This window comes from Rhodococcus sp. 24CO, from assembly GCF_050586165.1.
Lineage (GTDB): Bacteria > Actinomycetota > Actinomycetes > Mycobacteriales > Mycobacteriaceae > Rhodococcus_F.
In genome coordinates, this window is record NZ_JAZFNF010000006.1 from 57672 (window position 1) to 115342 (window position 57671).

A 57671-nucleotide genomic window follows, 5' to 3' on the forward strand; every position below is an offset into this window, starting at 1 on the left:
TCCCGGCGGATCCCACAACCTGCGGCTTGTCCGGTCCGAACTCGAAGACCTACTCCGTCCCGCGATCACACGATCGGTTGCCTTGGTACACGAGGCGATTCGATCAGCCGGCGTCGAGTCGAACGACGTCAGTCACGTTGTTCTCGCGGGCGGTAGCTCGTCCATTCCACTGGTCGCGGAACTGTTGTCTTCCGAACTTCGGGTACCGATGATCGCGGCACCTGATCCGAGATCCTGCGCGGCGGCCGGAGCTGCAACTCGCGCAACCGCAATCGGGACTACGGCTACTGCCGTCGAACAGACGCTTCCGAAACCTGTTCCGGTTCCGGCTTTCTCGACGCCACTCGTTGTTGCTTCGAACCCCGAGGCCACGTCGGCTGCCCGGCGCTCGTCCCGAGTAGGCATCGTCGCGGCTGTCGTCGGCGCGTGTGCGATCCTCGCGGCTGGTGGGCTCGGAATCGGTACCGCCGTGGACAAGATCAAACCCGCTTCGAGTTCCGCCGACCCGAGTAGCGAATCCCCCACTTCCGCAATAACGTCCAACCCGACAGCACCATCCGGCTCCGAGCCGGTGGCCGACGCCGCGCCGTCGACGGGCGCAGCCGTCGCCGTCACCGGGTTGCCCACCCCCGGCACCCGATCTGTCGGCGTCGCGACTACGGGGGCTGCCGGAACGGGTTCGCCCGCCGCACCAGTGGCCACAGATCCGCCTGCTGCCGCGCAGCCGGGCGCAGATCCCACAACCGCCCAGCAGAACGTCGACTCCGGTTCGCCATTTCAGATTCCACAGGTCCCGGCGTTCGAGGTTCCCGATCTTCCCGTTGTTGTCGCGCCGCAATTCCCGGACCAACTGACACTGCCCACGGCCATCCCACGCTTTCCCGTCGGATAGTCGAGGCGCTGCGTCGTGAACAGTGAATCTCCATATATCCGTGACCTTCTGAGCACTATCGACCTGGAGGCCGAACCGCTGAGGTTGTTTGTCACCGGTTCCGGCGAAAGTGCTCGGCCGCAACTTCTCGCTGCTGTACACCGACGTCTGATCAGCCGCGAAGCCGTCGTCGTGACAACGGATTTCACCAGAGACGACCGTAGGCCCACTACCGTTCTCTGGATCGACAATTTGCCGGACCTCGACGCCGCCGAGCTTGCGAAGGTCCTCGAAACGCTACGACGCACAAACATCTCAGCCGTCGTGGCGACGGATATTGTCGATCCGCGTCTTGCTGATACTGCGGCCGACTTCTCCGCGTCAGGTTCGGTACTGCACCTGGACCGCTTGCGCTGCTCGGATATTCAGGCACTCGCGAACCGGTACGGTCATTCACTCGCGCCGGATGTGGCCAGCGATCTCGAGACCTTGTCGGGAGGACATTTCGGAGCCATCGACGCAGCCCTGCGGTCGCCGGTTCTCGAACGTCAGACCGTCGACGATGCGCTTCGGGGGTACTTCGCCCGCACCGTGGGCACGCTCGATGCCCGGCAACGCGAGATTCTGTACATCTCGAGCATCGTGCACAATCTCGCGCCCGACGAACTGGAACTCGGCAGTCCGAGCGACGCATTCGATCGCGCGCTGGGAACGGGACTGTTTGCTGCGCAATCCCCTGCGATCCTCGAATCACTGGCGCATCCTCTCGGACTCGGCCCGGAGCGCGCGACATTGGATCGAATACTGGGCCGGCGCATCGAAGCGGGCGTTCTCGATATCGACACCGCCGTGCGACTTTTTGATGCAGGAGTACGTCACCCGGGGATCGCACAACACTTCTACGAGCACGCCCGGCGCGCCACCTCCGCTGCGGCCGCGGACCTGTATCAGCGGGCTGCGGTGATCGAATCCCCTTCTGCTGAAACCATGCTGCACCACGCGGAGTGCGCGGCCTCACTCGGCGACCTCGATACCGCTGTCAGCCTGACAGATTCGATACTGGGCAATCAGAACGCTCGAAACGCCGATCTAGCTGTTGCAGTGCGCATCTCAGCAGCGGTATCCACAGTGTGCGGTCAGATCGCCTCCGGTGCAGAACTCTACGCGTGGCTCGGCCCCGCGAGAGCAGACACGGAATCGGCATTCGGGGCGATCCTCCTCGTCGCGTCCGGCCGCATCGACGACGCCGCGGCATTGCTCGCCGGAACCAGCGGCGCACCATCGCCGGGCAGCACGGGTACCGGCCTGCTCGCCCGTGGACTCATGCAGTCGGTGACGGGACCACCTCCGGTCGCGCTCAACACGATGTCCCGGGCGCTGACACTGCCTCGATCTCCTGGGGCTTCACGCTTTCAGGCCGACTCCCCTGCTGCCATCGTCGCCACTGCACTCATGCACACCGGAGCACACGATCGGGCTCGAGACGTTCTTGCAAAAGCAACCTCGGCGCACGACACATCCAGCCATCTGTGGGCCCGTCATCATATTCTCGCCGCGTGGGCAGCACTGCTCGCCGGCAATGAAAACCCCGTCGCCGACATCCCCGAATCAGCGCTCACGGATTCCCTCGGCCAGCGCGACACACTGTTTCTCCTGGCGTTGGAAGTCGGCGTCGCCCGGAGATTCGGTGACCTCGAGGACCTGCGTCGCACGTGGTCTCGGGCGTCGGGAACCCTCTTCGAATGCAGCGTCAATCTGCTCGATCTGTTGCCGATCTGCGAATTGTGGCTGGCCGCAGTTCGTCTCGGCGATACCGAGCACGTCGACCATCTCATCGACGAGGCTCAGGATCTGCTGCGACTACTCGGCGATCCGCCGCTGTGGTCGTCGCTGTTTCACTGGTACGGCGTCCAGGCCGCGATTTTGGGACAATCCCCGGCGGATCTGCTGCCACATGCGCGTGCGCTCGCGGAATCAGCCAAGATCCATTCCTATTCCGCAGGTCTCGCCGAAGCCGGCCGCCAATGGCTGCTTGTCCTTCAAGGAACGGTGAGCAGCGACGAAATCGAGACCGCTGCAAGAACTCTGAATCGAATCGGTCACTCGTGGGACGCCGCGCGCCTTGCGGGCGAGGCCGCGCTTCGGGCACCCGACACCAAGTCCGCAACAACGTTGCTTCAACTCGCGCGCTCCTTTCGGATCAACACACCTGAGCCTGGTTCATCGAGAGAAGATGCCAACGCACTCCCCGACTCCCCCTTGACCGAGCGCGAACACCAGATCTCCGAACTTGTCGTACTCGGGCTCACCTACCGAGAAATCGGTGAGCGCCTCTATATCTCCGCGAAAACCGTCGAACATCATGTCGCGCGCATCAAGCGGAAGGTCGGAGCGCAGTCCCGTTCAGAACTCCTGGTAGTCCTGCGCAGCCTCACGACCCAGAACCGGAATTAACTGAACATTCACCCTTCTGGCACAAACGAGCTTTCGGGTGGTAGTTTCCACAGCCAGTGCATGTTTTTTGTGCGATGCGATTCGATAGCCATATAAGGGGGACGCCGTGACCTGGGGAGTCGGACTTGATGTCGGCAACACACGTTGCACTGCGGTGATCGCCGTGCCCGACGCCGAACCGGTGATCATCGACCACGAGTCCGTGCTGCACCACGCGCCGGACGGAACTATTGCACTGGGTACGGCCGACACACATTCACCGGGCGTACGACGGTTCCTCGACCGAGTCACTACCGACAACGAAGCGGCTGCCTCCCAGCGGACGCGCGGTGAAGAACTGGTTGCAACCGCGCTGTACTGCCTCGTTGCGGAAGTCCATAGCCTCACCGATCAACCTCTGCGCATCGTCGCCGCCATCCCACCCAACTTCTCGGCTCGATCTGTGGCCACGCTGCGAACCGCGCTCGACAACATGGATCTCGACTACATCGAACTTGCACCCCACTCCGAGACCATCGATGCCTGCGACCTCTATTTCGACATCACCGATTCCGACATCACCGATTCCGACATCACCACGGGTGAACGCTCGGCACGGGGAGCCGCGATTCTGGCTGTTCCCCGCGCGCCGGTAACTGCCGTCCCCGACATCGAGCAGGTGCCGGAGCCGGAAGACGCCCTAACCACACAGGACGCACCGAGTCGGCGGCCCGTCTACGTCGCTGCCGCCGTCGCCGGTCTACTTACTGCCGCGGCCTGCGCGCTCGCGGTGTTCATCGGTAGCGCCCCCACAACGCAGGTTCCGGAAATTCGTGACGCCGCTGTCCCGGCGTATGCCGAAGTGGCGACGCCCACCGATCCCGCGACCCTTCGCGAGGTTCCGATCCAATTCCCCACTGCGGCGCCCGTGGCCGCCGTCCAACAGAATCGCACTCCGACCCAGCGCTATCAGGCACCCACCCAGGACGTCTTTCTGGTCGACGAGTTCGACTACGTTCCGACCGAAGACGAGAGCGTCGAACCGCTCGCATCCGAGATCCCCGCCGTGGACGACTACGACGTTAGCGGCGAACAGACCGATCCCGTCGACCCTGGCACAACTGATCCGGAACCGGTCGATCCCGAACCTGTCGACCCGCAGCCTGTCGATCCCGAACCGGTCGACCCGCAGCCCACCGATCCCGAACTGGCACCAGAAATAACCCCCTAGCTGCACATATCGAGTTCCCTCAACCTAGGCGCCCGACCCCACATCGGAGCCTTCCCCTATGGTGGGGCGGTACCTTCCGGCGTTACGGCCGAAAGACTCGAAGGGATTTCATGCGTAACTCGTCGGCGATCCGGACCGTTCTGGTCGGCGCCTCGGCACTTCTGCTCGCAACATCGTTCTCAGCCACAGCTTTGGCGCAGCCGGCAGAACCCACATCCGAATCATCAGTCGAACAGCTCTCCGCGGATCAGCTACCCGCCGAACTGGTCGAGGCGATCAGCCGAGATCTGAGGATTTCCCCCCAGGAATACCTCGATCGCGCCGCCAAGGCCCAGGAGTTGGGCGCGTACGCGGAAAGCTTCCGGTCCTCGCGCCCCGGCGATTACGCGGGCTCGTGGATGAACCTCGACGGTCAACCGGTTGTGGCAGTTACCAGCGCCGATGCAGCACGCGTCGCCGCAGCCGACGGATTCGTCACGCATGTGGCACCGGTCTCCGCAGGCAGTCTGGAACAGAGCCTTGCCGACGTCAACGGATGGATCGCGAAACTGCCCGGCGATATCGCGACGGCAGTCAGCTCCACCTCCATCGACGTACTGAACAACCAGGTTGTCGTCGACGTTGCCAACAGCCCCGTCGGCAAGGCACTCAACCTGCCTACGATGCTCGAGAACACCAAAATTCGGCTCAGCCCGGATGGCGGCGGCGCGATCGACGCTCGCGCACTCGGCGGCGACATCTATGTCACGTCACCGGGTCCGATCCGCGAGACACCGACCGAGGACATCTCCGTCTGCTCGTTCGGATTCAATGCAGTCGACAGTCACGACAATGCGCTCAATATCAGTGCGGGACACTGCAATAAGGCCGAGGGAACCGCTGCACCCGTCTATCTGCCCAACCCGCAGAACATCGACGACAGCCTCCAGGTCGGCAACTTCGCCCAGTCCGCGGTAGGCAAGGCCGGCGAAGAACTCGACTACTCCGTCATCAAGCTCAACCAAGCGGGCGTCGACGCCGGACTCGACCGCGCATCGGTGCGCGGCGCCGGTGGCACGACACTCGAGATCACGGGCACCGCACGCCCCGTCATCGGAGCACCGATGTGCAAGTCCGGTCAGGCCAGCTCATTCACGTGTGGCGTGGTCGCAGCCGATCAGGTCGAGATCCAGCTTGTCCGGCCCGGCGGCGAATCGCGCACCGTTCGCGGCTTTGCCGGAACGGCATGCACCCTTGCAGGCGACAGCGGCGGAGCCATCGTCACCGGAACCCTGGCATTGGGAATCACGAGCGGTTCCAACAGCACCGGCGCCCCCAACTGCACCGAAGCGAATCTTGTCCTCGCAATGTCCGGTGGGACCACGAACATCGGAATCCCCGTCGACAACATCACGCAGGCCGCTGACGCAGCCTCCGGTGGTGGCGTCGGATCCGGAATCCAGGTCCGCACAATCGGCTGATCACCGGAACCCACTCGTTGTAACGGGTGGGATTCGTGGGGAAGAACCCATATAGTCGTGTGCGACTGCGATACGGCTCGCCGAAAGGCGGGCCGTATCCGCGTGCACCCAGGGGGGCCGCACGCGGTCAATGAAGCGGAAAGGCCCACATGCGAAGCTCCACCGCACGTCGCGCCGCAGTGTTCGGATCGACGATGCTGCTGCTCCTCGGACCGATTGCCGCTGTTGCGAGTGCTGAACCGTCGACGCCCGGTGTGTCCGACCAGGCCGCACATCTGCCCATCGAACTCGCCGAGGCACTTCAGCACGATCTGGCATTGACGCCTGATCAGTACCTGACGCGTTCGGAACTCGCGCAGAAACTTGCCGAGTTCGCAGACATCGCGCGGGTGCAGTTCCCCGACAGTTTTGCCGGAGTCTGGCTGGACGACCTCGGGCAGGCCGTTGTTGCACTGGCCTCCGGGCAGGGCAACGACGCAGCTCGCTCGGCCGCCGAAAAAGCCGGTTTCCAGGTCAAGGACGTCGCACAGAGTGAATCGGCTTTGCAGAACGAGGTGTCCGCACTCAACACCTGGCTCGAGTCGCAGCCACCTGCCGTCGCGGATCTGGTTCGGGGAATTGCCATCGACGTTGTCGGAAACGGCGTCGAGTTGACCGCAGACCCCGCAGCCGGACTGGCCCTGCCGGACTTCCTGAACACAACCGTCCGCCACGCCGCCGTCCCGATCTCCGTTCCGCCGATCGTTGTCGACCTCCTCCCCGCCACCGGTTCCCTGACCGGCGACGCCGCACTCGGCGGCGATGCGTACGGGGGAATCTCCGGCCTCAACGGGTTCAAATGTTCCTTCGGGTTCAACGGAACCGATGCCTCCGGTCGCACCGTCAACATCAGCGCCGGACACTGCGATCCCAACCGCATCGCCGCAGGTACGCAGTACGCCTCTGAAGCCTTCCCGCTCGTCAACAACCAGCCGGGACCGCGAGTGGGATACTTCGCCAAGAGCGTGTTCGGGCCGCGGGACTACTCGATCATCAACATCGACGATCAGGCGAAGTACCGGTTCGACAACAACAGTGTCCGGGTTCCCTTCAACCGATCCGTCAACATCGACGGGGTTGCCGATCCTGTTGTCGGCGCACCGGTCTGCAAGGCCGGATCGACCACCGGCTACAGCTGCGGCGTTGTCACCAGCGTCAATCGTGCCGCAGTGGTCTCGGAGCAGCCGATGTCCAACCTCTTCACCACCGACATCTGCGTCCTTCAGGGCGACAGCGGCGGTCCGATCATGACCGGCACCCGGGCACTGGGCATCACCAGCGCGTCGACGGTCGCAACATCTTCGTTCTGCGAGGTCGCTCGGGCCGCAACACTCATCGGTAGCCCTCAGCCGATTCAGTACGGAACGCCCATCAAGGACATCCTCGCCGAAAACCCCGGCTTGAAGGTCCGCGACTACTGATCGCACCGCACCTACTGTGGCCCACCTCCTGTCGAGGTGGGCCACAGTTTTTTGTGCGAATGCGCCGTTTTTCTCCCACCCCCACCCGTGCGAACGTACCTTTCATCGCCTTGGATGCGCCGAAAGGTACGTTCGCTCCGGACGGGTCGGTCGGTACCGCCAAAACAGCGCAGATGGCAGGTTAGGGCTGCCTGATTAACAGGGGCGAGATGCACACCACCTAACGTGACGGTAGATAAGTTTGCGCAGCGGCCCAGCCCGTCGTTGCGGAATAATTGATCTCGCCAGGCCAAGCATGGTTACTCGCCGGTATACATGGTCGACACATCAAGCTACTGGCGGGTAACATATGGCAGGTTAGTATCAGTGGGCTCTTACCAGGTGGCCGACGCGTCGCCCTGAAATGAAAGGCCGCGACATGAATGCCCTGACGATCACGTTGGGCACCATCGGTGTGCTGCTGAGCCTCGTGTGTTGGTATTCCTTCATCGGTGGCGCGCTCAAGATGGTGAAGGTCGTCCAAATCGGCCAATCAGCACCAGACCGCTGGCGTCCGTTCTTCCCCCGCTTCAAGCAGATGGTCATCGAGTTCATCGCGCACACGCGCATGGCGAAGTTCCGTACCGTCGGCTGGGCTCACTGGCTCGTCATGGTCGGCTTCCTGCTCGGCGCCATCGTCTGGTTCGAGGCTTACGGCCAGACGTTCAACCCCGAGTTCCACTGGCCGATCTTCGGCAACTGGGCCATCTACCACCTGGTCGACGAAATTCTGGGCCTTGGCACCGTCATCGGCATCACGACGCTGATCGTCATCCGCCAGCTCAACCACCCGCGCCTGCCGATCCGCATGTCCCGCTTCGGTGGCTCGGATTTCAAGGCCGCCTACTTCGTCGAAACCGTTGTCCTCATCGAGGGCCTCGGCATGATCTTCGTGAAGGCCGGCAAGATCGCGACCTACGGTCACGCCAATCCGTGGACCGACTTCTTCACCATGAACCTGGCCAAGCTGCTCCCGGCCAGCGCCATGATGGTGGCCATCTTTGCGTTCATCAAGCTGATGTCCGGCATGATCTGGCTCTACATCGTCGGCCGCAACATCACGTGGGGCGTTGCCTGGCACCGCTTCTCCGCGTTCTTCAACATCTACTTCAAGCGTGAAGACGACGGCGGCGTTGCTCTCGGCGCGGCAAAGCCCATGATGTCCAAGGGCAAAGCCCTCACCATGGACAACGTCGATCCCGACACCGACACCCTTGGCGCCGGCCAGATCGAAGACTTCTCCTGGAAGGGCTGGCTGGACTTCACCACCTGCACCGAATGTGGCCGCTGCCAGTCCCAGTGCCCCGCGTGGAACACCGGAAAGCCGCTCTCCCCCAAGCTCCTCATCATGTCGCTGCGTGACCACGGCTACGCCAAGGCCCCGTACCTGCTGGCCGGTGGCCGCAAGGACATGGGCGGCGACGAAATCGGGTTGGTCGACGCCGACGGCAACGTCAACGAAGCCGCCCTCGCCGCAATCCCCGAGGCCGCCCGCCAGGAAGCCGAGCGCAAACTCGTCGGCGAGACGGTCGAGGGTGAACTCGCACCGGTCATCGACCTCGAGACCCTGTGGAGCTGCACCAACTGCGGCGCCTGCGTCGAGCAGTGCCCGGTCGACATCGAACACGTCGACCACATCATCGACATGCGCCGCTACCAGGTCCTGATCGAATCGGAGTTCCCGTCCGAGCTCGCCGGCCTGTTCAAGAACCTCGAGAACAAGGGCAACCCCTGGGGCCAGAACTCCAAGGACCGCCTCAACTGGATCAACGAGATGGACTTCGAGATCCCCGTGTACGGCAAGGACGCCGACACGTTCGAGGACTACGAGTACCTGTTCTGGGTCGGCTGCGCCGGCGCCTACGAAGACCGCGCAAAGAAGACCACGAAGGCCGTCGCGGAACTGCTCGCCACTGCAGGCGTGAAGTTCATGGTGCTCGGCGCCGACGAAACCTGCACCGGCGACTCCGCTCGCCGCGCCGGCAACGAGTTCCTCTTCCAGCAGCTCGCGCTGCAGAACATCGAAATGCTCAACTCCGTCTTCGAGGGTGTCGAGCAGAAGAAGCGCAAGATCGTCGTCACGTGTGCGCACTGCTTCAACGCGCTCGGCAACGAGTACCCGGAGGTGGGCGGCGACTACGAGGTCGTGCACCACACCCAGCTGCTCAACCGCCTGGTGCGCCAGAAGAAGCTGATCCCCGTCGCATCCGTCAGCGAAGACATCACCTACCACGACCCGTGCTTCCTCGGCCGCCACAACAAGGTCTACGACGCACCCCGTGAACTCATGGAAGCATCCGGCGCCAAGCTCGTCGAAATGCCGCGTCACGGCGAACGTTCCATGTGCTGTGGTGCCGGTGGCGCCCGCATGTGGATGGAAGAGAACATCGGTAAGCGCATCAACGTCGACCGCGTCGACGAAGCGCTGTCCACCAACCCCAAGAAGATCGCAACGGGTTGCCCGTTCTGCCGCGTCATGCTCAACGACGGCGTCACCGCACGCCAGGAACAGGGCAAGGGCGAAGGCGTCGAGGTTGTCGACGTCGCGCAGCTCATGCTCAACTCCGTCACCCGCCTCGAACCCAGCCAGCTCACCGAGAACATCAAGGTGATCCCGCGTGAGAAGGCACCGGTTGCCGCGGCACCCGTCGTCGAAGAAGCCGCACCAGCAGCCGCAGCCGCACCCGCAGCCGAGGCAGCAGCCCCGGCCGCACCCGCCGCCGCCGGTAAGGGCCTGGCAATGAAGGGTCTGGCCAAGGCGCCCGGCGCAAAGGCACCCGGCGCAAAGGCACCCGGCAAGGGACTCGGAATGGCAGGCGGGGCAAAGGCTCCCGGCGCCAAGAAGGCTGCTCCGGCGGCTGCCGAAGCTCCCGAGGCCGCAGCAGCAGAAGCTGCACCCGCGGCAAAGCCCAAGGGCCTCGGCCTGGCCGGCGGAGCAAAGGCTCCCGGTGGCAAGGGTCTGCAGATGAAGGGCGCTGCCAAGGCACCAGGTGCAAAGGCTGCAGCAGCACCCGCTCCTGAAACCGCTGCACCCGAAGCTGCTGCTCCGGCTGCTCCCGCCAAGCCGAAGGGTCTGGGCCTGGCGTCCGGCGCCAAGGCTCCCGGCAAGGGTCTGCAGATGAAGGGTGGGGCAAAGGCTCCGGGCGCAAAGGCTGCCGAAGCACCCGCTGCACCCGAAGCTGCTGCTCCCGTTGCCGAGGCACCAGCCGCGGAAGCACCGGTTGCCGAAGCTCCCAAGGCTGCGCCGGTTGCCAAGGCCGGCGGGCTCGGATTCAAGTCGGGCGCAAAGGCTCCCGGTGCAAAGAAGGCAGCACCGGCTGCTGCAGCGCCGGCTCCCGCTGCGGAAACCCCGGCGGCTCCTGCTGCCGAGGCAACCGCTGCTGAAGCACCCGCTGCTGAGGCTCCAGCTCCTAAGGCTCCGCCGGTTGCCAAGGCCGGCGGGCTCGGATTCAAGACGGGCGCAAAGGCTCCCGGTGCAAAGAAGGCAGCGCCCGCTGCTGCACCTGCTCCGGCTGCCGAACCTGCACCTGAGGCAGCTGCACCTGAAGCACCGGCACCCGAAGCACCAGCTGCCGAGGCTCCCGCTGCGCAGGCCCCCAAGGCTCCCCCGGCTGCAAAGCCGGGCGGGCTCGGATTCAAGGCAGGCGCAAAGGCTCCCGGCCGCAAGTAGTAGTCGCGTCATCGAACGCCCCCGCCATGACGGCGGGGGCGTTCGTGTTTGCCGGGCCAGGTAAGTGAGCAGGGTTTCTGCGTAGCGAGCACCCCTTCCAGCTCGCCGGAACCCTTTCTCACTGCACACAAACATTGCTCACTGCGCACAAACTATGCCCACTCCGCGACTTATCCACAGTCTGGAAACCCGTCGGCCCAGACGCGCTCCGATGCACCAGGATTGTTCGGCATGGGGGAACAACCGCACATTGTCCGCAGACCTGAGCACCTCGCCACCGGCGGCACGGACTCAGAGATCCGTCGCAGCTGCGTCAGCGGCGACTGGACCCGCATTCATCGCGGTGCCTACGTCTCGACGCAGCCGTTCTCGGAACTCGACGCACATGCGCGTCATCGTCTGCAGGTTCACGCGATAGCGAAGGCAGCCACGTCCGACGCGGTTGTGAGTCATACCTCCGCAGCAGTGCTGCATGGCCTGGAATTGTGGAACACCCCGCTCCGTCTGGTTCACCTGACTCGAAGCCGTCGAGTTGGCGGCAGCACGTCCACTCACAGGCAGGTGCACTCTGCGTTGTTCACCGCGGACGAAGTCACGACCGTCCACGGTCTGCGGGTGACAACGCTCGCGCGCACGGTAGTCGACCTTGCCCGCTCGCTGCCGTTCGAACCGGCCCTGGTCGCGGGGAACTCAGCGCTGCACCGAACATCGCTCAGTCTGGTCGACATCACCTCAAACCTGGGCGGCGTGCCTCGTCATCCGTCGCACCGCCATGCATTGCATGCGATCGACGCGATGGACGGTCGGATCGAAAGCGTCGGCGAGTCACGGAGTTTGGCGCTCTTTGCCTCGCAGCGCCTGCCGATACCCGAACTGCAAGTTCAGATCGGTGATGCTCGCGTCGATTTCCTGTGGCGGGAGCACCGCACTGACGGGGAGTTCGACGGCCGAGTCAAGTACCGCCGCTTCGTTCCCGCCGGCCGCACCCCGGGAGACGTGCTCTGGGCGGAGAAGGTCCGCGAAGACCGTCTCCGGGATGCGGGTTGGCAGGTGGTTCGGTGGACGTGGGCGGACTTGTCGACGCCGTTGATGGTCGCGGATCGGATCCGTGCGGCGTTCGAGCGCGGCCGCTCCCAATAGCCAAGACAGCCCTAGCCGGCCCTCCCAGCGGACGGGACTCGGACTGGGCAGCAGCTACACCTCGTGAGTCCAGAGCTTCAACTGCGGAACACCCGGCGGCGTGAACCCGAGCACCTGGCCGTAGAAGGACAGTTCCGCGTTGCGGGAGCTGATGATCGTGGACTGCTTACGGAAGCCGTGGGATTCGCCTTCGTAGGCCAGGTAGGCATGCGGAATGCCCTTCGATACCAGTGCATCTCGAAAGCGTTCGGCTTGTGACGGCGGAACGATCGGATCGTCGAGGCCTTGCAGCAGCAGAACGGGGCAGTTCAAACCGTCGACGTTGTTGAGCGGTGCACGCTCGGCGTACAGCGCTGCGGATTCCGGCAGCGGCCCGATCAGTCCGTCGATGTACCGCGATTCGAAGTCGTGGGTTTCCTTGACGAAGCCGTCCAGTTCGGCAACGCCGTAATAGGAAGCGCCGCACGCAAACACGTCGGAGGTTGTCAACGCCGCCAGGACGGTCCAGCCGCCCGCAGATCCGCCTTCGATGGCCAGACGGGCAGAGTCGGCAAGCCCCTGTTCGGCGAGTCCCGTAACCGCGGTGATCACATCCTGAACATCGACGACACCCCACTGCCCACGCAGACGATTGCGGTACTCGCGGCCGTATCCGGTGGATCCGCCGTAGTTGACGTCCACGACGCCGATTCCACGACTGGTGAAGTACGCGTACACGAGGTTCAGAGCGGGCGCGATGTGCGCGGTTGGTCCGCCGTGCACAAAGGCGACGTACGGCGGGAGTTCACCGTCTTGGCCGCGGTAGCGGGGATTGCGGGGCGGGTAGGCAAATGCGTGGACTTCGCGCCCGTGCCCGTGTGCAACAACGGTCCGGGCTTCCGGGAGGTAGGCAGATTCGGGAAGCGCGTCGACGGACAGGCGAACATCACGCAATGCGCCGGTTCCGAGGTCCAGTTCACGCAGTCCGGTGGCCAGTTTTGCGCCGCCACTTTTGATGAGCAGCTGATCACCGCGCACCTGCATGAGGCCGATGCTGGTGACACCTGAGACGTCGATGTCGCGCAAGTCGCCGGTGTCCGGGTCCAGTATTGCGAGGGTATCCGTGCCGAAAGTGCGCACGGTCAACAGTTTTCCGTTGCCAAGCACCTCGTACCAGCGGGCGCCGAACTGCCACAGTGCGTCACCGAAGTCGGCGTCCACCGGGCAGAGCGCGGCCACGTCTGCGCCGACGCCGGAACCCACCCGATAGATATTCCACCACCCACTGCGATCGCTGACCGCGTACAGTTCGTCACCCGATACCCATTCCGGTTGCAGCACTGATTCTTCCGTGCCGCCGAGAAGAACTCGATGCGGACCCGCAACGCCGTCGATCAGATCCGCGACCCGCAGTTCTGTTCCGTCCCATGGCATCTGCGGGTGATTCCAGGCGATCCAGGCGATTGTGCTTCCGTCCGGGGAGGGCCGCGGGTATGCAAGGAAATCCGAACCGCCGACGATGGAGCGAATCTCGCCGGATCCGTCGAGCGGAATGGCGCAGATGTCGCGCGTGATCGTGCCGCCTGGCGCGTGGGACTCGCGCACGGCCCACACGTCGGCGCCGACGATCGACAAATCCGCGTATCGCACCGATGACGATGTCGGAGGTGTCAATGCTCGTGGCGTGAGACCTTCGAGGATGTACACCCGCTGATCGGAGAACTCGCTGAAAACCAACCGTCCGGCGTCTGTGACCGTCCAGGCGCCGCCGCCGTACTCGTGAACTCGGGTGCGTGCGTTCCACGGCGTGGGCAGTACGTCGACGGGCTGACCGTCGAGCCCCAACCGTCGGATCGCGACGCGCCCGCCTTCGGTTGGCCGCAGCTCCGCCCACCACACCTCGTCGCCGACGTAGCGGCCACCTTCTACCGGATGACCTCCGTTGGCCAGATCTGCTGCGTCGATGGGCGATGCCCACGATCCGTACGGGGCTGCGATCACGTCGGTCGGCGTCATGCGCCCCAGAATAAGCCAACCGACGTGTATGCCAACCGAACAGACGGCACCTTCTTTCGTGCCCGGAAGAATCCACTTGCGCACAGGTGGAATCATGTAACTCGTGAGCACACCAGAACCCGTCCGCCATCGTCAGCCGCAGCGCGAGCTGGAGCAGTCGTCGAAGCTCCAGAACGTCCTGTACGAAATCCGTGGACCGGTGCACGCGCATGCCGCCCGGTTGGAGGCGGAAGGGCACCGGATCCTCAAGCTCAACATCGGAAACCCCGCACCGTTCGGTTTCGACGCACCGGACGTGATCATGCGCGACATGATCGCCGCCCTTCCCTACGCTCAGGGGTACTCGGAGTCCAAGGGCATTCTCTCGGCCAGGCGCGCGATCGTGACTCGGTACGAGCTGGTTCCCGGCTTCCCCGAGGTGGACGTCGATGACATCTACCTCGGCAACGGGGTGTCCGAGCTGATCACCATGACTATGCAGGCCCTGCTCAACAACGGCGACGAGGTGCTGATCCCAGCGCCGGACTACCCGTTGTGGACGGCAATGACCAGCTTGTCCGGCGGAACTCCGGTGCACTATCTGTGCGACGAAGGCAACGACTGGAATCCCGATATCGCGGATATCGAATCCAAGATCACCGACAAGACCAAGGCCTTGCTGGTCATCAACCCGAACAACCCCACGGGTGCGGTGTACTCGATGGAGATTCTCCAGCAGTTGGTCGATCTGGCGCGCAAGCATCAGCTTCTCCTGCTCGCTGACGAGATCTACGACAAGATCCTCTACGACGACGCCAAGCACATCTCGCTTGCGTCGTTGGCTCCCGATCTTCTGTGCCTGACGTTCAACGGTCTCTCGAAGGCGTACCGCGTTGCGGGCTACCGTTCGGGTTGGGTGGCGATCACCGGCCCGAAGGAGCATGCCGGCGGCTTCCTCGAGGGTCTCGACCTTTTGGCGTCGACGCGCTTGTGCCCGAATGTTCCGGGTCAGCATGCTATCCAGGTGGCGCTCGGTGGCCATCAGAGCATCGAGGATCTCATCCTCCCCGGCGGACGTCTGCTCGAGCAGCGCGATGTCGCGTGGGAGCGTCTGAACATGATTCCGGGTGTCTCGTGCGTCAAGCCGCGTGGTGCGCTGTACGCGTTCCCGCGCCTGGATCCGAATGTTCACGAGATCCACAACGACGAGAAGTTGGTTCAGGACCTACTTCTGCAGGAGAAAATCCTGATGGTTCAGGGAACGGGCTTCAATTGGCCCGATCATGACCATCTGCGAATCGTTACCCTTCCATGGGCCCGTGACCTTGCTGTGGCAATCGAGCGGTTCGGCAACTTCCTTACGAGTTACAAACAGTAGGAAGCTGGAAACCCACTGGCCACGGCCATGGACGTTTGACCAGTTTGTTCTTCTATGGATGCCCCGCACGGGAAAATGTGCGGGGCATTCGTGCGACCTTGGTCACAAATTTCCGAAACCAATCGGTTTGGTTGAGTGTTTGACTAGTCGCGACCTGCCGCTACGGCAGAAACAGCGCAAATGGTCCGATAACTGTTGTAAATTAGTAGCAAGACAATGCACCAGATCGGTTTGAAATTGGGTACATTGGTTTCAGCACTTCGGTGCCGCGAGCACCTGGTATCCCTCCCCCCCCTGTGGATACCAGGTTGGTGGCGGGGACAACCCCCCCTGTTCCCCGCCACCCAGCTCGAAACCTCCTCACCTCGCACCTGTTCACAGCAACTGCCGCTAACATGGCACCGGTGCAAATCCCCAGTCCGACACTCAGTTTCCGATGAGCCACGGTCACGGCCATGGCCATGACGGCCCACTCCACATCGGAGCCACTGCTGCCCGCGTTGTCGTCGGCATCCTCACCGTCGTCGGTCTAGCCGTACTCGTCGGCGTCATCGCTCTGTGGCCGGACAAGGCCAACCTCGACATCCCGTTGCCGTTTCAGAACTCGGACGGCGGGTCAGTGGTCACGGAGGCCGGCACGGTCACCCTCCAGGAGATCGGCGCTTGCGGAAGTGTCTCGGCGGGAAGACCATTCGTCGGCGAACCGGCGCCCCCGGCGAATACGAGTTATCAGTGTCAGCGGAGCATCGTCGACATCGAATCAGGACCGAACGCCGGAACCCAGACATTGCTGGAGATCATTCCGGGTCCCGGCCAACCTGATTTGCGAGTCGGCGAGCATATCCGTCTGCTGCGCCAGACCGATCCGACCGGGGCGACGCAGTATTCGTTCGAGGACTATTCACGCGGATTGTCGCTGACACTGATCGTCGTGGCGTTTGCCGTGGTGATCATCGCCGTTGCCCGGTGGCGCGGATTGCGGGCACTTCTCGGGCTTGTGGTGGCGTTCGGCGTGGTGGTCGGCTTTCTGCTCCCCGCCTTGTTGGACGGAAAACCCGCGATACCCGTTGCACTCGTGTCGGGCGCCGTCATCTTGTATGCCGTCTTGTACCTCGCACACGGGGTCTCACTCCGAACCAGTTCTGCGTTACTCGGAACTCTCGCCGCCATGGTTCTTGCTGCGGTGCTGTCGTACCTGTCGATCGAACTGACACAACTCACCGGACTCTCCGAAGAGCAGAACACCAACGTGCAGACCTACATTCAGCACGTCGACATCACCGGGCTCTTGCTCGCAGGTTTCATCATCGGCTCCCTCGGTGTGCTCAACGACGTCACGATCACCCAGGCGTCGTCGGCATTCGAGTTGGCGCAGTTGGACAAGGGCGCGACCCGACGCCAAGTGTTTGCCGGCTCGATGCGTGTGGGTCGCGATCACATCGCCAGTACTGTCTACACCTTGGTCTTGGCCTATGCGGGCGGCGCTTTGCCGTTGCTGCTGTTGTTCAGTGTCAGTGGCCGTCCGCTGGGCGACGTTCTGGTCGGCGACGCCGTAGCCATCGAAATTGTGCGATCTGCTGTCGGCGGCATCGCGCTTGCGCTGTCGGTGCCGCTCACGACGGCAATCGCCGTACTCCTTGCCCGTCCGCCGGGAAGTTCGACGGCCACCGCGTCGAACGGTGGTCGTCACTCCAAGCGTTAGCTCACAAACCGGGGATAGGTGGCAGAACGGGAAGCAGGATCGGAGGCAGCCCGGGAATGTACAGCGCCGGCGGGGGCGCGGGCGCAGGTGCCGGCGGAACGTACGGCGCTTCGTAGGGTGCCTCGTACACGGGAGCTTCCTCCGTCACCGGAGGCGGCTCTGTTGTGGTGGTCGGGGGCGGTGTTGTGGTGGTGGTGGCCGGAACCGTCGTCGACGGCGTTTGTGTTGTGGTGACCTCTGTTGCTACCGGGCCGGCTTCACCCGAATCGCCGAACACCTTCCCGCCGTAGCCCATTCCCAGACCGACGATGACGATCGCGGCAACAACACCGGCTCCCAGTCCGGCGAATCGGAACTGCCTGCCTGACTCCGGCTTGGTTGCCTCGTCGTGTGAAGTAGCGGCGAGCCAGGTGGGTTGTCCCCCACTGACGTCCTCGTGAACAGCCGAGTAGGCCTGAGCATCGACCATGACGGGTTCTTTGACGTCTGGTTCGTCGCCGTCGTAGTCGTGGTCGGCAGCTGGTTGAGCCTGGGTAGGTACTGACTCGGGTGCAGGCGCCACCTGCGCATGCGCGGGCGCATGGAGATCGGTGCTGACCGGCGCAGCCCCGGTCATGGTGGCACCGACCGGCGCAGCCCCGGTCATGGTGGCACCGACCGGCGCAGGCCCTGGCCCGGTCATCGTTGCGAGGCCACCGTGGGCGAATGCCTGGACGGGCGCCGGCGCCACAGCGGGAGTGTTGATCGGGTACGGCGCAAAGATCGGCGCCACTGCCGGGGCCGCAACAGTCACGGGGGGCGCAGCGACGGGTTCTCTGCGGGGTGCGCCGTCTGCAAGTAGTGCGGCTCCCTGCGTGGCGAGGAGGTCTGGTTGTTCGGGCGCTATGACGGGGATTTCGATCCACCGTTCCAGCACGGCGCGAATGATGGGGACTCGGGCGCCGCCGCCGATCAGTACAACGGAATCCGGGCGCCGACCGGAGGTCGCAATCACCTCACGGACCTCTCGGGCCAGAGCCTCGACACTGGGCGCGACCAAGGAGTCGAAGACTTCTCGGGAGAGGAGTAATAATCCACCTGGTCCGGGGAGGCAGACGGCGCTGCGGGTCGAGAGTTGTTCCTTGGCCAGTCGGCTCCGGGCTTGGAGTTCTGCAATGCCTTCGGGATCGGTGGGTGTCGCGATGCGACGTCGTTCGGTTTGGTCGAGGTAGACGAGTGCGTCGAACTGATCGCCGCTGACTTGACTGGATCTGGCGGTGACGATGGTTGTGCCGGTGGTGCGATCGAGAACGTCGACGGTTGCGCCGGTGGCACCGAGGTCGATGACTACCAGGGTGTTCTGTGCGCCCAGCGTTCCCGGTTCCTCGAGCATCCGCAGAATTGCCGCCGATTCGGGTATCAGTCGGTAGTTGTCGATCCGGCCACGATCGAGTGCCTGGGTGAGGGCGCCGGCCTGACTCTGATCGCGGTAGACGACAGCGACGGAGTTGTCTTGGCCGGCGAATTCCGCGAGCGCGACGCGAATGGAATCGGCTGCCACGTCTTCGGGGGTTTCGTGTCCGCGCACGATCGCTCTGGATCGAAATACCGGCCCACCGTGCTCCGGCGCTCCTGGGCGTGCCAAGCGCACAGCGCTCGCCCCCACTGTTACACCGAGCACCAAGTTCATGAGCCACCTTCGTCGACTGCAAACAGATCCAGGAGCAGACCCGTCACCTTCCGGCGGGAAGTCTACCCATTCGATTGCATCGTGGAGATGTGCAGAGTCGAACCGACCGTACGGCTGGCAACTTATCAGTTATTCACCCTTAGCTCTCACCGCCCTACCCCGCGATAAATCCAGCCGGCCGATCGCCAGAGTGACGGGTCGAGGCAGTTGCGTCCGTCGACGATCACCCGCCCGTGCACAACCGAATCCAGCTGTGACGGTTGGAGTTCGGCAAACTCAGACCATTCGGTGGCAACCAGCACGACATCTGCGCGCTTGCACGCCTCTGACGTCGACGTTGCATAGTTGAGCGTGGGAAATATGGTGCGCGAATTCTCAATCGCCTTGGGGTCGTACACCGTCACGCTCGCGCCGTGCAGTTGCATCATGCCCGCAACATTCAGTGCGGGCGAATCGCGCACATCGTCCGATTCAGGCTTGAAGGCCGCCCCTAGGACAGCCACGTTCATTCCCAGCAAACTGCCCCCGCAGGCTTGCGTCACCATCTCGAGGACCTTGGTTCGGCGTCGCATGTTGATGCTGTCCACCTCGCGGAGGAACGACAAGGCTTGATCAACGCCCAGCTCTCCGGCCCGCGCCGCGAACGACCGAATGTCCTTCGGCAGGCAACCGCCGCCGAATCCCAAACCGGCGTTCAGGAAGCTCCGCCCGATCCGCGCGTCGTGACCGAGGGCGTCAGCTAACACGGTGACGTCGGCTCCGGTTGCCTCGCAGATTTCCGCGATCGCGTTGATGAAGGAAATCTTTGTGGCCAGAAAGGCGTTTGCCGAACCTTTCACGAGTTCCGACGTCGCAAGGTCGGTAACCAGAAACGGGATGCGCGCGTCGAGCATCGAGGCATAGACGTCCCGGAGAGCAGATTCGGCGGTGCCGGGGCGATCCCGATCGACGCCGACAACTAACCGGTCCGGACGCAACGTATCGGCGACGGCTTTTCCTTCGCGCAGGAATTCTGGATTCCACGCCACTTCGACGCCGTCCCCGGCCGGTGCGGCGGCCCGGGCCCGCGCGCCTAGCCGGGCTGCCGTCCCGACGGGAACTGTCGACTTGCCGACAATGACGGCCGGACCCTCCAATAGCGGTGCCAGCGTGTCGATAACGGAATCGACGTGAGAAATGTCCGCAGCCTTCTCACCGCGCTTCTGCGGAGTGCCCACACAGAGAAAATGCAGATCGGCGAACTCCGAGGCCTCCGCGTACGACGTCGTGAAGTGCAGCCGCCCGGATTCGAGATTCCGCGTCAACAGCTGTGCCAGTTCGGGTTCGAAGAACGGAACGGCCCCGGCGCACAGCATCTCGACCTTCGCGGCGTCGATGTCGACACCCAGAACCTCATGCCCCAGTTCCGCCATACACACGGCATGGGTCAGCCCCAGGTACCCGGTCCCGAACACGGTCAGTCTCATGAGTAGTTCATATACCCCAACGGCGGACGCGGCGGGAACACCGTGTGGTCGATGCGCAAACACTTCGAGACATCATGGTGCCGCATTGTGGCGCTGCCCCTTTATGATTGACCTCATGCACATCCTCTTTGTCTGCACCGGAAATATCTGCCGATCGCCAACAGGGGAACGCCTTGCTCGAGCATTTGCGGAGGAAGCGGGAATCTCGGATCTCACGGCGTCGAGCGCTGGTACGCGCGCCCTTGTCGGTCATGCGGTGGAACCGACGGCGGCGCTGGTATTGGAAGGGTTGGGAGGCGATCCCTCCAATTTTCGCGCTCGCCGGCTTACTACGGCAATTGCGTCTGAAGCCGATTTGATTCTGGCTATGACGGAGCGTCATCGCGACAAGATTCTGGCGTTAGCGCCATCGCAGTTCAAGCGAACTTTCACGTTGCGTGAGGCAGCGCGGTTAGCGGAAGAATCGGCGGCAACAACAGTTGCCGAACTGGCCGACGCTCGCCCGCGCTATCAGGTTCAGGAAAGTGAAGACGTTGCCGATCCTATTGGCGCGGATGAGGAAACTTTCCACGCTGTGGGTTTGGAAATCGCCACTCTTCTGGGGCCTTTGCTACGGCGCATTGCGATTCCCACTCAATAGGACTTCGCTTGCCGATTCCCTTCGGTAATCATTGCCCTCAACGCAGAAAACAGCCCCTGTCCAGCTCAGTTGGACAGGGGCTGTTTGTTAGCTACTACGCACTCACGTTCAAGATCGACCCGATGCCCTTGCCGATGAATGCCAGAATGGCATCAACAGACGGGACACCGATTTCTGCGCTGAAAGAATACAGGGAACCGAGCATGAGATCCTCCGGATCATTAAGGTGAATGGCGGATTGCCACCGCGGTGATACTAACCGTTTTTAGCACATTCCGGGCATTTGGTCGGAGAAAATGTGATTATTTCCGGACCAAAGTCCCGTTGATGTACTCAGGCTGATTCCGCGGTAACAGAATCAATCGAGATAGCGATGTCCGTTTTCACTCGTCCGGAGCTGAAATTCCTGGGTTGGCGCATCATCGAACGGTATCGAGGAGTGTGGGGCTTCCTCGGGAGCCTTCACGGGCGCCTTGACGGGAGCGGCGTTGGTATCTGCGGCGTCCGTCGCGGGTGCCGGCGCCTTCGGCGGTGCGGTGGCCTTGGCAGGAGCCGCAGAACCTGCGGAGGCTCCCGGTAACGGCGCAGCTTCAGCGAGCGCAGGCACCGTCTTGTCGGTTTCGTAGTAGTACTTGTACTCGTATCCACCGCCCCGCTTGTTGGCGGGCGTCATCGTGATGACGGTGCCCAAGATGCGTGCGCCGACGCTCTGAAGATTGCCGACGGCCCGGGCAAGCTGATCCCGCTTGGTCGTGGCGTGGCGCGCAATTACCAAGGCGCCGTCTGACATTGCGGTCAGGACTGCGGCATCCGTCACCGGAAGCAGCGGCGGCGCGTCGATGATGACGTACTCGAATCGATCACGAAGTTCGGCAAGAACCTGCCGAGAGTGATCGGTGCCGAGCAATTCGCTCGGGTTCGGCGGAATAGGTCCTGAGGCAAGGACAACCAGATCGCCGTGCGTTGTCGGCTGCAACACATCGTCGAGTTGCGCTTGACCGGCCAGGACCGAGCTGAGGCCGACGGTGCCGATCATGCCGAGGTACTTCGAGACTCGCGGCTTGCGCAGGTCGCCTTCCACGAGGCAGACCGACTTTCCGGCCTCGGCGAGAACCAGAGCGATGTTGACGGCCGTTGTCGTCTTACCTTCTGCGGACAGCGAACTCGTGACAACGATGACGCGTGGCGGGTTGTCCACTTCGAGGAACTGAAGGTTGGTACGCAGCTCGCGGTAGGCCTCGGCGCTGGCAGAGTTGCCTTCGTTGAATTCGATGGTGTGCTTGGTCTGCATTTCCTTGTCGAAGGGAATGGTTCCGACCAACGCGGAGCCTGCTACCTCTTCGACAACCCGACGATCCTTGACGGTGTTGTCGAGACGGTCACGCAAGACGGCAAGCGCGATACCCAGAAGCAGACCAACTGCTGCGCCAAGTGCGATGTTGCGCTTGGTGTTCGGCGATACGGGAGTGGTGGGTGTTCCCGCTTCCTGCTCGACGACTACACGGGCCGCCGGGGTTCCACCCGTCTCCGGGGTCTCCAATTCCTTTGCCATCAAGACAAACTCGTCCGACAGCGCGTTGGCGATATCGCGTGCACGTTCGGGCGACGGATCCTTCACGCCTACGTCGATCAGAACCGTGTCCGGTGCGGACGTCGCCACAACACTTGCCGCGAGTTGGGCGGGCGTCATTCCGTTGACTGCATCGCTACCGAGCCGATCGATAGTGCGCTGTGCGAGGGTTTGTCCGGTCAGGAGCTTGGTGTACGACGTAACCCGCTGCTGTGACAGCAGGTTTCCCTGGTACGCCTCGTTGACGGAGCTTCCCAGTGTGGTGGACACGAACAGCCTGGTAGAGGCCTGGTAGATCGGGGTCGAGATCAGTGAGGCGCCCAACGCGCCGAGAATCGCGACAACGGTGACAACAGCAATGATCTTCCAGCGCGCCTGCAATACCTTCAGGTAGTCCTGTACTTCCATCTTCAATCCCTTTCGGCTCACGCACTGAGCTGCGCGTTGGAGCGATGATCACAAGCGTCACGTCAGAACCCGCGACATTTGCCGCATACCTGACATTCAATTGAACAGCAAATCCTTAGACACTGCTTGCTACGTCACATCAGAATCCTCTCCGTACCGCACCAGGTCAAAGATCTGTGAGAGAACTGATGGCGCCATCATCTCGGCGTGCGTGGCATCGACCGAGTGTTCGCGAATGATCGCGACCCGTTTCGACCATCGCTCGACCAGGTCGCGATGACGATGGACATCTCTCTGCGCAACAACAAAATCCACAACTCCGCGGTAGCTCCTCGGTTCGTGGTCACTCGCCATTCTGGCAAGTTTCTCCACCCTTTCGGAAGCAGCTTCCAGGAGGTCAGCGGTCACAAAATCCAGGTGAGCTCTGGTGCGGATCTCGTCGGCCGCCTGCGCAAAGGTCAGATCGACGCGCGGCGCTTCCAGCTCGGTCAGACCCAGTTCGGCAAATAGCTCGCCAGCGGTGGGAGCTGCTTGAATGGCCGGTATCCGCTCCGGTGGCAACGTATCGAGCATGACAACCGATCCGACGCTGGCGCCGGACTCCTCGAGCGCCACCGCCATCTCCTGCGCGACAGTTCCACCGAGCGACCAGCCGAGCAGGTGGTACGCGCCCTCGGATTGAACGATCCGCACCGCGTCCACGTACCGTTCGGCGAGCGCGTTGAGGGTTCCGGGCAGCTCACCCGCACCCGTTGCCTGCACTCCGTAGACCCGACGGCCACCCAGGTGCTGCGCCACACCCGCGTAGCACCACGCCAATCCGCTCACGGGGTGTACGCAGAAGAGCGGCGGACGCTGATCGAGTGGATCTCCCCCGAGCAGGACAATGGTGTCCATCGGATCGGTTTTGCCGCCGGCCTCGATACGTTCGGCAAGTTCGGCAACGGTCGGATCGGTGAAGATCCATTGAACCTGCACATCACGATCGAGCCGCGTGCGTAGCGTCGACGCTACGTCTACCGCGCCCATGGAGGTTCCGCCGAGTTCGAAGAAATTATCGAACCTGCCAACCGTGTGCGCGGATGTGTTGTGCGCAAACGCTTGTGCGATGCACTCTTCCAGTTCCGTTTCGGGTGGCTCGATCACACCGACGCTGCCACGATCCGGCGCCGGCAATGCCACTTTGTCGACCTTGCCGGACGGTAGCACCGGAACCGCGTCGATCACCGTGACAGTCGCGGGAACCAGGTGACTCGGCAGGCTTGCCGACGCAAACTTTCGCAGACTGCTCGAATCCACCGACGCATCATGGAGCGTGACGTACGACGCGAGTTCCCCGTCCGCCACAACGGTTACCGCCGAAGTCACAGCGGGATGCCGACGCAATCCGGCATCGACCTCGGCGGGTTCGACGCGGATGCCGCGGATCTTCACCTGGTCGTCGTTGCGGCTGACGAATTCGAGAGCACCGTCTTTCCGCCGTCGTCGAACGAGGTCTCCGGTGCGGTACATCCTGGCACCGGGATTGTTCGGGTCGGCAACAAACCGCAGGGCTGTCCGCTCGGGTGCGTGGATGTATCCGCGGGCAAGGTTGTCGCCGGCGATGTAGAGCTCGCCGGTGACGCCGTCGGGAACGGGATGCAGCCGGGGGTCGAGCACCAGCGTCGACGCTCCGTGTACCGGGGTTCCGATCGCTGTGTCGCCGCCGGATATCTGCGCCGACGTTGCCGCCGCGATGGTGGTCTCACTCGGGCCGTATCCATTGAAGATCCGATGCCGACGGGACCACTGCGCCGCCAGGTCCACGCTCAACATCTCTCCCGCCGATTCCACTGTCAACGAAGGGATCTCGTTCGGGTCGAGTGTCGAGAGAACGGTGGGCGTTGCGATGAGGTGGGTGATCGCGTGCGAGACGATGAACTCCGTCAGTTCGGCTCCCGCGAAGACATATTCCGGTGCCAGAACCAGTGTTCCGAGCGCGGCCGGCGCAATCATGAATTCGAGAACCGAGGCGTCGAAGGTAGGCGACGCCAGTTGCAGGACGCGCATGGCGGTGCCCGTCTCGAACATCTCGAGGTGGGTGGCACACACATTTGCCACGCCGCGATGAGATACCGCAACGCCTTTGGGCGTGCCGGTCGATCCCGAGGTGTAGATGACGTAGGCGAGGTTGTCCGGGTGAGCTGTGCGCGCACCGGTCAGCGACGTTGTTGCAGTGCGATCGGACATCGGAATCCATGTCGGCGACGAGGGCAGAGAGCGGGCACCCGCCACGCACAGTCCGAGGCTCGCTCCGCTGTCGGCAACCATCGCTTCGAGTCGCTCACGTGGCTGATCCGGGTCCACGGAAACCCAAGCGGCGCCGGCTCGCGTCACGGCCCAGAGTGCAACTACCCACAGATATCCGCGCCCGGTTGCAACGGCAACCACGTCGTCGGGCCCGATCCCCCGATCGACCAGTTCCTGAGCCCAGCATGTTGATTGGTCGAACAGCTCTTGGTAAGTCCACGCCCTACCGTCCGCCTCGAGCGCAGTGGCTTCGGGGGTTTCAGCGAGCACATTGCCGATCAGTGCGGCCAGGGTGAGCGGCGCGACGTCACCGCGACTGCGCAGTGGCTGGTTCGCTCGGTCACCGAGTACATCGATGTCGCCCACAACACTCTGCGGCTGCGCCACCACTTCGCTCAGAATCCGCACGAACCTCGCGGCAAACAGTTCTGCTGTGGACTGCTCGAACAAGTCGGTGGCGTACAGCAATCGCAGACGCACACCGACGCCGGTGTCGGTCAGATCCCAGGTCAGATCGTAATCGGCGGCAACGGGAGCTTCCCCGGTCAGCCGGAGCGGTTCGATCCCGGGCACGCTCGGCAGTTCGTGTGCACGTTGATACGCAAGCATCACGGTGAAGAGCGGATGTTCGTTTGCCGTGCGCGGCGGCGCGATTCGGGCAACCACGTCGTCGAAGGACACGTCGGCGTTGTCCATGGCTCCGAGGTCGACGCGTCGTACCTGGTCGAGGATGTCCGAGAATTGATCGCCTGGACGGATGGTGGTCCGCAGCGCGACGGTACCCACCATCATTCCGACCATCGACTGCAGGTCCGGATCGTTTCGCAGGCTGACCGCTGTGCCGACAACCACGTCGTCGGTTGCGCTTTCACGCGCGAGCAGCACCGCGATCGCAGCGTGCAGGAGCATGAAGACAGTCACACCCTGCCTGTGGGCCAGAGCTGTCAGCCCCGCGTACAGGTCACCGTCAACCGCGGCGAATACGACGGAACCTTGTTGCGTCGGAGCAGCGGGGCGCGGGTGGTCTGTCGGCAGCGGCATGACGCCGTCGACGCCGCGGAGAACTGTTGTCCAGTAGTCCAGTTGGCGGTGCGCCAGGGTGGTCGGATCGTTCTTGTCACCGAGCACCTCCCGCATCCAGATGCTGTAGTCCTGGTAGTCGACGGGTAACTGGCGCCAATCCGGTTGATGCCCCGCACCTCTCGCAGACAGCGCGGCAGCAAAATCCGTGAGCACGGTGCCCGTCGAACCGCCGTCGAGCGCGATGTGGTGCACCACGACAACCAATGCCCGGGCGCCGGTGGCGTCAACCGTCAACTGCACGCGCATCGGCGGTTGGTGTTCCAACCGGAAGGGCGCGGCCGCAAAGAGCGCCGCACCCTCGTACAGATCACCGACAAGAACGGGATCGAGATCGACTGCCGCGACATCTGCGACTACTTGGTGTGGCCCGGCGGAATCAGTGGGAAAGACCGTGCGCAAAATACTGTGCCGGGCAACCACATCCGATATGGCTGCCGCCAGAGCGTCTACCGCAATGTCGGGTCCGATGGTGACCGCAAAGACCAAGTTGTATGCCGACGACGCCGGACCGAGCTGCGAACTCAACCACATACGCTGCTGCGCGGGAGCCAACGGTACCCGGCTTTCGGCGGCGCGGCGGGTGAGCGGTGGCCGGGCAACAACGTCTTCGGCCGCATCGATCCAGCGAGCCAACGCACGCGGCGACGGATTCCCGAAGACCGCACCAACGGATACGTCGCGGCCGAACACCGAGGCCAGCCGACCCGCGACCACCGTGGCGGACAGTGAATCTCCACCGGATTCGAAGAAGTTGTGGACCACGCCGACAGTGCTGCCCGCGTGATGCGACATCACTGCCGTAACCAATTCTTCTGTGGCAGTGAGCGGCCACGCGTGGGGCGTGATTTCTCCGAGGTGCGCGTGCAGTGCGCTCACATCCACCTTGCCGTTGCGGGTGAGCGGCAACGCATCGAGCATGACGATGCGTCCCGGCACGAGGTACCCGGGTAGCTGCTTCACCAGTTCGTTTCGGAGCGCGTCCTCGCCGGTTTCCTCGCCCACGACAAATGCGGTGATCACGTCGCCAATCAGGAGCACGGACACAGCACTCACTCCGGGGAGCAACCGTGCCGCAGTCTCGATCTCGGCCAGCTCGATACGCACACCGCGCACCTTGACCTGACGGTCCGATCGACCGACGAATCCCAATGCGCCGCCGGCTGTTCGGTGTACCAAGTCTCCGGTACGGTAGCGTCGTCCACCGTCCGCTGCCGCCACAAAGGCTGTAGCTGTTGCGGCGGGATCGCCGAGATATCCCATCGCGAGACCGGGACCATTCACGTACAGCTCCCCCACCCCGCCGAACGGGACGGGGCGCAGAGCGGCGTCGAGCACCTCGGCTCCGGTGCCCGTGATGGGTTCACCAATTCCGTTTCCGTTGTCCAAGTCGACATCCGCAAGAGTTGCCACGACGGTGGTTTCCGTGGGGCCGTACGCGTTGAGCATCCGCGCGCCGGCACTCCAGGCATGTGCGGTCGCGGGTGAGAGAACGTCGCCGCCCACGGCAACCACGTCGAGTAGTGGCAGGGCGGCCGGGTCCATCGTGTCGAGCACACCCGGGGTGGACAGTAGGTGCGTGACGCGGTGCTCTGCCACGAACTTTTCGAGGTCTCGACCACCGTAAACGGCTGGAGGCGCCACAACCAATGCTGCTCCGCTGCCGAAGGCAAGCAACATCTCGAGCACAGCGGCATCGAAGCTCGGGTTGTAGCCCTGCAGCACAACAGAATCCGGTGTGACGCGGTATCGCGCCACGGCTTCGTCCATGAGCGGGCCCAGGCCGCGGTGGGTCACCGCAACAGCTTTGGGGTTGCCGGTGGACCCGGAGGTATGGATGACATACGCCACGGCGTCCGGATTCTGCGTGCCAGGAACAGGGCTGCCCGAGTGCAGCGCCGATCGCAACTGACGCAGACGGGCGTCGGGGAAATCAGGGTCGATGGGCGCAAAAGCAGCACCGGTCTTGGTTATCGCCCACAGACGGATGACGTAGTCGATCGATCGCACCGCGCTGATCTCGAGCACCGCGCCCGGTCCGGCACCGGCAGCCACAAGCTCCTGTGCCAGTTCGTTCGACGCGTCGTCGAGTTCTCGATACGTGAGCATCTCTGTGCCGTCGCGCAGTGCAACGTTGTCGGGGAACGTCGCTGCGGTACTGGTGAAGATCTCGCTCAGAGTCCGAGACGCATCGACGGGTGTTGCCACCCAACTGGGTGCTGAAATCGTTGACGCTTCCGACACCATCACCGAGGGGTTGGCCAGCGCGCGCTGCACAACGTCGACAAACAGGTCGGCCACCGATTGCGCAGTCGCTGCGTCGAAGAGCTCCCGCGCGTACACAACCAGCCCGTCCGTGTGGCCGTCCGGCCGCTCGGTCAGCGATACCTGCATCTCGAACTTGGCTGCACCGGTATCGATTTCAGTAGCACTGACGGCCAGGCCGGCGATGTCGACGTCAGGAATGGTGAAGTTCTGCAGTGCCAACGCAACCTGCGGCATCCGGCCACCGAGCATCGAGGTCAGAGCTTCCACGGGAACATCGCTGTGCTCGAAGGCCGCAAGATCGCGCTCACGAACCTGCTCCACGAGCTGCAGCATCGTCGTGTCGCGGAGGATCTGTGCCCGCAGCGGGACAGTATCGACAAACATTCCGATCAGGCCGTCCAAGGCAGGTGATCGGCGGCCGTCCACCGCAGTCGCGATCACCACGTCCGAGCTGCCACTCAGCCTCGAGAGAACTGCTGCCAGTGCGGCGTGAAAGACCATGAAGGGTGTTGCCTGGGCCCGGCCGGCCAATTCCGCGATCGCCGACGTGGTGTGGGCGTCCAGTGAGAACTCCACACGATCTGCTGTCCACGACGTAGACACGAGACGGCGATCCGGCGTCAGCGGCGCCACCGAGGTGACGTCCGCGAGTTCCGTCTGCCAGTGAGATACCGAATCAGTTTCTGAAGCCTGTTCCCACACTGCATAATCCGCGTACTGAACCGGCAGCGGCTGCCACTGCGGAGCCGAACCTGCGCGCCGGGACGAATAGGCAGCAAGCACGTCGTGAACGATCGGCACCAGAGAGCCACCGTCTGCGGCGATGTGGTGCACGTTCACCGCGAGCACATGATGCTCGGGCGCGAGCCTGAACAATGCGGCGCGAATCGGGAGCGCAGTGCTCACGTCAAACCCATGGGAGGCAAAGGCATACAGCTCGGCATCCAGGGAGTCTTCGGTGGCAGAACGGGATTCGAGGGTCAGCTCGGCATCGGCCAGAATCTGCTGCACCGGTGGCCGCTGCGGATAGACGGTTCGCAGGATCTCGTGCCGGTTCAGCACGTCACCGAAGGCAAGGTGCAAAGCCGCACCGTCGAGTTCACCGCGCAGGTCCACGGCAACCGGCAGGTTGTAAGCACTGGTGGTTGAGTCGAGGGTGTTGAGCACCCACATACGTTGCTGATTGCGTGAGAGCGGAATCTCTGCCGGACGTGGACCGGCAACAATGTCAACCACACCGCGATCGGAATCCGGCTCTTGTTCCAGCGCTGCAGCAAGTTCCGCGACGGTCGGGTGTGCAAACAGCAGGCGCAGCGAGATATTTCGTGCCAGGGTGTTTCCTACCTGCGACGTCACCCGGGTAGCGAGTAGCGAGTTTCCGCCATGATCGAAAAAGTGTGTGCCACGGCCGATGTGATCGGTTCCGAGCACGCTGGCGAATACGTCGGCCACAGCGCGTTCGGTGGCGGTGCGCGGGGGCTCGAAGGGCAAGGCGGATACGCGGGGTGTCGGCAATGCGCGCACGTCGAGTTTGCCGTTCACCACAGGCGGATCGCCGTCGAACACCACAACGGCGCCGGGGACCATGTACGACGGGAGCGCATCGGCAAGCCTGCGGCGCAGGTCGTCACCGTCAAGCTCCACACCACGTTTCGGGCGTACGTACGTCACCAGCATCGGAGTATCGGCGGTGCTGGTGCGGAGAACCGTTGCGCAGAAGTCGACTTCCGCGATCGCTGCGATAGCCGCTTCGATCTCGGCGGGCTCGATCCGCACACCGTTGACTTTCAACTGCGCGTCGTTACGGCCGAGGTAATGCAGCCGGTGGCCACTACCGGTGTTCTTCCACATCACCAGATCGCCGGTGCGGTACATCCTGGCGCCGCCAGCGGTGGCAACAAAGCGTTCAGCCGTCCATTCGGGGTGGCCGGCATATCCACGCGCAAGCGCAGCACCCGCAAGGTAGAGCTCACCGGCGACGCCAGGTGGAACCGGCTCGAGGAAGTTGTCGAGCACAAAGGCGTCGACGCCGGCTACGGGATACCCGATGGGGATGTCGCGCCCGTTTGCGATAAGCGGTTCTGTCGCAACGGTGTACATGGTGGCCTCGGCCGGACCGTAGCCGTTCACTACGCGGCGTCCCGGTGACCACCGTTCGACAATATCGGCGGTCAGGCGCTCACCACCGAGCATCACCATCTCGAGGTGCGGCAGATTGTTGTCCTCGACGGTTGCCATCACCGTCGGTGTGATGCACAGGTGCGTGATCTGTTCGCGTCGAAGCAGGTCGGTGAGCGCGGGACCGGCAAACTCGGCATCCGACGCGAGCACCAGTGTTGCGCCGCTCGAGCCGGCGATCAACACCTCGAGGAGTGTCATGTCGAACCCCGGTGCGCCGCGGTGAAGTACGCGCGAACCAGTGCTCGCGCGGTAACGCGCTGCCAGATCTGCGTCGAGCGCTCCCAGGCCCTCGTGAGTGACCACCACGGCTTTGGGCACGCCCGAGGTACCTGAGGTGAACACGACGTAGGCGGCGCCGGCGCTGGGGATCGTCTCTGTGGCTGCGGCACCATCATTTGGGGAAAGCACCGCGCTGAGGGCGTCGAGGGTGCGCGACGCCGGTTGAGCGGGGTCGATCAAGGCGGGCGCCGCACCGGTCTTGGCGATGGCCCACAACCGGACGATGGATTCGACAGTGCGATCCGCCGTCCACGGGATCACCCGTTCGGGCCCGGCTCCGTCGGCACGCAAGTCTGCCGCGGCAACGTCGGAGCGGCGGTCGAGTTCGCGATAGGTCAGGGTATCGCCGTTGCCGGTTACTGCCAGCGCGTCCGGTGCGGTGCTCACGCTACGGGTCAGCATCGACGCCAATGTGGTTGCCGCGCTATTTCCAATGCCTCTGGCCGGAACCAACGCGTCGCGCTCGGCGGAGTCCAGGAGATCGATCCGTCCGAGGATCACCGACGGATCAGCGGCTACCTGCTCGAGCAAGCGCACGTACCGTTCCGCGAACCGGGTGACCGTGACTGCGTCGAATAAATCTGCGTTGTAAGCAAATTCCAGACGCATCGGGTGATCGTCGGCAGCGTCCGTCACATTGAGCTGCAGGTCGAAGTTGGCGTGCTCGAACTCGGCGACCATCGGGGTGAGAGTCAGGCCCGGAAGTTCCCAACTGGTCGGCCGCGGCGCCTGGAAGGACAGCGCGATCTGGAACAGCGGATGGTGCGACGGCGACCTGGCGGGATTCAGTTGTTCGACGAGCGTCTCGAAAGGCATGTCCGCGTGGGTGTATGCGGCCAGGTCCTGCTGGTGAACGTGGCCCAACAGTTCCGCGAAGGACGCGGTTTGATCGATCGTGGTTCGCAGAACCAAAGTGCCCGCGAACATTCCCACCAGATCATCCAGCTTGGGATCGGAGCGGCCGGCCACCACTGTTCCGATTGGCACGTCGGCGCTGGCGCTGTACCGCGAGACGAGCGTGGCCAGCGCGGCATGCATCACCATGAACGTGGTGGCGTTGTGTGATCGCGCCAAAGTGTCGAGCAGCCCGCGCAAGGAATCACCGAGCTCGACCTGATGGGATCGACCCAGACCCGACGGCGTCAGCGGCCGAGGATGATCCAGCGGCAACGTCACCTGGTCTGGCAAACCGGCCAGGTTCTCCAGCCAGTACTCAGCGACATGATCGGGAACTCCCGAATCGCGCTGCCACACGCTGTAATCGGTGTACCGAATCGGCAATGGCTGCCAGGACGGCGCGACGCCCTTCGTTCGGGCGGTGTACGCGGTGACGGTGTCTCGAATCAAGGCGTCCATCGACCACGCGTCGGCAGCAATGTGGTGGACCACCAGTGCCAGAACATGAGAGCCCTCGTCGAGGCGGAACAGTTCGCCGCGAACCGGCGAATCGACCGTCACATCGAAGCTTGTTCCCACCAACTCGGCAACCCGGTCCATGACTGATTCAGCGTCGATTGTCACGGGGTGCAAAGAAGGCGTCACCAGTTCGGCCTCGAGCACCACCTGACGCACACCGTCGACTCCCACCGGGTAGATCGTCCGGAGCGTCTCGTGCCGCTCTACGACGTCAACCGCGGCTTTGCGTAGCGTCTCGGCATCGACGTTTCCGTCGAGCCGCAGAATCACGGGAATGTTGTATCCGGCTGCGGTGGTGTCGAACTGGTTGAGAATCCACATGCGGTGCTGGGCCGGCGAGAGGATCAGTTCTGCATCACTGCCGGCAGGTTCGAGAGCGATGCGTCGACGGCCACTGCCGATCCGGGCGCTGATACCTGCCGCCAATTCGCTGACGGTGGGGCGCTCGAATACCTCACGCACATCGATATCGGTGTCGAAGACCGCACTCAGCCTGGTAGACAGACGAGTCGCAATAAGAGAGTTTCCACCCTGGTCGAAGAAACTCCGTGTGACGTCAACGGTTTCGAGGTGCAGGAGTTCAGCGAATACTGCTGCGACGGTTTCTTCCATCGGGTCGCGCGGTGGCCGCCCGTGGGTGGGGCGCGACGCAGGCTCAGGCAATCCTGCTCGGTCGAGTTTGCCGTGCGCGGTGATCGGCAATGCGGGTAGCGGCACAATCAGCGTGGGCACCAGATGAGCGGGCAGCTGGTTCCGCAGATCCGCTACAACGGCGTCCGCATCGTCGATGTCCGGCGCGATGTAGGCCACCAGTGCCGGACCGGTCGGCAGCTCACGCAGAACTACTGCGGCCGAGCTGATCTCGGGTCGACGCAACAGTGCTACTTCGATCTCACCCGGCTCGATGCGGTAGCCGCGCAGCTCTACCTGGCTGTCGGCACGACCGATGTACCGCAGCGCGCCCCGGTACATCCGAACCCTGTCGCCGCTGCGATACATCACCGATCCGGCAACTGCGGGTTCGGGAACGAACCTGGTTGCACTCAGTGCGGGCTTACCGAAGTACCCGGCCGAGACCTGCGGGCCGGCAACATACAGTTCGCCGACGGTACCTTCCGGCACCGGCCGCATCGAGCTGTCCAATACATACGTACGGAGTCCGGGAAGCGCGGTGCCGATGACGGAATCATCGTCGCTGGCGTCCGCAAGATCGAATGCCGTGACGTGCACCGTGGTTTCGGTGATGCCGAACATGTTCACGGCGCGAATCTCGCGATGGCTGTCGAGCCAGCCGCGAACCGAGGCCACATCCAGGGCTTCTCCCCCGAAGATCAACAGCCGCACCGGCAGTTCGGTGGACTGCGTAATCGTGGCAAGCGCTTGGAACGCCGACGGAGTCTGATTGAGAACAGTGACACCTTCGTCTACCAGCAACTGCGCAAACTGCGGAGTGGACCGGGCGATATAGGCGTCGACGGGTACCAACCGTCCCCCGGTTGTCAACGCACCCCACATCTCCCAGACCGAGAAGTCGAACGCACCGGAGTGGAACATCGTCCACACGTCGCCTGCGCCGACATCGAGAATCTTCTCGGTTGCCGCCAGCAACGCAATAACGTTGGCATGTGACACCACAACACCTTTGGGGGTGCCGGTCGAGCCGGAGGTGTAGATCAGATACGCGTCCTGCGCAGGTACCACCGCGCGGCGTCGGGCCAGGTCGGGATCACCCACTGCCGCAACGTCGATCAGTTCGCGGCCGAAGTTCGTCAGGCGGGTCACCGCAGATTCGGCGCAGAGCACGTGTGTCGGTGCGGCGTCGCCGAGCAGATACTCGAGGCGTGCGTCGGGATAGTCGAGGTCCAGGGGAACGTACACGGCGCCGGACCGAACTACAGCCAGCACCGCAATCACAAACTCCGACGAGCGCGGCAGCGCAACGGCCACCCGGTCTCCCACTCGAACGCCGCGCTCGATCAAAGCGCCGGCGAGCACTGCAGACCGATCTTCGAGCTCGGAGTAGGTGAGACGATCTTCGCCGACGCCTACAGCAACGTCACCACCGTGTGTAACCACCTGTGCCAGAAACAGTTCGGCCAATGAGTGTGCCGAGTACGCAGGGGCCACCGCAACTGGCGTCAGCGCATCATGTTCGTCGGCGCTCAGGACGTCGACGCCGCGAAGCGTGATATCCGGCGTGGCCGTGACGGCTTCGCAGATTCGCAGCAGCCGGTCCATCCAGCCGGACACGGTCTCCGCGTCGAACACATCGGCAGCGTAGGTGAGTGACCCGGCGATTCCTCCGGGCGAGCCATCGGGAAGGCGTTCTTCACGGACGGCCATTTCGATGTCGAATCGAGCGTGATCGGGGGTGCGTCCCACACCGTGTGCCGTTGCCGAGCCGAGTGCCATATCGGCCTCCGTACCGAACGCATCGAGCGCTAGCACCACACGGAACAACGGATTCCGGTTCAGGCCGCGGTTGGGCGCAACCCGATCGACCACCCAATCGAACGGCACATCCGCGTGTGACATTGCGGCGAGATCGACATCGCGAACCTGTTCGAGGAATGCCGCAAAGGTGTCCCCCGGCTTGGTTGCCGTGCGCAGTGCCACCGTGCCGGCAAACATGCCCACTGTGGAATCGAACGCCGGGTGTGCACGTCCGGACGTAGGAGTCCCGATCGCAAAATCCTCTGCGCCGGTGATCTTGTGGAGCAAGACGGCGAGCACTGCGTGCAGCGCCATGAACGTGGTTGCGTTGTGCTCGCGGGCAATCGCCGTCAGCTGTCCGTGCAGATGTGCCGGAATGCCGAATGCGATAGTGGCAGCGGGCGGCTCCGTGCCGATCGCCCTACGCCTGTCGGTGGGTAGTTCAAAGTGCGTCGGCAGCGACCCAAGCGCGTTTTCCCAGAACGCAAGTTGGTCATGAGCAAGACTTCCCGGTTGGTCGGGATCACCGAGCGCTGCTCGTTGCCACACTGAATAGTCGCGGTAATCCAGCGCCTGCGCCGGCCAGTTCGGCTGTGCGCCGCGAACGCGATCGTCATACGCCCGGACTAGGTCACCTACCACCGCACCGAATGAGAGTCCGTCCACCGCTATGTGATGAGCAACGACGGTCAGGCGGTGGTCGTGTTCACCGAAAGACGCCAAGACCAAGCGCAGTGGCAGTTCGGCGGCAACGTCGAATCCGCGCCGGGCCGCATCTGCGGCCGCGCCGGCGTACTCGTCTGCGCCAACCTGCAGCAAGCTTGTCGTGGATTCCGACAGGACCTGCACTGCAGTGCCTGCAGTTCCGATGGGATACATCGTCCGCAAGACGCGATGCCGGTGTTGGATGTCGGTGAACGCCTGCTCGAGCGCGTCGATGTCGAGCACTCCGCCGAGTGTCACCTCGAAAGAGACGTTGTAAGCGGAAGATTCCGGGGCGAGACGTGAGAGCAGCCAGATACGTTGTTGCGCCAGTGACGGTTCCACCACGACATCGGCAGGGACCACAACAGGGTCCGGCAACGCCGATCCTGCGGCCGATCGGCGAAGGTGCTGCGCGAGCCCCGTAGGTGTCGAGGCCTCGAACACGTCGCGGACGCCGACGCGAGTGCGAAGGGCCTCGGACAGCCTGTTCGCGACGTACACCGCGGCAAGCGAGTTCCCGCCGGAGGCAAAGAAATCGGCATCAGCACTCAGCGATGCAACCCCGAGTACATCTGCCATCACGGCGGCGACAAGAGCTTCGTGGTGATCGACAGGTTGCAGCGCGACGTCCATTTCGCGATGCGGCGTGGGAAGCGCGTCGCGGTCGATCTTGCCGTTTGTGGTGGTCGGCCACGAAGAGACCACGGTGATCGAGGACGGCATCATCGCAGCGGGTAGAACAGTCGCCAGATGCTCGGTGACAAACGACGTCTCGGTAACAATCGACATCTCGATGGACTCAGGCCCCTCATCGGCCGTGAGTACAACGTACGCAGCGATTTCGCCGTCGCGGGCGACAGCCAGCGCTGATGCCACGCCAGAGACGGACGTCAGTGCCGCTTCCACCTCACCGAGTTCAACCCGGACACCACGAATCTTGACCTGATGGTCTGCGCGCCCGACAAACTCGAGCTGACGCTCTGCCGACCATCGCACGAGGTCGCCGGTTCGGTACATGCGACTCGACGGATCTCCGTACGGCGCCGCAACAAACTTTTCAGCAGTGAGGCCCGCGCGGCGCACGTATCCGCGTGCCAGTCCGGGGCCCATCACATACAGTTCGCCGGTTGCTCCAATTGCGCTCGGCTGCAGACGTGCATCCAGCACGACGGCGGATACGCCGTCGATGGGCCGGCCGATCGGTGGTCGCTGCGCCGGGTCCAGCGGTTCGCTCATGAACGCGGTCACACTCGCCTCGGTGGGACCGTACGAGTTGACGACGCCGACGTACGGCGACCATCGCTCGATCAGATCCGGCGATGGCGACTCGCCGCCGACGTTGAGCATGCGCAGGTCCGGCAAGCCGCTCGGATCCATCGACGACGCCACCGCCGGAGTGGACAGGAAGTGCGTCACGCGTTCTGCGCGTAGGTAGTCGGCCAGATCAGCACCGCCGATCAAGCCGGGCGGCACCACTACCGCGGTTGCGCCAGTTCCGTGTGCAAGAAGGAGTTCCAGTATTGCAACGTCGAAAGCTGGTGAAACAAAGTGAGCGACCCGGGCCGACGCGTCGACAACAAGATTCCTGGAGTGGGCGCGCAGCAGCGAAGTCGCGGCGCGGTGTTTCACCGCAACACCTTTCGGCTGCCCGGTGGAGCCTGATGTGTACACGACGTAGGCGACGTCATCGATCGCTGCAGCGCGCAGTACAGGTATTTCGTGTTGATCGGCGTAGTCGTAGTGGTCGGTGTTGATGTCCACATGGGTGATACCGGTGGGCGCAGACCACGATCGCGGCGCAACTACGACGCTCACGCCCGCGTCCTCCAACATGAATTCGATACGTTCGGCCGGGTAGTCCGGATCGACGAACATGAACGCGGCGCCTGATCTGATGACCGAGTGGAAGGCGACTACCGACTCCGCCGAACGCGCTGCGATGATCGCCACCACGTCACCGGCGCAAACTCTGTGGTCAATCAGCTTGTTGCACAGAAAGGCTGATCGGGAGCGGAGCTCACCATAGGTAATCGTTGCTCCACCCGCGCGGACTGCCGGCGTTCCCGCGCCGCCGGATCCTTCGGACAGCACTGCGTCGAGGGTCTGCGGCGCGATTGCTGGTAATCCCCTGTTGGGCACCAGCATCGCGTAATCCTCGGCGGTCAGCACACCTAGCCTGCCCACCGGAAGATCCTCGGGCGCATCGACAAGCGCGGTCAGAACCTGCACAAACTGCTGGTGGTGAAGCTCGAGGTCTTGCTCGCTGTAAACACCGGGGTTAGCCTCGAATCCCAACCGAATATCGGCGCCGGCAACAGCTGGGTAGATGCTGAAGAACAGATCATCGATCGGGCCGGACGTGAGTACGTGAAATTCTCCGACAACGTCGCCAAGGCGAATAGTGTTGTGGAACATCATGATGTTCACAGCGGGCCCAGCCGAATCACGGGTTCCACCGCGACTGTCGGGGCCGGCCATGTCCTCGTAACGGAATCGCTGATGGCGCAGGGCGCCGGTCAACTGTGTGGAGAGCTGATTCACGAGTTGAGCCGCTGTCAATTCCGGATCTACTGACACTCGCATCGGCACGATGTTGGCGAGCATTCCGCCGGAGCGTCGCATCGCCGCCGTCGTTCGGCCTGAAATGGGAAGGCTCAGAGTAACTTCGGTAACTCCGGCCATGCGGGCGAGGTACACGGCATAGGCGCCGGCAATAACCGGAACCTCGCTGGTTTCCCACAGTTTCGCAACTTTGGTGATCTGCGCGGCGAGATCTGCGTCCATCGTGCGGGTGAGCATGCGCTGCGGCATCGACGGCGCGGCGCGGCGTTCGGTCAACCGCACGGGTTGTGGCATACCGTCAACAAGCCCTGCCCAGTATTGCCGGTCTGTCTCGAACCGGGAAGACGAACGATACGACGCATCCAACTGGTACAACTCATGCAATCCGAGCGCACGTAAGGGCGGCACCTCAGTGTTTTCCACCAAATGTGTGTAACGCTCGGCAACTCGATTCATAAGCGTCATTGCGCCATGTCCGTCGAGTACCAAGTGGTGGGCATGCGAATACCAGAAGTAATGATTTTCTGATACGTGCAACAAAGTGGCGGCAATTAGACGATCGACCGACATATCTATCGGGCGTGAATAGCTCTGCATCATCCACTGATGTGCTGCTTCGATCGGATTCTTACTGCCGCGTAGGTCAACATAGCCAAGCGCATCGGGAATTGAAAGATCAACAACCTGGTGTGGTGCCGCGTCCGTCTCGACAAGCCTTACCAGCGCAGATTCGATCTCGCGGCACCCACGATCTGTTGCTTCGATCAGCGCGGACACGTCGATAAATCCGCGAAGTTCCACGTACTGGGCAACAACAAAAGGTGTTGAAGGATTGACCTGCTGCGCCAGCCACAGAGCCTGTTGGGCACGAGACAGCGGGAAAGAGTTCAACCCGATACCTCCACCTTCATCAGCCCCGAATTATGTATTGGAAACGCCGGCTGATCAGGTCCATCTAATTACGCGCACAACAAGAACGGCCAGGCTGAAGTTTACGGTGCGACGCCCCTTCCCACCACTTCAGGGTCAATTCTGGCACACCGCGGTAACCTCTGACGACCCCGAAAGTCAGGAGTAATTCGCAATGTCCAGCACCACATCGGGACCAAGGTCCGATGATGAATCCGAAGCAATAGATTCAACCTCCACATCTACCACTCGGATTCGACGCCGCAGCCGCGTCAAGACGTCCAATCGTCGACGCAACATCATTGCCGGTTCCAGTGCATTTGTGCTGGTTGTCGTCGCTTTTGGCGCATGGATGGGCTACTCCGCCATCACAACAAAGGGCAATCTCGAAGCGGCCCGCGATCACGCGCAGTCCACCAAGACGGCACTCCTGGCAGGGGACACGGAGGCCGCCGAGCAGTCCGCGTCCGATGCAGACAAATATGCGAGTTTGGCATATTCAGAGACGCAATCCTTCCCTTGGAGCATCGCGTCAGCAATACCGGTCCTCGGCAGCCCCTTCGAAACAACGAAACAGATGACAGACGTGGTCCATGGATTGACCAACGACGTACTCTTGCCGGCAGTCGATGCCGGAACCGCGCTCGCTCCTGGTGAATTGATTCAGTCGGGGGGTCGGATTGCACTCGAACCCCTACGGGAGGCCGCACCCGTCCTCGATCAGACAGCAACCGCCGCGGCGGAATTGTCGACCCGGGCGGCGGCCGTTCCGGAAGCCAGCTTTATGGGCACAGTTAACGATGCGCGCACCTCGTTAGTGGATCAAACTACTGAGCTGACCAATCTCTTGGAGAACACAGCGCTTGCGGCACGGCTCGCACCAACGATGCTCGGAGCCGACGGACCGCGCAATTACTTCATCGGATTCCAGACAAACGCCGAGGCCCGCGGCACCGGAGGGCTGCTGGGCGGCTACGGCGTTGTCCGCGTCGACGATGGCGCTGCTCGCGTCGATACATTGGGTAGCAACTCCGAACTAAGCATGGACAACAGTCCAATAGACCTAGGTCCTGACTTTGCCAACCTGTACGGAATGAGCCGTCCCACCACAGATTTCCGCAACAGCAACCTCAGTTCGCACTTCCCTTACGCTGCGCAAATCTGGCAGTCGCTGTGGAAGCAGGAGTCAAACGGCGAGATGGTTGACGGAGCCATCGCAATCGATCCAATTGCGTTGAGCTACATACTCAAAGTTGTGGGTTCGGTCACAATGCCTGACGGCGAGAAGGTTACAGCTGACAACGTTGTGGAACTCACCGAGTCGACGGCATATATACGTTTCGCGGATGACAATAACGCGCGCAAGCAATACCTGCAGACCATCGCCGCCGTTGTCGTGGACAAGATGACCGGCAATATCAGCTCTGCCAGTGCACTTCTCGACGCGTTGGGCCGCGGCGTTTCCGAGGGCCGCATCGCAGTGTGGAGTTCAAATCCTATTGAGCAGGAACTTCTCGCCACAACACCTTTGGGGCACACCGTGCCCACAGATGAAGCACCTTTTGCGGGTGTGGTGATCAACAACCAGGCCGGCAACAAGCTCGACTACTATCTGACGCGCTCGATCAACTACACAGCAGATAGCTGCGAGGGCGATACCCGAACGTCGAAGGTGACCGTCAGCCTGACCAATAACACTCCGGCAGGCGACCTTCCGAACTATGTCGACGGCATCGTAGCGAACCCCCGAAACCTCCCTCAGGGCACCAACATGGCTGCTATTTCACTGCTTGCAACCCAAGGAGCGAAATTGGAAAACGTTGCAGTGGGCGGAAAGATCGCCTTCTCCGCGACAGGACAGGAACTTGGTCACCCAGTTTTCATGACCTTGGCCGAGATTCCGAAGGGCCAAACGGTAGATGTTGTCTTCAATATCAACGAGCCGACTGCAGCGGGCGAAGCCCGAGTTCCCGTGCAGCCGTTGGTGGATCACCCTACCGTCACAATCGACGTACCTACTTGCTAAATCAATAGATTGACGGGCCACGCAACCTACATGAGGCGGTGGCCCGTCAATCGCATCATGTGGAATTCATGCTGAAATCAGCTCTCGCAGAACCGAATCGAACGAGAGAATTGAAGGATCCGAGCTTCGGTCGTACGAAATTCAGACCATCCGGTAGAGTCAACACCTATGAAACTGCTTGTGACCGGGGGGGCCGGATTCATCGGCTCAAACTTTGTCCTGTCGACCGTCGCTCAACGCCCCGAAGTAGAGGTAACCGTACTTGACGCCCTCACCTACGCAGGCAACCGCGCGTCGCTGAATTCAATTGCCGACAGGATAGACTTCGTCCACGGTGACATCGCTGATAGACCACTCGTTGACCGACTCGTCGGTGAGTCCGATCTCGTGGTCCACTTTGCCGCCGAATCGCACAACGACAACAGTCTGAATGATCCGTGGCCGTTCGTTCACACCAACGTCATTGGCACAACGACGCTGCTGCAAGCGGTTCGCGACCATGATGTGCGATACCACCATATCTCCACCGACGAAGTGTATGGCGATCTCGAACTCGATGACCCAGCCCGCTTTACAGAATCAACTCCGTATAACCCATCGAGCCCTTACTCGTCGACCAAAGCATCCAGTGATCTTCTGGTTCGAGCGTGGGCCCGGTCATTCGGTGTGCGGGCCACAATCTCGAACTGCTCCAACAACTACGGCCCGTTTCAGCACGTAGAGAAGTTCATTCCAAGACAGATCACCAATCTCCTCAGTGGTAAGCGCCCAAAACTCTATGGAGCAGGCCAGAATGTTCGCGACTGGATTCACGTTGACGACCACAACCATGCCGTGTGGACAATTATCGAAAAAGGTGTCTTGGGTGAGACCTACCTGATTGGCGCGGATGGCGAAAAGAACAACCGCGAGGTACTTGAGGAAATCCTCAAGGAGACCGGGAATCCTTCGGATGCTTTCGATTTCGTCACAGACCGCCCCGGCCACGATCTACGGTATGCGATCGACTCGACCAAGCTCCGGACCGAATTAGGTTGGACACCGCAGTACGTGGACTTCCGCAGCGGTTTGAAGGCGACGATCGACTGGTATCGAGAGAACGAGCAATGGTGGCGTCCACAAAAGGATGCAACGGAAAGTAGCTACGCTCTTACCGAGTCAGTAGTCTCCTAGGTGCTCATCTATTTATTCCTTCAATAGAGCTACTCGCCATGGGGTCCCGCGTCACGATATGCCTAACAAGGTTACCAGCCAATCGTTTACATAAAGGCCCAAAATGGAGGAACGGCTACTACGCAGTCAGCACATTCACCACAATCTATTTTGGTGAAACGGATTGCCAACGTTGGCAGAATGCAATTACTCTGCCAGCAGCCATGAGGACGCGGCGTCGATTCATAGGCTGTCCCAGTGAATCGACGCCGCAAGTACGACATTTCCTGACGTGCGCGCCTGGTTCCGCGATAAAGTTCGGACCCTACTGCAATTCCGTGAGAACATTCAGGAATTTGTCGATAAAGAGCTTCCTCCCCGAACAGGAACTATCACGGCGAACAGAAAATTAACGTCGCTAACTTCCTCCGGACCGCACAATTCTGCGACCTCGGCCTTCAATCCAGCACAGTGGACGCCCTATCTATCCGTGTTTTCCCACATTGCTTGCTGGCATTGTCAATTGCAAATAAATACCGGCCTTCGTGGGCAACCGCGGGAATCATCCATCCTCCAGATGATCAAGTTTCGGCAACAAAAACCAAACCGACAACGAACTTCCACCGTCAATGTCAGCTTTACACGCGAACACTCCCAGCTTTACACACGAATCAGCCTGAAATGCCAGACCTGCTCAAACGCCGTCTCCGAATGCGTGCGACTAACGAGTTCTCTGAAAGCCGGCGTCGACTTATCCGACAGGGGAACCTGTGTACCGATTGTCGAATCTCGGCAAAAATCCAGCCTCGAGCGCATTAGCGAGCGTAGGCGCGGATTTGTCCTTATCTGAGAGCTGGTAGCTCAGGGTACTCCCATCTCGGGCATGGGTGGGCCAGTCGATTGCCAGCTCAGCATCTAGCGGATTCAGATCCCGATCGAGTGAGGGGGTGTATTCGATCGAGCACAGGTACATCACGGTCGAATTGTCTTCGAGCGACAAGATTGCATGTCCAAGCCCTTCACTCAAATACACCGCACGACGGTCTACGTCATCGATCAGCACGCTGTCCCACTGGCCGAATGTCGGGGATCCAACACGCAAGTCGACGATGACGTCGAGAAACGCACCCTTCGTGCAGGTGACATATTTTGCCTGCCCGGGTGGTGTGTCAGTGAAGTGAATCCCTCGTAGAACCCCAGCAGCGGAGACCGAGCAGTTCGCCTGCTGCAAGTCCAACGGACGTCCGGTCACCTCCTGAAAGGCAGAGGACTTGAACCATTCGAAGAAGACGCCGCGGTCATCGCCGAACTGACGAGGGGTGTACTCCCACGCGCCGGCAATCTTCAGCTCGCGAAAACTCATACTATTCACTATTCCCATCGAGGAGGTCGAGGAGGTACTGGCCGTACCCGGACTTGATCAGCTTCTCGGCTCGTTCGCGGAGCTCGTCGTCACTGATGAAACCGCGACGCCAGGAAACTTCCTCGGGTGCACCAATTTTCAGGCCCTGTCGCTGTTCGATGGTGCGCACGTAGTTAGAGGCATCAAGCAAGGAATCAAAGGTGCCAGTATCGAGCCAGGCGGTACCACGAGGCAGAACCTCGACCTGAAGCCGACCCGCCTCGAGGTAATGACGATTGACGTCGGTGATCTCGTACTCGCCACGCTCCGACGGTTGCAGGTCTCGGGCAATGGAAATGACATCGTTGTCGTAGAAGTACATCCCAGGGACCGCAAAGTTCGACTTTGGCACCTTCGGCTTCTCCTCGAGCGAGATAGCCTTACCTACAGCGTCGAATTCGATGACGCCGTACGCGGAGGGGTCCGATACCTGGTACGCAAAGACAGCTCCCCCAGCGATGTCGCCAAAACGGTTCAACTGCGCGCCCAGGCCCGGGCCGTAGAAGATGTTGTCGCCCAAGACAAGTGCTGCTCCCTCGTTGCCGATGTGGTCGGCACCCAGAACAAAGGCCTGCGCGAGTCCGTTTGGCTCCTGCTGAACGCGGTAGGTGAGGTTGATGCCGAACTGCGAGCCGTCGCCGAGCAGTCGCTCGAACTGATCCGCATCTTGTGGCGTCGTTATAATCAGGATATCGCGGATGTTCGCGAGGATCAGTGTCGACAGCGGGTAGTAGATCATAGGCTTGTCGTAGACAGGCACGAGCTGCTTACTGATACCCATCGTGATCGGATGAAGACGCGAACCCGTGCCCCCAGCTAGAATAATTCCCCGCATCGTCAACCTCTCAATCGTTTGTAGGAACCTAATCTAAAACTAAGATCGCCTAAGAGATAGCCTCTATTAGCAAATCTTGATACCCGAGACAAACAGACTCCCAACTATAATATTTGGCAGCTCGCACCTTCGCCGCTGAACCCAATCTGGCCTGCAGTGTTTTGTCCGAGATAAGGGATCTGATTGAGTCCGTGATTTGTTCACTGTTGGGGGCGGCGAAAAGTGCACAGTCACCAAGCACTTCCCTATTGAATATTGTGTCGCGCGCGACGATTGGCGCACCACAAGCCATCGCTTGAACCAAGGCGGGGTTCGTGCCGCCCACGCTGTGCCCATGAAAATATGCACCGGCATGCTGCCACAACGAGAACAGCAACCGATCATCGCTGACATGTCCATACCAATGAACACGATCGTTCGATCTCTGCAGTGATTCCGCTCGTTCATCAAATTCACCACCGTAGCCACTGCTGCCCACAATAACCACATCTACTTCATTCGCTAAGTTCTCCGCAGCATCAAAGAATTCTTCTACAGTATTTTCCGGAACGAACCTAGCGACCATCAGTACGTAGCGACCGGAATTAAGTCCATCAGGTGTCGGTAGTGGACCGGGGTCTTCGCCGCCGTATGGAATCACTGTTCCGCTTCGCCCGAAGGAGGATTCCCACCGACCGGCAATACCTTCTGCATCGTAGAGGAGATGGTCTGCGAATCTGGCGGTCAAAGACGCACCCATCCTAAACGCTGCCTTCGCTGACTTACCCCATTTCGCACGCTCCCATTCAATTCCATCAACGTTGACCACTGACGGGATTCCACGCGCTTTCAGCATCGGCAACCAATAGCCATTGGCCACATTCATAACAAGCGCCACGTCAGGCTTATTCTTGGCCGCAGAGATAGTCGAGGACAGACCGAACGACAACGTACTCAGCGACTTCGATTCAAGACCCCATGTGAGCACTGACTTGACGTCCAAGTCTCGCGCAGGGTCATCGGGCTTTACCGCACCCCCCCTACCGTAGACGGTGACATCCCAGCCTTCTGAAACAAGGTACGGAGCCAATCGACGTACCAAAGTCTCAAAACCGCCATAATAACTCGGGTATCCCCTCGTCCCGATAATTGCTACCGACCTGCTCATCAGTTCCACTTTTCTCGAATTTTCGTTCTAACTGGTTGGTTTTCATCTAATGGCGTCCAAGGAGCCAAGCAACTGAATCGCCTTGTCCTCCCAGGTATGCTCACTCGGTATGACTCCCGTTTTTCGAATAACCCGGTCTCCGTAGTCCGCGCACTGCCTCAACCAATCTGTATGTTCGCTCGAAGGTAGGACACAGACATGATCGAGACCTCGATCGCCCGCACCAATAAGTGGGGTCGACAGTACGGGCAGGTGAGCAGCCCTATACTCGTAAGTTTTAATGATGTCACCCCCAATCTCAAATTTCCCGACCCGATGCGGAACCCAACCAATATCAAAACTAGTCAGCAGATTCGGAACATCACGGTAGTGAACGTCACCGAGCAATTCAATGTTGTTCATCGACTTCAGCGGCGCAAGATATTCTCGGTCCAAAATCGGACCGGCGAAAATGAATCTAAAGCCCGGCAGAGACGATGCTGCTTCGATCACAAGATCGAGATCCACTCGCCTTCCGATCTTGCCAACATAACCGACCGTCGTCTTCCCCTCAGCCTTCGAATTTGTGATAAATCGATCTGGATCGCAGCCATTGGTCATTAGTACAGCATCAGAACGGCCGAAGCGCTTAGCAAGCGCCAGAGTGCCCTCCGAGTTGGCAGTGACAATTGTCGCTTCTCCCAGAGATCTTCTATATGCTTCCTCCACAGAAGCCGCTATAGACTCAAATGCGTAGTGAATTGACCAGTCGTCGAGCAAGTCAACCACAACTCGACGACGCGAATTGAAAATCTCTGAACCAACATTTGACAGGCTTACCATCGGATTCCAGACAATCGCCGGCGTCGTGGGCGTGCCAGGCAAATTGGGATACGAATTAAGTGACTGCAACCACCAAGATCGACGGTCTCGAAGGTTAGGGAAACGCCAAGAATAGCTATCGAACGCTTCGGTGTTGGCTGCTGATTGTGATGTTCCGGTACGCACAAGCGGTCGAAGAACCTGGGGTTCGGGGCGAGAAACGACAGCCACCGGCCCCTCGGACTGTTTAAGCCGGCCGAACCACTCGATGAAATGGCCATCGCGAGTTCTATAACCCTCGCTAAGTAGCTTTTGTTGACCATGCATGGGGAAAGCGAGCACTGAAACAGATCGGTCGGTCACAACTAACCTTTCACCGACGAGAGGACGCTATCGCGCGACTCGTCGAATAGACGTTGCAGATTCTTTCCGGCAGAGACGGGCGTCAATTCAGACTCGTAGATCAGCCTGGCCTCACGCCCCAGACCACTCTTGTAAGCAGCCTTTACTAAGTTCACTAGGTCATCTACAGACGCATCGGATGGCAATTCTAGAAAAGACGACATCGCGTACTCGCGAACCGCACTCGTTCCCGTTGCCACTATAGCTACACCTGCCCTCATCGCATCGACAAGCTTTGCGGGGAACTGCATCTGCGCCGATTGATGAAGACTTGTTATTGCGATGACCGCCACGTCGATTTCTGCGTACGCTTTATCTAATGGTGTTGAAGGCGAGATCTCAGTCCAATTCACGTCAGTCACCAAGCGGTCTTCTAGACCACAGTTTTCAAATGTGAAAAGATGTAACTCAGGATGGGAACGAATGGCTTCGAGGACGAGACTTCCACCCTTGTGAGCTCTTAGCGTTCCGTATACCCCGAATTTAATGGAACCCGAAACGCCAGGTTTAACGATAGAGTTCACCAAGTTAGTCGGTGCAATACCCGTTGAATCCAATCTGACATGTGGAATCCGTGCGGAGGGGCCGCGGTTACTAGGGAACGCTGCCGCGACTGAATTACTGGCAAACGTAAAGCCATCTGCTAGATCAATTATCTTGCGTTGCGATCTTCGAATTACCCAAGGAAGCATGGATCTATTACGTAAAAGTCTAATCCGATTAAGTACCGTAGACTTAAAGAACTCATGAGCAAGGCCGGCATCATCATCATCGAAATCCGCAATCACTATATTTCCCGGATATCGGTCCTTAAGGTAGGTCACAACGCGTGCTAGCGGCGAAATCCCTTTGCATACCCACACTAAAGTCGTGTCCGCGGAGGCTGACATAACCGCATCTATCTCACGTTTCCAATGCCGACCGATTCTATTAACGTCAAGGTCAAATTGACTTGCGCCCGGCCACAGCCTGCCGCTACCAAAAGCACAGACTTGGACTTCACCCAGTTCTTGCGCCACCAGAGCCATCGACAATGCCCGACCCAGCGCATTCGACGAAATATCGTGGGACAAGACTATTGTCCTGATTGTATCCGGCCGACCGTTTACAGCCATTACGCGTTCCTCTTTTGATTGGAAGTCACTTCGGATTCACCCATGCAAACTTTTACCGACGCACCGGTGAAAAGAAAAATTGATTTCCAATTCCAACGGCGACAATTCTCCTACCCGGCTGACTCAAATAGACGCACCCGAGAACTTCTGGGAAGGAAGAAACGACCGCTGCCGTCCCCAACATCCAAAAATTGTGAGGGTCATTGCTTGTCTGCCCCTTTACTGCACTGTCGGATTCCCTGACCATGATGCTCAAATTGCACCTCCGGAATCCGAATCGCTAGCCGCTCCATTATTTAGACTGCGACGTTTCCGGAGTTTGAGGGCTGTTTCAAACTCACTTCCAATTGAACTTCGATGACAGGCCCAAAGAACAAGAACTGCACTCAATAAACACAGAATTAGTCCAGTTAGCAACGTTATGTACGGTCCAAAATTCGTGACCCAACCCAGCACTAGGTACGCGACGACCACCCAGAATGCGCAATGTAAGCCTGGTAACACGGCAGCCATTTGTCGTCGGTACGATAAACCAATTGTCCGCTTTTGTATTCGCATAATCAAAGGAGTTAGAATGAACCCAGCAGTCGTGTAGCAAACGGCAACGCCGTTAATTCCCCACTGCAGCCCGAATACAATGGCGGAAACCTGGACAGATGCGGCAAGCATACTGAATTTCAGTAAAATGTCAGTCCTGTCGATACCCATCAGGACTGGGGAATTCAATGTTGTTATTGTTTGCCTTGCACCTGCTATTGCGAATATAGCGAGAGTCAGTGCGGCTGAAGACCAGTCTGCTCCGAGCACGGCCTGAACCAAATCTTGCGCTGAAACTGCAATAAATGCCATGCTGGGTAACATTACGGACGATGTAATCAAGATAACTCGCCCAACAAGTCCATCGACCGGTTTGTTTTGATTGTGATATCTAGCGGTGACCGGAAACAATACTCGTGACACGATTTGCCCTACAAGCTGAACTGGAGTAGTCACCAGTCGGTAAGCGACCGAGTAGTATGATAATTCAACTGGGCCTAGATAGCGGCCGACAAGTATATTGTCTACATTCTGCACACCATAAGAGAGAAGATTGCTAATTAGTACACGGCCGCCGTACATAAAGGAGTCACTGAGAAGGTTAAGTCGAAAATTCGGAAGTGGCGGCTTCACCGAGAGTATTAACCCTAAAGCCACACATGCGTCAACAGCAATGACCTGATAGACAAACGACCAGTAGTTTCCCGTGGCCATTATGCTGATAATCAGTACGATTCCGCCAATGATCGACGATACCACATCGATTATTGCCTGAATTTTGAAGTTGACGGATCTCGCCAGAATAGCCCTCGGTGCAATTGACAGAGCTTTAAGTGGAAGGGCAACTGCGAACAAACATAGAACTGGTTCGAGCGCAGGAACCCCGAGTGCCCGTCCGGCGATCGGCGCCAGGGCAACAGTCAATAGTGCAATCGCGATTGCACTAAGAATATTCAAGGTCGTTGCGGCGCCGACAAAATTCCTGGTTATTTCTTTTTTGCTGATCAGTGGCGAGGTAAGGCCCTGATCCAACAGCAACGTGGCGAAAGCCGTATAAACGCCGGCAAGCGCAACAATCGCATAACTCTCGGGCCCCAGAATGCGAGCTAACAATATCGATGAAACTACAAGAAAGAACTGGCGCGTCAGAATTCCAATTGCATTCCAGAATACGCCTTTCTTTGCTACGTTAGATCCGTTAGATCCAGCTAAGTCAGCAACGCTATCCCGATTCATGAGAAAGGGCTCGATACTTGCACAGTATATAGTAAATTCTGTGCACAAAGATTTGATTGCTTATCATTAAGTTTGTCGCGATGATCGTCTCGAAATTCTCCAAATTGAACGATGCGCAAAATGCCAATCATCTTTTGATCTCAATTCGGCGTACCCTCGCTCCAACGCGCCCCGGTATCTGCTCCATAATATTCGACGCTGCTACTACCCGTGAGGGATACGGGATGTACCGAATGGCATCGCTCGTCACAGCACTTGGGCCGCTCAATACCGATGTGATTGATTGCCAATGCTCGCGGATATTAGTTCTACATCCTTCAATATTGACCGAATTCTTGAATATGTTGCTTTCCTGTTCCGCCGCCTTCGAACTGGAAATAACCTCCTCCAAAACCAAATCCCAGGAAGGAATTATTCTTCGTCGGGCAAATAGTTGACCAAGAAGACCGTCAAATTTGTGTTGCTGAGAATCGTCAGCGACGATGATAGCGGGGACCCCATACGAACACGCGGTGATAAATCCGTGCAGTGACGAACCCACGTATAAACTTGCACTGGCGATGATTTGTGCAACTTCTGTGACTGTTTCCGGATCTGCAGTGACACTGTGGTCCGTAGTCATATGAGAGGAGATAGACTCTGCGAGGTGATTGTCGCCATGACAAGCACCGATTCCGATCAAGTGCACCCTTAACTCAAGTGCATCAGATAATTTGTCTAACGTACTTGCGATCTGGGCAAGGTCACTCGAAGCGTATCGATCATTAACGTGAACTGCAATTTCTCTGGTATTACCCTTTTGAACCTTGGAGCCTAGCGCGTCGCGCAAGAGCAAAGCTGTGTCAGGGACTACTCGTGCCATTGATCTATTATCAGATAGATTTTGCAAACTCTGATTATCTCGTACTGACGCATACTGCGCCTGTCGAAATACCATTTGCATGATCGATCCAGTCAGAAGTCCCGTCTGCTTAGGGATACCGGGACTGTTGATAATTAGTGGGGCGTTGTTTTGTGCAGCGACCTTTGCTGCGCCAGCCCATAGGCTTGCGTAGGCCGTCCGATGAACTGATTTGTAATCCGGCAGTGGCGTTCGACGTGCATGAAGAATGTTACCGCCAGCGACGATTACGGCATCGACTTTTCGCTGCTCATCTCGGAACTGCTTCACGCTAACGCTCGGCGGTACATCCTTGTAAGCTTGCCCTCCCACTGGTGAGACGTGGATTACTTCTGTAAATATCGGTCCGAGTTCATGGTCAACAATAATCGGAAAGAGGGAGTCTCCATAGTTCTTTACGTCGAAGGTGCCGAAGCTAGCCAGTATCATTTTAGTCCCTCTCCTGAATTCCGATATCAGATGCCCGTGCCCCGGACTGACTCGCGCAGATCCAGTGCTCAAACCTCAAGCGCTAGCTTCTGTGTTGCGTCAGGCCGCAGATTACGGCCTACCAAGCCCGCGATAGGTCCAACCAGAGGCTCGCCAGAGCTTGGGGTCAAGACAGTTCCGCCCGTCTATCAGTGCTTTCGTCCGAACGACACTGGCAAGGTCTGATGGCTTGAGTGCCCTGAATTCTTTCCATTCTGTAAGTACCAACACCACATCGGCACCCTCACATGCTTCGAGCGCCGAGCTCGCGTAGCCAAGTGTGGGGAACAGTGCTCGTGAGTTGTCCATCGCTTTGGGGTCGTACACATTCACTGTCGCCCCCTGAAGCTGGATCTGGCCTGCAACGTTCAAAGCGGGTGAATCGCGGACGTCATCAGAATCAGGCTTGAAAGCAGCACCCAGGACTGCGACCCTGGCACCTAGGAGAGACCCACACGCTTCCCTAGCTAGTTCCACCATGCGCGTGCGACGCCGCATATTGATGTTGTCAACCTCGCGCAAGAATGTGAGAGCTTGATCAGCGCCGAGTTCACCGGCCCGAGCCATGAACGCCCGAATATCCTTCGGAAGACACCCGCCACCGAATCCAATGCCAGCATTGAGAAACTTACGGCCGATGCGCTCGTCGTGACCAATCGCGTCGGCTAGCACTGTGACATCTGCCCCTGCTGCTTCACAAACCTCGGCGATCGCGTTAATGAAAGAAATCTTGGTCGCCAAAAACGCATTCGCGGAGGCTTTGACCAGTTCTGCAGTAGCCAAATCAGTCACGACGAATGGGATCTTTTCCTCAAGCAAATCTGTATAGACCTCGCGCGCTACATCTTCGGCACGCCCCGGCCGCGTACGATCGACGCCCAGGACCAACCTGTCCGGGTGCAATGTGTCTTTGACTGCATATCCTTCTCGCAGAAACTCTGGATTCCACGCGACCTCAACACCGTCGCCTGCAGGCGCCAACGCACGCGCAGTGGCACCAAGTCGTGCAGCGGTGCCTACCGGCACCGTTGACTTACCGAGGATAACCGCGGGCTTTGTCAGCAGTGGTGCCAAAGTCTCGACCACAGCGTCCACATACTTCATGTCAGCGGCAAACTCACCCTTCTTCTGGGGCGTGCCGACACCAAGAAAATGAACATCGGCAAAATCTGCAGCCTCGGCGTAAGACGACGTGAAGCGCAGACGGCCAGCCGCTATATTGCGCTGCAGGATCTCTTCGAGACCGGGCTCCCAGAATGGGACCTCGCCTGCCTCAAGCTTCTTCAACTTCAGTTCGTCGACATCGACGCCGAGTACCTCATGGCCCAACTCAGCCATACACGCCGCATGCGTGGCCCCCAGATAGCCCGTACCGAAGACAGTGATTCGCATGCTCTCGCATTTCCTTTACGGTCAGCCAACAAAGAGTCGGCAAGATCTAAGAAGAGATTTCTTTGGGACAGCAGATTCCGCCTGGTCTTGGACGCCCAAATCAGTACGCACCATCGCTGGCAACGACCGCTTTCAGTGTCTTGGCGACAATCAGGACATCGCCCATCATCGACCAGTTGTCGACGTAGGAAAGATCGAGTCGCACAGTGTCTTCCCACGAGAGATCGGAGCGACCACTCACCTGCCACAGTCCTGTAATTCCGGGTTTGACGAGAAGACGCCGGCTCACTGTGCCGTCGTATGCCTCCACCTCGCGCCGCAGCGGAGGCCGGGGTCCAACAACGCTCATCTCACGTCGCAAAACATTCAGGAACTGCGGGAGTTCGTCGATGGAGTATTTCCGCATGAAGCGTCCCACCGCCGTGACCCGTGGGTCGTCACGCATCTTGAACAGAACGCCCGCACCCTCGTTGTTCTTCATCAGAGCGTCAACTTGCTTGTCTGCATTCTGAACCATCGAACGGAACTTAAGCATCGGGAATGGTTTACCGTCCAAACCCATTCGCTCCGACTTGTACAGGGCGGGACCAGGGCTGGTCAGTTTCACAGCCAGCGCCGCGGCGAGCAGCACCGGACTGATCATGATCAAAATCATTGTGGCAAAGACGATGTCGAACGACGTCTTCGCGAACTTTTGCGCGCTGTGATAGCGCGGCCGTTCCACATGGATCAACGGAAGTCCTGCAACGGGCCGCATCGAAAGCCTGGGGCCCGAGACATCTAGAATGCCCGGCGAGACAACAAGATCTACCCGCTTGGACTCGAGATCCCATGCAAGCTTGCGCATTCCGTCCAATCCCAGATGCTCGGTGGCGGTGACGGCGACGGTATCTGCACCGACCACATCAAGGGCACGGGTGACGTCGTGTTCGTCACCCAAAACCGGGATGCGCCTGCCTCCGACCATTATCGCATCGTTCATGTCGCTGTTGTGGCCTGGAGCGCAAACACCTACCACCCTGAATCCGTCAGCTGATCCACGCTCGAAGTTCTCTGCCAGGTTTACAACTGCGTGACGATTTCCCACAACGAGGACCGAGGTTCTGAATTCACCCCGTGCACGTCGACGGGCAATGATTCGGCGCCAGAACCAACGGTTGGCCATCAATGCGGTCATGCCGACTGGAAAAGCAAATGCCAGATAGAGCCGTGCGATGTCGATCTGTAGAAGCAGGCTGCCTATCGCGATCAAGCCGAAGAGCCGCACCGTGCTGACAAAGATCCGCCGATACTCTTCCGGTCCGCTCCCGATCACTCGGATCGACCTAGTCCGGAAGATGCTGAGCGTTGCAATCCACGCGACGATCAATACGAATGAGACGGCGCTGTAGCTGTAGTTTCCAACGCCACTGGTGCTTACCCCACCCGAATCTGCACCGAAACGGAACCACTGAGCAAGAAAGACCGCTGCGACAATAATTGCCGCGTCACTGACGGCCAACCGTCGAACGTAAGCCGCTTGCCATCGATGTCGCGAAGACACCTCCGACTGAGCGTCAGGCGCCACCGGTTGAACTTCCGGCACCACCACACGAGGGCTCGTGCGAGACCCTTCGCTTTCGTTGAGCGCTGTCACCGTGTCAGCTCTCCTTCCTGGTCAGGAAATTTCCGAATCAACTACTCTTCTGTAAAGTGCTCGAAACAATCCGAAATTGCCTGACCACCAGACCCGACTCGAGCAAGCGCCCCGCACATCGGTTTCACACTGTTTGATCGCATTCCGCGGCTGTCCGTTACGTACCATGCGGGATCTATTTCACCACCACCCCGCAGTTGGATCAAATTTACCAACAGCGCAGGTCGACAGTGGTGACTAACCTCAATCACCCACTCCGCCCAAAACGGCAGATTGCCGAGCGCTCTTTTTCGTCTGTCGAGTCGTTCTTTTGCCCAACCGGCACATTTCCACCACCGATAGCAACTCCTTAGCAAATACCAGATCTTGCCCGCCTTGCCTACGTAGCAGCAGTGCGCCGACTAGTTGCCAGCCACACAAACAGCGGAGATACTTGCAGATCAAAGCCTTATCCGTCGAACAAACTGTAATCGCGACTGCACGAACGGAATACAGACCAAATCACCCGAGAAGTTTGCGACCTTTGTCCCGTTTCAGTTTTTGACCATTCGCGGGCGATAACTACGGCTATCCAGAAGCGAATGAACCGATAGCGCGAAGTCCAAACCGTGCGACACCGAAGATTCCTGCTGGACGATTGTCCACTTACGGTCTATATTATTTTGCTCACACGGGTGTCAAATCTCACGATGTGAAATGGCAGCGAATTCAAATCGATTTGTCGGCCCGCTGCCGGCGGTCACACCTACGTCCCACCAAGCCGAGAGATCGGACAAATCGCCTTTTATCTGATACGCCAAGTTGGGGATACTGACCGAAAGTAACCACCATTCGGGACTTACGTCCCTAATGATGCAGGCATTCGATAAGGGTGAAATACACAACCGAGATACACATTCCGCTGTCGAATTTGGAAGCGCGGACTACAGCGCGTACAAACCTGATGAGGCAACAGTCGGGCGGTGAAACGCCCATGTCGTCCGATTCGTGCGTCGCACAAAATCGCGTAAGGTCAAAATTCGGACATACACCCGAAGACTCCCAATGAGATCCGCATTTCGGTTCGTTGACCAGTCACGCTCGAATGGGACTACACACCTTGAAGATCAGCACTATCCGCGCTGAGTCGGGAATTGTTCCGCGGCTCACGGTCCGTTGGTTGATGATTGCAGCATCCACCATATTTGCGTTCTGGCCAACGTGGAACAACCTATGGCGCAGCACAGTTGATGGCACCGCGATTGGGTTCGTATTTGTACTGCCACTGCTGTGTGTTGTTGCGGCTGTGGGCACAGACCTCAGGCGGGGGCCCGAACTCCCGATCCATGATCGGGAGACGGACAAGATCGTTGGCGGCATCGGCTTACTCGTCGCGCTTGGTATGCAGGCGTTGCTGATGCCGCGTTTCGGGGACAACTACGAGCTGATGCACATCGATGCGCTGGCAGCTTGGGTCTTTGTCTGGGGCGCAGCAGTTCTCATGTTCGGACTTCGCCCTGTCAATCGGTACTGGTTGATCTGGCTGACGCCCATGGTGTTGAGCCCGCTTTTCTACCGAACGCTGGCAATCGAATTGGGCGGTACTCGGTTCGACTACAGCGTCATCATGGTTGTTGTCGCCTCCACGGCCACCACCATTGCCGTCAGTCGAAACTGGCGACGAGGTTTGGTTGCCTTCTTGATCTCCATCGCCCTCGGCACTACCTTGGTGTACTACCTCTCGAACCAGTTTCCGACGGTGCCGTTATTTCTGGTTCAACTCTTTCCCGCAGTCGGAACCGCATTGCTGGTCGGCGCAATCTTCTACCTGTATCAACGGCGCGGAAAATCGCTGAAACCTTTCGATCGTCCGCTCCGAAAGCCGTCTACCAAAACCAGCGACTGGACCATCCTCTTCGTGTTCGGCGTTGCAATACTGATCGCCCTCACACCGCTCCCCAACGCCGACGATATTCCGATTTCCCAAGGTCCCCCGGCTACTGCGGATCCTCGATTGGTGGTACCGGCGGGGTGGAGTCAAATCTCCACTGAAGAGTTCGATTGGCCGCAACGTTACTTCGGATCTACATCCACTTTGACGCGACAAACAATTCGGGCCGATACGCCAAATCCAGCGTGGGACGCTCTCATGCGCCAGCGCACTGTACAAATGGATGTTCTGCAGGTCCGTCGTGCAGCCACCCTCTCTGTTTACCCGAGCAGTGCAACGTACGAGTTGCAGAACGCGCGTGTCAGCCCCTCTGTGCAAGTCGAACTGACGCGCGGTGTCGTAGCCGAGATGTACACCATCGTCGACGACGCTCTCCTTCTCACCTGGAGCAATCTCAACTTCATCTGGACGCGTGGCGACGGTGCCGCGCAACGCGTCAGTCTCATCACCGTCGATAATCACGAACCGGACGCCTATTTCCCGGAGCCGAGTCCGTCGATGGCCTCGAATGGAGGCAATAGTCTCGCTCTGCTCTTGCGAGGGAAAAGCTCAACCGAGGACAACGAATCACAGTACAAAGACCTCGGGATGCTCGAGGCCTTGGGACGACACATCGTGGAGGCTCAACAATGGTGAATCTCGATCTCCTGGTGCACGGAGACAAAGCCTCCGACGCATTCAAGGCCGCTGCCCTCCATGACGCAGTGAACGGTCTGCGCGAGCGCAAACCGATTTCCTCTGCCTCGGTGGCGTTCTACCCCTGGCAGCGTAACGTCCTGTTCGCGCTTCTCGCGGCGACAATCCTGTGCCTGATCTTCTTCCTCACCCCCACTCTGATCACTCTCACTCTGCTGTGCACCCTCGGATATGTGTGGACGATGGTTGATCGGCTCATCCTCTTTATGCGGGGCCTGGATGCGTCGGCCATCATGACCATCAGTGATGACGTGGCTCTTGCCCTTACCGATGACGAACTGCCGCTGTATACGATCCTGGTGCCCGCCTACAACGAACCAGAGGTTGTCGGTGATCTGATCGCAGCTATGCGTGCTATCGACTACCCGAAGGAAAAACTCCAAGTCCTCCTCCTTCTCGAGGAAGACGACATGATCACCATCGAAGCCGCTGAATTAGCCGGCGTCGACAAAGTAGTCAGCATCTTGAAGGTCCCGGCGGCAGATCCACGTACCAAGCCGAAGGCCTGCAACTACGGACTTCATTTTTCCACGGGCGAGATCATCACGATCTACGACGCTGAGGACTCGCCAGATCCACTTCAATTGCTCCGAGTAGTAGCAACTTTCGCTCAGCTGCCCGCAAATACCGCATGTGTCCAGGCAAAACTTGCCTTTCACAACGGCACACAAAATCTGCTGACGGCATGGTTCACCGCTGACTACGCCCTGTGGTTCAACTTCATCTTGCCCGGCCTCATGCGGAGCAACTCCCCTATTCCTC

At 60.2% G+C, this 57671-nt stretch carries 28 protein-coding genes (2 of these 28 cut by a window edge); 14 read left to right on the top strand and 14 right to left on the bottom strand.

Annotated elements, in window-relative coordinates; all coding sequences use genetic code 11:
* From V2B23_RS15725 to V2B23_RS15755, 7 genes are all read left to right on the top strand, one after another.
* A protein-coding gene (locus V2B23_RS15725) for an Hsp70 family protein (protein WP_430951209.1) crosses the window boundary here: on the top strand, window positions 1-892 show its 3' portion. Its footprint begins 728 nt before the window's first position; 892 of the gene's 1620 nt are visible here — the last part of the coding sequence; the start codon falls outside the window, past its left edge; the stop codon is at window positions 890-892.
* Between the two features lie 15 nt (window positions 893-907).
* A complete protein-coding gene (locus V2B23_RS15730; RefSeq protein WP_430951210.1) occupies window positions 908-3325 on the top strand; it encodes a helix-turn-helix transcriptional regulator in 2418 nt (805 codons plus the stop codon).
* A gap of 106 nt (window positions 3326-3431) precedes the next feature.
* Entirely contained in the window at window positions 3432-4535 is a 1104-nt protein-coding gene (locus tag V2B23_RS15735; RefSeq protein ID WP_430951211.1) for a hypothetical protein, read from the top strand.
* 110 nt (window positions 4536-4645) lie between these two features.
* Entirely contained in the window at window positions 4646-5995 is a 1350-nt protein-coding gene (locus V2B23_RS15740; RefSeq protein WP_430951212.1) for a S1 family peptidase, read from the top strand.
* A 149-nt stretch (window positions 5996-6144) separates the two neighbouring features.
* Entirely contained in the window at window positions 6145-7455 is a 1311-nt protein-coding gene (locus V2B23_RS15745) for a S1 family peptidase (protein ID WP_430951213.1), read from the top strand.
* 418 nt (window positions 7456-7873) lie between these two features.
* On the top strand, window positions 7874-11164 hold the full coding sequence (locus V2B23_RS15750) for a (Fe-S)-binding protein (protein ID WP_430951214.1): 3291 nt from the start codon (window positions 7874-7876) through the stop codon (window positions 11162-11164).
* Between the two features lie 231 nt (window positions 11165-11395).
* The gene (locus V2B23_RS15755; protein ID WP_430951215.1) at window positions 11396-12304 is read left to right on the top strand and encodes a hypothetical protein; all 909 of its coding nucleotides are present in this window, start codon (window positions 11396-11398) and stop codon (window positions 12302-12304) included.
* A 54-nt stretch (window positions 12305-12358) separates the two neighbouring features.
* Here V2B23_RS15755 and V2B23_RS15760 read toward each other — a convergent pair whose 3' ends face one another.
* Window positions 12359-14299: a prolyl oligopeptidase family serine peptidase gene (locus V2B23_RS15760; protein WP_430951216.1), complete on the bottom strand. Its 1941-nt coding sequence runs from the start codon at window positions 14297-14299 to the stop codon at window positions 12359-12361.
* A gap of 103 nt (window positions 14300-14402) precedes the next feature.
* Here V2B23_RS15760 and V2B23_RS15765 point away from each other — a divergent pair, with 103 nt between their 5' ends.
* Together V2B23_RS15765 and V2B23_RS15770 are read left to right on the top strand one after the other, a co-directional pair.
* Window positions 14403-15656: a pyridoxal phosphate-dependent aminotransferase gene (locus V2B23_RS15765; RefSeq protein ID WP_033235721.1), complete on the top strand. Its 1254-nt coding sequence runs from the start codon at window positions 14403-14405 to the stop codon at window positions 15654-15656.
* A gap of 436 nt (window positions 15657-16092) precedes the next feature.
* Window positions 16093-17358, top strand: a complete 1266-nt coding sequence (locus V2B23_RS15770) for a YibE/F family protein (protein WP_033235722.1) — start codon at window positions 16093-16095, stop codon at window positions 17356-17358.
* Window position 17359: 1 nt separating this feature from the next.
* On the opposite strand, the gene V2B23_RS15775 is transcribed toward V2B23_RS15770, so the two are convergent.
* Entirely contained in the window at window positions 17360-19027 is a 1668-nt protein-coding gene (locus V2B23_RS15775; RefSeq protein ID WP_430951217.1) for an Hsp70 family protein, read from the bottom strand.
* Window positions 19028-19173: 146 nt separating this feature from the next.
* A complete protein-coding gene (locus V2B23_RS15780; RefSeq protein WP_430951218.1) occupies window positions 19174-20493 on the bottom strand; it encodes a UDP-glucose dehydrogenase family protein in 1320 nt (439 codons plus the stop codon).
* Window positions 20494-20608: 115 nt separating this feature from the next.
* Here V2B23_RS15780 and V2B23_RS15785 point away from each other — a divergent pair, with 115 nt between their 5' ends.
* Window positions 20609-21133, top strand: a complete 525-nt coding sequence (locus tag V2B23_RS15785; protein ID WP_430951219.1) for a low molecular weight phosphatase family protein — start codon at window positions 20609-20611, stop codon at window positions 21131-21133.
* Window positions 21134-21491: 358 nt separating this feature from the next.
* Here V2B23_RS15785 and V2B23_RS15790 read toward each other — a convergent pair whose 3' ends face one another.
* Complete coding sequence (locus V2B23_RS15790) at window positions 21492-23111, bottom strand: polysaccharide biosynthesis tyrosine autokinase (protein WP_430951220.1); 1620 nt, start codon at window positions 23109-23111, stop codon at window positions 21492-21494.
* 129 nt (window positions 23112-23240) lie between these two features.
* Entirely contained in the window at window positions 23241-39215 is a 15975-nt protein-coding gene (locus tag V2B23_RS15795; RefSeq protein ID WP_430951221.1) for an amino acid adenylation domain-containing protein, read from the bottom strand.
* Between the two features lie 193 nt (window positions 39216-39408).
* Between V2B23_RS15795 and V2B23_RS15800 the strand changes: the two genes are divergently transcribed.
* A complete protein-coding gene (locus tag V2B23_RS15800) occupies window positions 39409-41259 on the top strand; it encodes a DUF4012 domain-containing protein (protein WP_430951222.1) in 1851 nt (616 codons plus the stop codon).
* Window positions 41260-41427: 168 nt separating this feature from the next.
* Window positions 41428-42432 carry a dTDP-glucose 4,6-dehydratase gene (gene rfbB, locus V2B23_RS15805; protein WP_430951223.1) on the top strand — a complete coding sequence of 335 codons (1005 nt, stop codon included), beginning with the start codon at window positions 41428-41430 and terminating at the stop codon, window positions 42430-42432.
* 730 nt (window positions 42433-43162) lie between these two features.
* Here the strand turns inward: rfbB and V2B23_RS15810 are convergent.
* The 9 genes from V2B23_RS15810 to V2B23_RS15850 all read right to left on the bottom strand — a co-directional run bounded on the left by V2B23_RS15810 (window position 43163) and on the right by V2B23_RS15850 (window position 54238).
* Entirely contained in the window at window positions 43163-43774 is a 612-nt protein-coding gene (locus V2B23_RS15810) for a dTDP-4-dehydrorhamnose 3,5-epimerase family protein (RefSeq protein WP_430951224.1), read from the bottom strand.
* A gap of 1 nt (window position 43775) precedes the next feature.
* Entirely contained in the window at window positions 43776-44648 is an 873-nt protein-coding gene (gene rfbA / locus V2B23_RS15815; RefSeq protein WP_219112330.1) for a glucose-1-phosphate thymidylyltransferase RfbA, read from the bottom strand.
* A gap of 49 nt (window positions 44649-44697) precedes the next feature.
* Window positions 44698-45795, bottom strand: a complete 1098-nt coding sequence (locus V2B23_RS15820; RefSeq protein WP_430951225.1) for a glycosyltransferase — start codon at window positions 45793-45795, stop codon at window positions 44698-44700.
* A gap of 42 nt (window positions 45796-45837) precedes the next feature.
* Window positions 45838-46959, bottom strand: a complete 1122-nt coding sequence (locus V2B23_RS15825; protein WP_430951226.1) for a glycosyltransferase — start codon at window positions 46957-46959, stop codon at window positions 45838-45840.
* A 2-nt stretch (window positions 46960-46961) separates the two neighbouring features.
* On the bottom strand, window positions 46962-48113 hold the full coding sequence (locus tag V2B23_RS15830; RefSeq protein ID WP_430951227.1) for a hypothetical protein: 1152 nt from the start codon (window positions 48111-48113) through the stop codon (window positions 46962-46964).
* A 252-nt stretch (window positions 48114-48365) separates the two neighbouring features.
* On the bottom strand, window positions 48366-49886 hold the full coding sequence (locus V2B23_RS15835) for a lipopolysaccharide biosynthesis protein (protein ID WP_430951228.1): 1521 nt from the start codon (window positions 49884-49886) through the stop codon (window positions 48366-48368).
* A 127-nt stretch (window positions 49887-50013) separates the two neighbouring features.
* Window positions 50014-51216, bottom strand: coding sequence for a polysaccharide pyruvyl transferase family protein (locus tag V2B23_RS15840; protein WP_430951229.1), 1203 nt, complete (start codon window positions 51214-51216; stop codon window positions 50014-50016).
* A 111-nt stretch (window positions 51217-51327) separates the two neighbouring features.
* Window positions 51328-52647 (bottom strand): UDP-glucose dehydrogenase family protein, encoded by a 1320-nt coding sequence (locus V2B23_RS15845; RefSeq protein WP_430951230.1) that lies wholly within the window; start codon window positions 52645-52647, stop codon window positions 51328-51330.
* A 100-nt stretch (window positions 52648-52747) separates the two neighbouring features.
* Window positions 52748-54238, bottom strand: a complete 1491-nt coding sequence (locus V2B23_RS15850; RefSeq protein ID WP_430951558.1) for a sugar transferase — start codon at window positions 54236-54238, stop codon at window positions 52748-52750.
* Between the two features lie 1129 nt (window positions 54239-55367).
* On the opposite strand from V2B23_RS15850, the gene V2B23_RS15855 reads away from it, so the two are divergent.
* Window positions 55368-56849, top strand: a complete 1482-nt coding sequence (locus tag V2B23_RS15855) for a hypothetical protein (RefSeq protein ID WP_430951231.1) — start codon at window positions 55368-55370, stop codon at window positions 56847-56849.
* Window positions 56843-57671, top strand: the 5' portion of a protein-coding gene (locus V2B23_RS15860; RefSeq protein ID WP_430951232.1) for a glycosyltransferase. Its footprint extends 626 nt past the window's final position; only the first 829 of its 1455 coding nucleotides appear in the window; it begins with the start codon at window positions 56843-56845; the stop codon falls past the right edge of the window. The genes V2B23_RS15855 and V2B23_RS15860 overlap by 7 nt, the downstream gene beginning before the upstream one ends.

Bases quoted from the DNA above. Each gene is read 5' to 3' on its own strand.
- V2B23_RS15845 (WP_430951230.1), bottom strand. From the start codon at position 52,647: ATGCGAATCACTGTCTTCGGTACGGGCTATCTGGGGGCCACGCATGCG.
- V2B23_RS15745 (WP_430951213.1), top strand. From the start codon at position 6,145: ATGCGAAGCTCCACCGCACGTCGCGCCGCAGTGTTCGGATCGACGATG.
- V2B23_RS15835 (WP_430951228.1), bottom strand. From the start codon at position 49,886: ATGAATCGGGATAGCGTTGCTGACTTAGCTGGATCTAACGGATCTAAC.
- V2B23_RS15840 (WP_430951229.1), bottom strand. From the start codon at position 51,216: ATGATACTGGCTAGCTTCGGCACCTTCGACGTAAAGAACTATGGAGAC.
- V2B23_RS15750 (WP_430951214.1), top strand. From the start codon at position 7,874: ATGAATGCCCTGACGATCACGTTGGGCACCATCGGTGTGCTGCTGAGC.
- V2B23_RS15770 (WP_033235722.1), top strand. From the start codon at position 16,093: ATGAGCCACGGTCACGGCCATGGCCATGACGGCCCACTCCACATCGGA.
- V2B23_RS15780 (WP_430951218.1), bottom strand. From the start codon at position 20,493: ATGAGACTGACCGTGTTCGGGACCGGGTACCTGGGGCTGACCCATGCC.
- V2B23_RS15775 (WP_430951217.1), bottom strand. From the start codon at position 19,027: ATGAACTTGGTGCTCGGTGTAACAGTGGGGGCGAGCGCTGTGCGCTTG.
- V2B23_RS15810 (WP_430951224.1), bottom strand. From the start codon at position 43,774: ATGAGTTTTCGCGAGCTGAAGATTGCCGGCGCGTGGGAGTACACCCCT.
- V2B23_RS15855 (WP_430951231.1), top strand. From the start codon at position 55,368: ATGGGACTACACACCTTGAAGATCAGCACTATCCGCGCTGAGTCGGGA.
- V2B23_RS15785 (WP_430951219.1), top strand. From the start codon at position 20,609: ATGCACATCCTCTTTGTCTGCACCGGAAATATCTGCCGATCGCCAACA.
- rfbA (WP_219112330.1), bottom strand. From the start codon at position 44,648: ATGCGGGGAATTATTCTAGCTGGGGGCACGGGTTCGCGTCTTCATCCG.
- V2B23_RS15760 (WP_430951216.1), bottom strand. From the start codon at position 14,299: ATGACGCCGACCGACGTGATCGCAGCCCCGTACGGATCGTGGGCATCG.
- V2B23_RS15830 (WP_430951227.1), bottom strand. From the start codon at position 48,113: ATGGCTGTAAACGGTCGGCCGGATACAATCAGGACAATAGTCTTGTCC.
- rfbB (WP_430951223.1), top strand. From the start codon at position 41,428: ATGAAACTGCTTGTGACCGGGGGGGCCGGATTCATCGGCTCAAACTTT.
- V2B23_RS15800 (WP_430951222.1), top strand. From the start codon at position 39,409: ATGTCCAGCACCACATCGGGACCAAGGTCCGATGATGAATCCGAAGCA.
- V2B23_RS15755 (WP_430951215.1), top strand. From the start codon at position 11,396: ATGGGGGAACAACCGCACATTGTCCGCAGACCTGAGCACCTCGCCACC.
- V2B23_RS15740 (WP_430951212.1), top strand. From the start codon at position 4,646: ATGCGTAACTCGTCGGCGATCCGGACCGTTCTGGTCGGCGCCTCGGCA.
- V2B23_RS15790 (WP_430951220.1), bottom strand. From the start codon at position 23,111: ATGGAAGTACAGGACTACCTGAAGGTATTGCAGGCGCGCTGGAAGATC.
- V2B23_RS15820 (WP_430951225.1), bottom strand. From the start codon at position 45,795: ATGAGCAGGTCGGTAGCAATTATCGGGACGAGGGGATACCCGAGTTAT.